We start from the raw sequence: 56843 nt of genomic DNA, 5'->3' as shown, positions 1-56843 counted from the left end.
GCCCTGCGCGTTCAGTGATGATCGAGGCCGTCACGACGAACGCCGCCGCGATCGCCATGCGCAGGAGGAGGAAGAGGATGATTTGGAACTCGGGGGACATTCTTATCTGTCGTCCCGGACAAGCGCAGCGAAGCGGAGCGCAGATCCGGGACCCATAACCACAGGCTTCGCTGCGTTAGACGGCGGTGATTACCAGCTTCCCAAAACAATCGGCGTCGGGGGTAATCGCGACGAGCAAGTGCTCGCGCGGGGGTCCTGGGTTTCGCCAGGACGACACCGATGATTGGATTGCCACCTCGGGCTACATCCGCTGCATCGACACCGAAACTTTCGGACCGTTCTTGATGGTCTGATAGACCACGCAATAGCGCTCGGTGAGTTTCAGCAGCAGATCGAGCTTGTCCTGCGGCGCATCGGTGTCGACCTCGAAGCGCAGGCGGATCTCGGCGAAGCCGACCGGGGTCTCCTTATCGACGCCGAGCGTGCCGCGAAAATCGAGATCACCCTCGGCATAGACATTCCCGGTCTTGAGCGGCACCTCGATCGCGGTCGCGACCGATTTCAGCGTGACGCCGGCGCAGGCGACGAGTGCCTCGAGCAGCATGTCGCCGGAACAGAGCTCGAGGCCGGAGCCGCCGGTGGCCGGATGCAGGCCCGCCATGGCGATGGCGCGGCCGGTCTCGACCTTGCAGGCGATGCCTTCGCTGTCGGTCGAACCCTTGGCTTTCAGCGTGATCATCGCGGTCTTGGGATCGGTCTTGTAGCGCTCCTTGATCGGGGCCTGCATCTGGCGCAGTTCTGCGGCGTCCATCTTGTTCTCTCCCGGAAAAGTTCGCCTGCCGATGTACCGGCTTGAGACGAGATTGTCACCACCACATAGCCTGACCGGGACCCTGGGTTGCGTCACGGTCGGACACGCGGCGGTCGAGCGAACGATCGAGTGACGTCAGCACGCTGCGCTTGAAATTCTCGAACAGCGGCGAATTGCGGTCGCGTGGGCGGCCCAGATTGACCTCGATCCGGTCGAACAGCCGACCCGGCCGCGGCCGCATCACCAGCACGCGATCGGCCAGCACCACGGCTTCGTCGACGTCATGTGTGACGAGGATCAGCGTCGGCCGCGTGTCGGCCCAGAGGTCGAGCAGATGATCCTGGAGATCGCGGCGCGTGAAGGCGTCGAGCGCGGAGAACGGTTCGTCGAGCAGGAGCACCTCGGGCTGCGGCACCAACGCGCGGGCGATCGCGACGCGCTGCGCCTGCCCGCCCGAAAGCTCGCGCGGCCAGGCCTGCGCCTTGTCCACAAGCCCGACGCGTTCGAGCGCGCGCGCGACCTTCTCGCGCCGATCAGCGGCGGGTAAATCGGCAAGACCAAAGCCGATATTGTCGGCGACGCTGAGCCAGGGCAGCAGCCGCGGCTCCTGGAAGATGATGCCGATCTTGGCATGCGGCGAAGCGATCGCCTCATTGTCGAGCGTGACGGTGCCGGAGCTGGCGCGATCGAGGCCGGCGATGGCGCGCAGCAGCGTGGACTTGCCGCAGCCGGAGCCGCCGATGACGGCGACGATCTCGCCCTGTTTGATCTCGGCGGAAAAGCGCGCCAGCGCCTGCACGCCGTTGGGATAGGTCTTGCTGACCCGGTCGAGCGCCAGCATCGCGTTACGCTCCCTTCAAGTTTCCGTGGCGCGCCCGAAGGCGTCCTGCCAGCGCAGGAACGGCGCGGCCGCAATTTCGATCAGCCAGTCGGTAAGCTTGCCGAGAATCGCGAAGATCACGATGGCTGCGAGGATCTGCGCGGGCTTGCCGAGTTGCTGGCCGTCGAGCAGGAGATAGCCGAGCCCTTCGGAGGCGCCGATCAACTCGGCCGCCACCACGAACATCCAGCCCAGGCCGAGACCGACACGCAAGGACACGACGTAAGCCGGCAGCACTGCGGGCAGCAGGATGCGGCGGATCATCGCCGGACCGGCGAGGCGGAAGGTGCGGCCGACCTCGACGATCTTGCGATCGACGATGAGGATCGCGCCCATCACGCCGAGATAGACCGGGAAGAACACGCCGACCGCGATCAGCGCGATCTTCGACGTTTCGAAAATGCCGAGCCAGAGGATGAACAGCGGCACCCAGGCGAGCGACGGTATCGCGCGCAGCGCCTGCACGGTCGGATCGAGCAGCCGGCGCGCCAGCGACCAGTAGCCGGAGATGGCCCCCAGCAGCGTGCCCGCGACCACGCCGAAGGCGAAGCCGAGCCCGACGCGCCACAGCGTCGCGGCAATGTGGCGGACCAGTTCGCCGGAGCGGGCGAGATCAGTGATGGTGGCAAAGACGCGCGAGGGGGGCGGCACCAGCCGGCCGTTGGACCAGCCAAGCCAGACCACAAGTTCCCAGCCGAGCGCGAGGATCAGCGGCAACAACACACCCAGCATCGGCCGTGCATAACGCACGATGCGCGACGGCGCGGCGGCGCTCTCGGCCGGTTCCGAGGTTTGTTGCAGGGCTGGCGCGTCGGAGATCATGGCCGTAGGAAGCGCGTCTGGTTGGGGAAAGCAACACTACTATTGCCGCGCCCTCCGCTGCTTTTCCCTTCTCCCTTGCGGGAGAAGGTGGCGCGAAGTGCCGGACGAGCGGTTCTTTCCGCTCGCAATACTGATCGTGAGGAAAGATACCCTCACCCGCCTCGCTTCGCGAGGTACCCTCCCCCACAAGGGGGAGGGAAAGAGCATCTCAATTCGTCGGCAGCGGGACCTGGTCGTCGATCAGCGCGTCCAGCGTCGCCTTCACGTCGACCTTGGAGTCGACGACGCCGGCCTGTTGCAGGGCGAGGCCCGCGGCGAGGATCGACTCGCGCTGCGGCGCGCCGATGCGGCTGTGGGTGAGCTCGGTGCGCTCCTTGAGCTGCTTGTCGACGACAGGCTCCGGCAGCTTGGTCACTGCGATGAAGGTCTTCTTCAGCTCGTCGTAATTGGCCAGCGAATATTTGCGCGCCTCTTCGTACACCGCGAGCACGCGGCGGGCGGCATCCGGATAGTCCTTCAAGAACTGCTCGCGCACATTGAGGATGCCCCAGGTATTGGCGTCGGCGTTGCGGTAGAACAGTTTTGCGCCCTCCTCGACCTCGGCCTGCGCCATCATCGGATCGAGCCCGGCCCACGCATCGACGTCGCCGCGGATCAGCGCGGTCTTGCCGTCAGCATGCTGGAGCAGCACCGGCGTGATGTCTTTTTCGGTGAGGCCTGCGCCAAGCAGCGCGCGCACCAGGAAGATGTGCGGATCGGTACCGCGCGTCACCGCGACACGTTTGCCCTTGAGGTCCGCAACGGTTGCGATCTTGGAATCCTTTGATGTCACCAGCGCGGTCCATTCGGGACGCGAATAGACGTAGATCGATTTGATCGGGTTGCCGTTGATGCGGGCGACCAGCGCCGCCGAGCCGGCGGTCGAGCCGAAATCGATCGAGCCGGCATTGAGGAATTCGAGCGCCTTGTTCGAGCCCGCCGACTGCACCCAGGTGACGGTGATGCCGTCCTTGGCGAACTCCTTCTCCAGAAGGCCCTTCTGCTTCAGGACCATCGACACGGGATTATAGGTCGCCCAGTCGATACGGATTTCCTTGAGCGGATCCGCCGCCCGCGCCGCGGGGCTCACAGCAAGAGCCACCGCTCCGGCCAACAGTATGCGTCGTGTAATCCCAGTCATGCCCAGCCTCCTCAAAACTTCATTGTTTTTCAATGAGTTATATCCAGAGGTCAACGAGAAAATCCGCCCCTTGAAAGCGCGCCAGCCGAGGACAAGTTTTCCCAAAGCCGCATCTTTCCAGCATGGAACGACTATTGCCAGAGAATGGCGGGTGACAGCGCCTGTCACCTCTTATATCCGGTGAGACATGGACAGCGTCGCAACTGAGCACAAGGCCGAGGTGGACGATCGCTTCGACACCGCGCGGATCACGGTCGCGGTCGATGCGCTTGCCGAGAAGCATCAGGGACGTGAAGACACGTTCCGCACGGCCGTGGCGCAATTGCTCAAGGCCGAGCTGATCGCAGCGCGCGCCGTGGCACAGGCGATCCTGCTGAAGGACCGTCACGGCCGCCGCTGCGCCGAGCGGCTGTGCCACGTGCAGGACGAGATCATCCGTATCCTGTATTCGGCGGCGACCCGACATCTCTACCGCTCGCCGATCCCGAGCGGAGCGGAGCGCATGGCGGTGGTCGCGACCGGCGGCTATGGCCGCGGCCTGATGGCACCGGAATCCGACATCGATCTCCTGTTCATCCTGCCCTACAAGCAGACCGCCTGGGGCGAGCAGGTCGCCGAGGCCATTCTCTACTGCCTCTGGGACATGGGGCTGAAGGTCGGGCACGCCACACGCTCGGTCGATGAATCGATCCGGCAGGCGCGCGGCGACATGACCATCCGCACCGCGATCCTGGAAACGCGCTTCCTCACCGGCGACCAGCCGCTCTATGACGAGCTGGTCGCGCGCTTCGATAAGGACGTGGTGCAGGGCACGGCGTCCGAATTCGTCACCGCAAAGCTCGCCGAGCGCGAAGAGCGCCACCGCCGCGGCGGCCAGTCGCGCTACCTGGTCGAGCCCAACGTCAAGGACGGCAAGGGCGCCTTGCGCGACCTGCACACGCTGTTCTGGATCGCCAAATACGTCTACCGCGTCCGCGACACCGACGAATTGGTCGAGCGCGGCGTGTTCGACGCGCAGGAATACCGCACCTTTCGCCGCTGCGCCGACTTCCTCTGGTCGGTGCGCTGCAATCTGCACTTCTACTCCGGCCGCGCGGAGGAGCGCCTCTCCTTCGATCTCCAGCGCGAGATCGCGGTCCGGCTCGGCTACACCTCGCATCCCGGCATGCAGGACGTCGAGCGCTTCATGAAGCACTACTTCCTGGTCGCCAAGGAAGTGGGCAACCTCACCGCCATCCTCTGCGCCAAGCTCGAGGACCAGCAGGCCAAGCCCGCGCCGGTGCTGAGCCGGATGATGGCGCGGCTGCGCCCCACCCCCGTGAAGCGGCGCGTCCCTGATAGCGACGATTTCATCGTCGACAACAACCGCATCAACGTCGCCGCGCCCGACGTATTCAAGCACGATCCGGTCAATCTGATCCGCATCTTCCGCCTGGCGCAGAAGAACAACCTCGCCTTCCATCCGGATGCGATGCGTGGCGTGACGCGCTCGCTCGGCCTGATCAACGCGCAGCTTCGCGAAAATCCCGAGGCGAACCGGCTGTTCATGGAGATCCTGACCTCCGACAACGCGGAGATCGTGCTGCGGCGGATGAACGAGACCGGCGTGCTCGGCCATTTCATCCGCGCGTTCGGCAAGATCGTCTCGATGATGCAGTTCAACATGTATCATCACTACACCGTCGACGAGCATTTGATCCGCTGCATCGGCTTCCTTCAAGACATCGAGCGTGGCGGCATCGAGGAGTTCACGCTGGCCAGCGACCTCATGCGCAAGAGCCGGCCCGAGCATCGGTCGGTGATCTACATCGCGACGCTGCTGCACGACGTCGCCAAGGGCCGACCCGAGGATCATTCGATCGCCGGCGCCAAGGTGGCGCGACGGCTCTGCCCACGGCTCGGCTTCAGTCCGGCCGACACCGAGCTCGTGGCCTGGCTGATCGAGGAGCATCTGACGATGTCCACGGTCGCGCAGTCGCGCGATCTCTCCGACCGCAAGACCATCGAGAATTTCGCCGCCGTGGTGCAGTCGGTCGAGCAGATGAAGCTCTTGACGATCCTGACCACCGCCGACATCCGCGGCGTCGGTCCCGGCGTGTGGAACGGCTGGAAGGCGCAGCTCCTGCGCTCTCTCTATTATGAGACCGAACCGGTGCTGACCGGCGGCTTCTCGGAGGTCGACCGCGGCAAGCGCCTGACGGCGGCCTACGCCGAGTTCCGCATGGCCTTCGCCGAGTGGCCGGCGGACGAGCTCGATGCCTATGTCGGCCGGCACTATCCCGCCTATTGGCTCAAGGTCGAGTTGCCGCGAAAGATCCGCCATGCCCGCTTCGTCCGCTCTAGCGAGCAGGCCGGCCACAAGCTCGCGATCAATGTCGGCTTCGACGAGGTGCGCGGCGTCACCGAGCTCACGATCTTCGCTGCCGACCATCCCTGGCTGCTCTCGATCATCGCGGGCGCCTGCGCCTCGGCCGGCGCCAACATCGTCGACGCACAGATCTACACCACGACCGACGGCCGCGCGCTCGACACGATCTCGATCTCCAGGGAATACGACCGCGACGAGGACGAGGGAAGGCGCGCCACCCGCATCGGCGAGATGATCGAGGACGTGCTGGAAGGCAAGCTGCGCCTTCCGGAAGTGGTGGCGCGGCGCACCGTGCGCAGCAAGGCGCGGCCGTTCGTGATCGAGCCGGAAGTGACCATCAACAACCAATGGTCCGACCGCTACACCGTGATCGAGGTCTCCGGCCTCGACCGCCCCGGCCTGCTCTACGAGCTGACCACCGCGATCTCGAAGCTCAATCTCAACATCGCCTCGGCCCATGTCGCGACCTTCGGCGAGCGCGCCCGCGACGTCTTCTACGTCACCGACCTCCTGGGCGCGCAAATCAACGCGCCGACGCGCCAGTCCGCAATCAAAAGCGCACTGACCCACGTGATGGCCGGCGACAAGGCGGTGCAGCCGGCGGCGTGAGGGCGGCGCGGCCCCTCAAATCTCCACCCCCTCGTGCCGCAGCAGCCAGCGCTTGCGCTCGAGGCCGCCGCCATACTTCACCAGCGAGCCATCGGCGCCGATCAGGCGGTGGCACGGCAGCACCACGCTGATCGGGTTGGAGCCGTTGGCATGGCCGACGGCGCGGATGGCCTTGGGCCGATCGATCCTTGCGGCCAGCGCGCCGTAGCTCATCGTGGTGCCGGCAGGGATCTTGGCAAGCGCGGTCCAGACCTTCTGCTGGAACGGCGTGCCGGCGATGCGCCACGCGATGGCCGAGAGCTGGCCGAGATCGCCTTTGAAATAACGCGACAGCGCAGTTCGCATCTCCGTCGGCGCAGGCTGGCCGCTCAGGTCCACCGCGCCGTAATGCAGGCGCAACAGCTCACGCATACGGTGCTCGTAGTCCTCCCAGTCGAGCCCGCGCAAGGCACCCCCGGCGTCGGTGACAAGCAAGGCAATCCCGATCGGCGTCATCAGGCGATCGAGACCGAAGCTTACAGACGGGTTGGTTGATCGAGCGGCCATTGCAACACCATTGCATCGAAACACGCCATCGCACTTGCCATGCCGGCCGTGCTAACGTCCACCCGAAAGCTGACGCTTTTGGGGGAGCTCAACTTTGATCCTGATCGCATTGTTCCTGACCTGAGGCTCTAAGGCGCAGCGTCGCGATCCTTGCGCCGCGCCCGCCCTTCCTGCACAATCTTCGGCAGCGATGGCGGCCGTTGCAATCAACGGAAAAAGACCATCGACCGAAAATTCCGTCAGGAGGAACAACCCAATATGAGCAATCGCAGAGCCTTCATAGCTGCCACGGCAGCGCTCGCCTTCGCGTTCTCCGCCAGCCAAGCCCTCGCCCAGAAGAAATACGACACCGGTGCGAGCGACACCGAGATCAAGATCGGCCAGACCGTGCCGTTCTCCGGCGCCTACTCCGTCTACGCCAATATCGGCAAGACCCAGGCCGCCTATTTCAAGATGATCAACGATCAGGGCGGCATCAACGGCCGCAAGATCAATCTGATCCAGTATGACGACGCCTATTCGCCGCCGAAGACGGTTGAGCAGGTGCGCAAGCTCGTCGAAGGCGACGAGGTGCTGTTCACCTTCCAGCTCATCGGCACCGCGGCCAATGCCGCCGTGCAAAAATATCTCAACGGCAAGAAGGTGCCGCAGTTGCTGGCCTCGACCGGCGCGGCGCGCTTCAATGATCCGCAGAACTATCCCTGGACCATTGCCTACAATCCCAACTACGTGTCCGAGGGACGGATCTACGCCAAGTACATTCTCGCCAATCACCCCAGCGCCAAGATCGGCGTGCTCTACCAGAACGACGACATGGGCCGCGACTATCTCGCCGGCCTCAAGAGCGGCCTCGGCGACAAGGCCGCCAGCATGATCGTCGGCGAAGTCTCCTACGAGGTCACCGATCCGACGGTGGATTCGCAGGTGGTCAAGCTGAAGTCGATGGGAGTCGATCTGTTCTATGACGCCTCGACGCCGAAATTCGCGGCGCAGGCCATCAAGAAGCTGGCCGATCTCGGCTGGACGCCGGTGCACATCCTCGACATCAATGCGAGCCCGGTGTCGGCGACACTGAAGCCGGCCGGTCTCGACATCTCCAAAGGGATTATCTCGACTAACTATGGCAAGGATCCAGGCGATCCGCAGTGGAAGGACGATGCGGGCGTGAAGGCTTTCTTCGCCTTCATGGACAAATATTTCCCCGAAGGCGACAAGCTCAACACCGTCAATACCTATGCCTATTCCGTTGCCGAGCTGCTGACGCAGGTGTTGAAGCAATGCGGCGACGACCTCACGCGCGAGAACGTCATGAAGCAGGTCGCCAGCATCAAGGGCTATACGCCGAGCCTGGCGCTGCCCGGCATCAAGATCAACACCGGGCCGACCGACTACCGCGTCAACAAGCAGATGCAGATGATGAAGTTCAACGGCGAGCGTTGGGAGCTGTTCGGACCGATCCTGGAGGATGCAGGTCCGGCGGGTTAGCGGTTATCGAATTCTGAAATGCGATCGGCGGCTTTGCGGCCGCCGATTTTTTTAGCTTCGCTGCGCAAATTAGCCGAGAGGCCAATCCATCACCGTCACCCTGAGGTGGCCGCTTCTTCAGCGGCCCTCGAAGGGCGGCGGCCCGGCTGGTAGCCGTGCAGAGGCATCGGGGCCGGGCATCCTTCGAGGCTCGCAAGAGCTCGCACCTCAGGATGACGGAGAGAGATCCCGATTGCTGGCGTCTACTTCGGCACCTCCCCGAAATTCTTCCCCACCGGCAGCACCGCGTGCCGGATCAGCCGTGAATCCTCCACCGCCGCTTGCCGGTGCTTCACCGCTTCGCGATAGACGGGATCGCGGATCATCTCGACGAAAGCGGCTACGCCTGGATATTCGGCGATGAAGCAATGGTCCCAGCGCTCGTCCTGCGGGCCGATCAGCATCAGCTCGAATTTGCCCTGCCAGACGATGCGGCCGCCGAGCCGCTCGAACACCGGGCCGCTCTCGCGGCCATAGGCCGCATAGGCTTCCGCGCCGCTCGCCTTGCGGCCGTCGGGATAGGCCGCTTCTTTCCGCAACCGCACCAGATTGAGCATGTGGACCGGGCCGGGGCGGTCGTTGTCCCGGAACTGCGCAAAAATCTCCTTGGTCGGATCGATATGGCCCATAAGTCCTCCTATGCGGGTCGCCTCTTGTTTGATGCGGGCGATCCTAGCTCTGCCGTCCGGCGAGCGGAACTGCGGCAGGCGAATGCCGCACCTCCTAATCGCGCGTTAACGTCGGGGTAACCGGGCCTTAAACAGCGACCGCTAGCGTGCGGCGGGGCGGGCTGACCGGGCGTTTTGCGTATGGGGTTGGGAAAGAAAAAGGGTGGGCGGAAGGAGCCGCTGTTCGGCTTGCCCGCAGCGCTCGCCGATCTGCGCCTGACGGCAGCGGACCGCATCCCCAACGCCGACGATAAGCCCAGGAAGTCAGCGAAGTCATCGGCCAAATGTCGAAGCAATGATGCCGGCGACGAGCCACCGCGCGAGCGCAAGGCGCAAGGCGGCCGCAGCGGCGCCAAGCGCCATTCGAAGTCGCGCGGCGGCTTCAGCCTCGGCCGCCTGGTGTATTGGGGCGCGGTGCTGAGCCTGTGGGGCGCGATCGCCGTGATCGGCGTCGTGATCTATGTCGGCGCCCATCTGCCGCCGATCCAGTCGCTCGAAATCCCAAAGCGTCCACCGACGATCCAGATCGTCGGCATCGACGGCAGCATGCTGGTCCAGCGCGGCGAGATGGCCGGCGCCAACGTCGCGCTGAAGGACCTGCCGCCTTACTTGCCAAAGGCGTTCATAGCCATCGAGGACCGCCGCTTCTATTCGCATTTCGGCATTGACCCGATCGGCATCCTGCGCGCCCTCGTCACCAACGTGCTCCATCGCGGCGTGTCGCAGGGCGGCTCGACGCTGACGCAGCAGCTCGCGAAAAACCTGTTCCTGACCCAGGAACGCACCATGCAGCGCAAGCTCCAGGAAGCGGAGCTCGCGATCTGGCTGGAGCGCAAGCATTCCAAGAACGAGATTTTGGAGCTCTATCTCAACCGCGTCTATTTCGGCTCGGGCGCCTATGGCGTCGAAGCCGCGGCACAGCGTTATTTCGGCAAGTCGGCGAAGAACGTCAATGTTGCCGAAGCTGCGATGCTCGCCGGCCTCGTCAAATCGCCCTCGCGGCTGGCGCCGAACCGCAACCCGGAAGGCGCCGAGCAGCGCGCAAAGATCGTGCTCACGGCGATGGCCGATGCAAAGTTCATCACCGAAGCGCAGGCGCAGGCCTCGATCGGCCATCCCTCCTACAACGTGAAGCCGGTCGGCGCCGGCACCGTGAACTACGTCGCCGACTGGATCGGCGAGGTCCTCGACGATCTCGTCGGCCAGATCGACCAGAGCATCACGGTCGAGACCACGATCGATCCGAAGCTGCAGAGCGTGGCGGAGGCCGCCATCATCGACGAGCTCGCGGCCAAGAGCGTTAAGTTCAACGTCAGCCAGGGCGCGCTGGTGGCGATGACGCCTGACGGCGCGGTGCGCGCCATGGTCGGCGGGCGCAATTATGCCGAGAGCCAGTACAACCGTGCGGTCACCGCCAAGCGCCAGCCGGGCTCCTCGTTCAAGCCGTTCGTCTATCTGACCGCGCTCGAGCAGGGACTGACGCCGGACACGGTCCGCCAGGACGCGCCGATCGAGGTCAAGGGCTGGAAGCCCGAGAACTACACCCATGAATATTTCGGCGCCGTGACGCTGACGCAGGCGCTGGCGATGTCGCTCAATACGGTCGCAATCCGCCTCGGTCTTGAGGTCGGGCCGAAGAACGTGGTGCGCACCGCGCACCGGCTCGGCATCTCCTCGAAACTCGAGCCCAACGCCTCGATCGCGCTCGGCACATCGGAGGTCTCGGTCGTCGAGCTGGTCGGCGCCTATGCGCCGTTCGCCAATGGCGGCTTCGCGGTGGCGCCGCATGTGGTGCGACGGATCAAGACGCTCGATGGCAAGCTGCTCTACATGCGCCAGGCGGACGAGCACAACCAGGTCATCGATCCGCGCTATGTCGGCATGATGAACACCATGATGCGGGAAACGCTGATCAACGGCACCGCCAAGAAAGCGGAGATTCCCGGCTGGCCGGCGGCGGGCAAGACCGGCACCAGCCAGGATTACCGCGACGCCTGGTTCATCGGCTACACCGCCAACCTCGTCACCGGCGTCTGGCTCGGCAATGACGACAACTCGCCGACCAGGAAGGCGACCGGCGGCGGCCTGCCCGTCGAAGTCTGGTCGCGCTTCATGCGCACGGCGCACGAGGGCGTGCCGGTGGCGGCCCTGCCGAGCGCACCAGGTGGCTGGGGTCTATCGAACCTCGCGCAGGCCGCATCGCAAGTGTCGCCGCCGACAGCGCCGCCCTCAGCTCCAGCAAGCAATGGCGGCAATCGCCCGTCCCCGGCGCGCGCCAATGCGCGGCCGGAAGCGGCGGCGGGGCTCGATGGCTGGCTGATGGACCGGCTGTTTGGCGGAAATCGCTAGGGTCGACCGGAGGTCCTGGTGACCTCAAAACAAAAACGCGAAAACAACCCCATGCACAGTAGCCGGTGGCATCCGGCGCGATGCGCGGCGGATTGTGCGAACTCATTGACGTGTCGGATCATTCGGTCGCCGTCGCGCGGGGGCGCGCCGACAGCATCGCCTTTGACGATTCAGCGCAATGAATGCGGCTGCAATGCACGCGCTCGGAACGTTTCGCGCGATGCCGCAAGCGTGCAATCCGCGGTTCCAAAGGGCAAGTCCTGCCCACAGCGGCAAGATTTACCGATGCCAAGGAGCCGCTGAGCGCCAAAACACCAATCTCTTCAAGCTTCCGCAATCGGCCCGGGATTTGCCCCTTAGATTGAGTCCGAAGACTCGGGTTTGATGGGAAGGAGCGCTCCATGATTTCGAGCCTATCCAGCGCGGCATCGACCTATCTGCGCCCGGCATCGACGTCCGCCGCGACATCCAGCGTCTTATCGGAAGTGCCGGCTGCGACCGACGCCGCGACCGGCAGCTCCGGGATTAAAGTCTCCCAACTCAAGCCGCTGCAAGGTGCCAAGGCGCTGCAAGGTGCCAAGCCGATATCGACGGCGGACAATCCCGTCCTGCGCGACCTCATGGCAACGAACTGGCTGACGACCCACGGCGCGAGCGCTAGTCAACCGGCCGTCTCGGACGATGCACCAGAGAATACCTATGCTCAGGTGAAGGTTGGCGGCAAGGTGGTCGCCACTCTGTACAATGGCGGGTCCTCGACGATGACCAACGAGGCGGCCGCAAAGATCGGCAAGCTGGAGGATCCTCCAGGTCTAGGCGGACCGGATCTGGCGCAGTGGCGGGCCGACAGATACGCGAAGCTGCTTGGTGGCACCGTTGAAAAAGCTTCCACCGCGATCACGCAATCGCAATGGACACCGCATCAAAGCAGTTCCGAGACCTATAGCCGCGATCAACTCGACGCGGCCTTCCAGGCGATGCTGGCCGAGAGCCAGAAGGCGGCGGCGCAGCGGCAATCGTCCTATCTCGCCTCGCGCACGCAGCCGGGGACAAGCGCGGATTTCAACGCGTGAGCAGCGCGCTATCGAGGTTCGATGCCGCCCCATTCTCCGCTGTCATTCCCCGCGAAGGCGGGGAATCCAGTACGCGGCGGCGCCTCGGCTTAACAATGACTGGCTCTGGAATACTGGGTCGCCCGGTCAAGCCGGACGACGACAGTGAGTGTTGGGCTGGCAGCAACGCCTAATCCGCAACGAGGATCAATCCTCGACCCCGTACCGGTGCAGATCGTTCCCGTACGTGTCGAGCCACTTCTTGGCGCGCTCCATCGACGGGCAGGCTTTTCCGCACACCCGCCAGAACCGCGCCGAGTGGTTCATCTCGACGAGATGGGCGACCTCGTGCGCGGCGAGGTAGTCGAGCACGTAGGGCGGCGCGAGGATCAGGCGCCAGGAGAATGACAGCGAGCCGGCCGAGGTGCATGAGCCCCAGCGGCTGGACTGATCGCGGATCGAGAGCCGCTTGACCTTGACGCCGAGCTCGGCGGCATAGGCCTCCGCCGAGCGCTGGAGATCGCCGCGCGCCGCACGCTTGAGGAAATCGCTGACGCGCCGGTCGACATGCTCGAGCCCGCCGGCGACGCAGAGAATGCGTTCACCGGAGTCCCGCACCTCGGTCCACACCGTGCCACGCGTGCCGGCGCGATGAACGATGCGATGGGGAACGCCGCGAAGCGGTATCAATGTGCCAGGCTGGAACGGCGCAGCCTTCGGCAAACGGCCGAGACGTGCCGCGATCCACGCACCGTGACGCTGTGCGAAATCCTTGGCTTCGGCGAGCGTTCCGCGCGGTGGGATGGTGAGGATGGCTTCGCGATCGCTCGGATGAATTCTGAGCGTGTAGCGGCGCGCGCGTCTGTGCCGGCGCAGCCGGATCGCAAAGAATTGCGATCCATGGGTGATCACGAGGGTCTTTGGTTCGTGGGGCCGACGATAGAGGAGCGCGCGAGTGGCCATGTCTGTCAGTCCGGGGGGCAGGAGGGCGCCCGGATTCTGCCATAACCGCCGCCAGGGAAAGCGCTCGGCGCAAAAACAAATCATTTGCCCAATATACAGGGGTCTGGCGTCCGGGAGACCCTACAGACTGGGGTTGGAACCCGATTTTTTCGCCTCCGCTTGACGCATGCGGCACTCCCAAGGAAGGAATTAAGATTCACTCCTATAAAACTACCTAAATACCGCGAATCTGGAGGGAACTCACCCCCGCCGGAACCTCCGCAGGGCATCGATTTTCAACGGGAAAGCCGAAAAACGCGTCTATTCGGCCGCGAGAGCCTGCAACGAGCTCGGATTCGCAGCCGAGACCATGAAGTCATGGATGCGCGGCACGATTTCCGACTTGAAGCGCGAGCCGTTGAACACGCCGTAATGTCCGACGCCCTTCTGGACGTAATGAACGCGGCGATGATCGGGGATCGAATTGCACAATGTGTGCGTTGCTTCGGTCTGACCGAGGCCGGAGATGTCGTCGTTCTCTCCTTCGACCGTCATCAGTGCGACGCGTGTGACCTTGGAAGGATCGACGCGTGTTCCACGATGCGTCATCTCGCCCTTGGGCAGCGAGTGCTTCACGAATACGGTGTCGACGGTTTGAAGGTAATACTCGGCGGAAAGGTCCATCACCGCGAGATATTCGTCATAAAAGTCGCGATGTTTGTCGACGAGATCGCCGTCACCCTTCACCAGATTGGCGAATAGCTGCTTGTGGGCGTCCATGTGCCGGTCGAGATTCATGCTGATGAAGCCGTTGAGCTGCAGGAATCCCGGGTAGACGTCGCGCATCATGCCCGGATGCGGGAACGGCACCTTGGTGATGACATGGTTGCGGAACCAGTCGATGCCGCGCTCCTGCGCAAGGTCGTTCACCCCGGTCGGATTGCGGCGGGTGTCGATCGGACCACCCATCAGCGTCATCGAGGTCGGCACGAAGGGATCGCGCTGCGCTTCCATGATCGAGACGGCAGCGACGACGGGCACGGAGGGCTGGCACACCGCCAGCACATGCGTGTTGCCGCCGAGGACGTGCAGCATCTCGATGACGTAGTCGATGTAGTCGTCGAGATCGAAGCGGCCGTCGCTGAGCGGGACCATGCGGGCATCGGCCCAGTCGGTGATGTAGACCTCATGCGCCGGCAGGAAAGCCTCGACGGTGCCGCGGAGCAGCGTCGCGTAGTGGCCGGACATCGGCGCGACGATCAGCACGCGCGGCTGCGGGCTGCGCAAGGGACGCGCGAACTTGCGATCGAAGTAGAGCAGCCTGCAGAACGGCTTTTCCCAGACCGAGCGGACCTCGACGGGGACGCGGATGCCGTTGACCTCGGTGTCGTTGAGGCCCCATTCCGGCTTGCCGTAGCGGCGCGTGGTGCGCTCGAACAATTCGCAGGCCGCGGCAACCGACTTGCCGACATCGGTGCGCGCCCAGGGATTGAGGGGATTCTGAAACAGGAGCTTGGTCGCGTCGGTGACGGCGCGCGCCGGATTGAGAGAGGCCTGCGCCATCTCGTACATCCAATACATCGGCGTCGTCAGGACCGGACTGCCTTCAGCCGCCAGGGGCGGCGCGCCGCCAAACTCACCAATAGGCATCGCTATATTCCTCTTCGCATCGCAGCATACTGACGAATGCGTAATATTGCGTCAATGCATGGTTCCGTACATCTACGTGGCCTGAACGGTAAAAACAGCCTGAATCCACGGGAAAGTGACGTTATTCGCCGCCCGAGAGCAGCGAGCCGTTCTTTTTGGCGCTGCGCAAAAGGGCAAGGAATGCCCCAAAAGATGCAACCAGCAGCACCGCATTGATGGCCAGCGCATCCAGCATCAGGTCAATGCGGAAGCTGTTCTCGATCAGCAACGCCCGCATCCCCTCGAACACGTAAGTCGGCGGCAGCACCCAGGCGACATATTGCAGCCAGATCGGCAGTACGCTGACGGGATAGTAGACGCAGGCGAGCGGCATGATCGCGAACATCAAGGTCCAGACGATGCTCTCGGCGCCAAGTCCGTTCCGCAGCACCAGCCCCGAGACGAAGATGCCGACAGCCCAGCTCGTGAAGATCAGATTGCAGAAGAATGCGATCAGCGGCAGGCCGAGGCCGTAGACGTTGAAGTGAAACAGGAACAGCGCGAGCAGCGTCATCGGGATCACGCCGATCGCGAGCCGGATCAGGCTCATGATCATCAGCGACAGCAGAAACTCGATCGGCTTCAACGGGCTCATCATCAGATTGCCGATGTTGCGCGCCCACATCTCCTCCAGAAACGAGATGGAGAAGCCGAGCTGGCCGCGGAACAGGATGTCCCAGAGGATGACGGCGCCGATCAGGGTGCCGCCGGCGCGCGCAAAGAAGTTTGCATTCTGCGCGATATAAAGCTGAAGAAAGCCCCAGGTGATGACTTGCAGCGCCGGCCAATACAGCAGCTCGAGCAGCCGCGGCCAGGACGATTGCAGCAGGTACCAATAGCGCAGGATCATCGCGCCGATGCGCTGCATGGATAGGCCGCGGTGGAGAGAAAGCCCGCTCATTGTGGCACCGCGTAGCCCGGCCGCAACCAGTAGCCCGGATGGAGCGTAGCGCAATCCGGGACCAGTCTATCCAGACGCGAGAACCCCGGATTACGCTTCGCTCCATCCAGGCTACGGCTACGGCCGAAACATGAGGGCTCGCTCATCGCGCCACCTCCCGCGCACCGTTCACCCGGCCGCGCGCGACGTCCAGGAATACTTCCTCCAGCGTGGTGCGGTTGTAGCGGGCCATGATGGCGCCCGGCGTGTCGTCGTCCTCGATGCGGCCGCGCTTCATGATGATGACGCGGTCGCACAGCCGCTCGACCTCGAGCATGTTGTGCGAGGCCAAAAGGATGGTAGCGTTGTTGTCCCGGCGATAGCGCTCCAGATGCGCCCGCACCCAGTCGGCCGTATCAGGGTCGAGCGATGCGGTCGGCTCGTCCAGCAGGAGCAGCTCGGGCCGGTTGATCAGCGCTTTGGCCAGCGCGACGCGGGTCTTCTGCCCGGCGGAGAGCTTGCCGTTGGCGCGGTCGATGAAATCAGTGAGATCGAGATCGTCGGCCAGCTCTGCGATGCGGCCGGAGAGATGCTTCACCGCATAGAGCTTGCCGAACACGGTGAGATTCTGCCGCACCGTGAGCCGCATCGGCATGTCGACATAGGGGCTCTCGAAATTCATCCGCCCCAGCACCGCCGCGCTCTCCTCGGGCATCCGATGTCCGAGGACCCTGACCCGGCCGGAGGTCGGCAGCACCAGGCCCATGATCATCGCGATCGTCGTGGTCTTGCCGGCGCCGTTGCCGCCCAGAAGCCCGGTGATGCTGCCGCGCGGCAGTGAAAAGGAGATGTCGTCAACCGCCCGGGTCTGCTTGTAGACCTTGACGAGGCGGTCGACCTCGATCGCCGCGGACGAAATGGCATCCGCGACAGTCGGCCGACTTGAAGCATTGGCATTCCCGGTCATGCTGGAGGCGTTCTTCCGCCATTGCACGGTGAAGCGCAAGGCTTGATGCAAAGACTTGATGTAAGAGGCTTGTAGCCAGACTGAAAGTGTGAACCAGCGTGTTTGTGACCGGACCCGCGCATCGCTAGATTGACCGAAATGACCGAGACCGCCGATACCGACTTTCACCACGCGCAGCGACATATCCGCCTCGACACGATCCTGCGGTTGCGCTGGCTCGCGGTGCTGGGCCAGCTCGCCGCGATCTTCATCGTGGCGCAGGGGCTCGAGTTCGATGTCGAGATCGTCCCCTGTGTCAGCATCATCGCCGTGTCGGCGGCGCTCAATCTGGCTCTGCAAACCGCGGCCAATCCGATGCAGCGGCTCGAGCCGATCCAGGCGGCGGGACTGCTTGCGCTGAACATCGTGGAACTGGCCGGGCTCTTGTTCTTCACCGGCGGACTGCAAAACCCGTTCTCGTTCCTGTTCCTCGCACCCGTGCTGATCTCGGCGACCGCGCTGCCCGCGCGCGTCACCTTCGGCCTCGGCCTGCTGGCCGTGGCCTGCGCCTCGATCCTGTTCTTCTTCCATCTGCCGCTGCCCTGGGATTCCGACGATCCGCTGGTGCTGCCGCCGATCTATCTCGTCGGCATCTGGCTCTCGATCGTGCTGGCGATCGGCGTCACCAGCCTCTACTCCTTTCAGGTGACCGAAGAGGCGCGCAAGCTTGCGGACGCGCTGGCCGCGACCGAACTGGTGCTGACGCGCGAGCAGCATCTGACCCAGCTTGACGGATTGGCCGCCGCCGCAGCGCACGAGCTCGGCACGCCGCTCGCGACCATCTTCCTGATCTCGCGCGAGCTGGAAAAGACGGTGAAGGAGCCGGTCTTTGCTGCCGACCTGAAAACCTTGCGCGAGCAGACGCAGCGCTGCCGCGACATATTGAGCAAGATCACCCAGCTCTCCTCAACCGGCGCGCCGTTTGATCGCATGAAGCTGTCAGAGTTGATCGAGGAGGTGGTGGAGCCGCACCGCGATTTCGGCGTCGATATCAAGGTGCGGATCGCGGTGGCCGCCTTCGCCGAGCCGGTCGGCTCGCGCAATCCGGCGATCCTCTATGGCGTCGGCAACATCATCGAGAACGCGGTCGATTTCGCGCGCACCACTGTCGAGGTGAACGCCTGGTGGAACAATGACACCATCGAGCTTGTGATCTCCGACGATGGGCCCGGCATTCCGCCCGACCTCTTGAACCGGATCGGCGAGCCCTACCTGTCGCGACGGCGCAGCCAGGACGAAGGCGGCGGCCACGGGCTCGGCGTGTTCATCGCGCGCACTTTGCTGGAACGCACCGGCGCCAAGGTCTCGTTTACCAATCGGACCTTTCCGGACCACGGTGCCGTGGTCCAGATCACCTGGCCGAGAGAGCGTTTTGAGGCTATCGAGACGCTCGAAGAAACAATAGGATAGGCGCGACCTTGCGTCGCATAGCAGGGCCGACCGACTATCGGTGGCCTTGGCACCGCCCGATTGCGACGCCATATGTGGATGCGCTGGAGAGAGGACGAAACCTTGAACGCCATCGCCGAACTGAACGAACAGTCCGACCGCTCGCTTCTCATCGTGGAGGACGACAAGCCGTTTCTGGAGCGGCTGTCGCGTGCAATGGAAACCCGCGGCTTCGCGGTGACATCGTGTGACACCGTTTCGGATGGTCTCGCACAGATCGGCAAGGCGGCGCCTGCGTTCGCCGTGGTGGATCTGCGGCTCGGCGACGGCAATGGTCTCGACGTCGTCTCAGCGCTGAAGAAGAAGCGCCCCGAAGCCCGCGCGATCGTGCTGACCGGCTATGGCAACATCGCCACCGCCGTGACCGCAGTGAAGATGGGTGCGATCGATTATCTGTCGAAGCCCGCGGATGCCGACGACGTCGTTGCTGCTCTGCTCTCGACCAGCTCGGACAAATCCGATCTGCCGACCAACCCGATGTCCGCCGACCGCGTGCGTTGGGAGCACATCCAGCGCATCTACGAGATGTGCAACCGCAACGTCTCGGAGACGGCGCGCAGGCTCAACATGCACCGGCGGACCTTGCAGCGCATTCTGGCCAAGCGCGCGCCGAGGTAATCGCGCCCCTCGTAGGGTGGGCAAAGGCGCAAAGCGCCGTGCCCACCATTTCGGTTTCAATCTTGAACGGCTTGAACGGTGGGCACGCTTCGCTTTGCCCACCCTACGGCGTCTGCGCTCGCCGAGCCGCTACTCCCAAAAATCCGCGTGGCCCTGCGGATCGACCAGACGGTTGATCCGCAAAGCCGCCGCCATCGCGAACCGCACCGTCATCTGCTTGCGCGTCGGCGCGGGGAGCTTGTGCTCGGGCGCCTCGCAGTGCAGATGCGCGCCATAGGCATCCGCGATGATCAGGCCGGTGTCTTCAGGAAAGATCTCGCACGGCAGATCCTGCGTGAAGGCGAAAAACAGCCGGTCGCAATGGGCGCGGTATTCGTGCCATTTCTGGTCGGCGCGCAGATCCTCGACCGATGACTTGATCTCGACGATCCAGATCTCGCCGCGCTCATTCAGCGCCACCAGATCGGCGCGCCGGCCCGACGGCAGCGGCAATTCGCTGATGCAGCAGAAGCCGAGCGAGCGCAGCAGCCGCGCCGTGCCGCGCGCGATCGCCAGCGCCGTCTCGGACTGACGGCGGTCCGGCGGCGGCACGAGGGCGATGTTGCGGGCGGTGCTGTCCATGATGGCAGGTTAGCCGATTCCGTTGGGTGCGGACACCGTCTGATGGAGGCAAGCTGCGGCCTCATTTTCCGCTGTCGTCCCGGACAAGCGTCAGCGCAGATCCGGGACCCATCACCACAGGACGGAGTTTGGCAAAGACCCGTCGTTCGGTACTCCTACATACCGCAACCGATCGATTCCGCGGTATGGGTCCCGGATCTGCGCTCCGCTCGGGGCAACGCTACGCATTGCGATGAGCTGCGCTTGTCCGGGACGACATCGGTGCGGGAACCTCCCCTCCCCCCGACACTTATCACGCAGCCGCCGCACCTCGGCGGAGCATCGAGGCTGCGGCGCATGATCGACGATCTCTGGTACAAGAACGGCGTGATCTACTGCCTGTCGGTCGGCAGCTATATGGACGCCAACAGCGACGGCATCGGCGATTTCAACGGGTTGCTGCGCCGGCTCGACTACCTGCATGGCCTCGGCATCACGGCGATCTGGCTGATGCCGTTCCAGACCTCGCCGGGCCGCGACGACGGCTACGACGTCGCGGACTATTACAGCGTCGATGCCCGCTACGGCACGCTCGGCGATTTCGTCGAGTTCACCCAGGGCTGCAAGCAGCGCGGCATCCGCGTCATCATCGACCTCGTCGTCAACCACACCTCCGACCAGCATCACTGGTTCAAGGAGGCGCGGCGCTCGAAGGATTCGCCTTATCGCGATTGGTATGTGTGGTCCGACAAGAAGCCCGCCAACGCCAACCAGGGCATGGTGTTTCCGGGCGTTCAGAAGTCGACCTGGACGCGCGACGAGGAAGCGGGCGCCTGGTACTTCCACCGCTTCTACGATTTCCAGCCCGATCTCAACACCTCGAACCCGCACGTGCAGGCCGAGATCCTGAAGATCATCGGTTTCTGGATCCAGCTCGGGGTCTCCGGCTTCCGCATGGATGCCGTGCCGTTCGTGATCGCGACCAAGGGCGCCAAAGTCAAAAAGCCGGTCGAGCAGTACGACATGCTGCGTATGTTCCGCGAATTCATGCAATGGCGTCAGGGCGACGCCATCATCCTCGCCGAAGCCAACGTGCTGCCGAAGACGGACATGGAATATTTCGGCCGCGACGCCGACCGCATGCACATGATGTTCAACTTTCAGGTGAACCAGCATCTGTTCTATGCGCTGGCTTCCGGCGACTCGCGGCCGCTGGCGAAGGCACTGAAGGCGACCAAGCCGCGGCCGGCCACCGCGCAATGGGGCCTGTTCCTGCGCAATCACGACGAACTCGATCTCGGCCGCCTGACCAAGACGCAGCGCGACCTCGTCTTCAAGTGCTTCGGCCCCGACAAGGACATGCAGCTGTACGACCGCGGCATCCGCCGCCGCCTCGCGCCGATGCTGGGCGGCGATCGCCGTCGGCTCGAGCTCGCCTACAGTTTGATGTGCACGCTGCCGGGCACGCCCGTCATCCGCTACGGCGACGAGATCGCGATGGGCGACGATCTCTCGCTGCCGGAGCGCAATTGCGCGCGCACGCCGATGCAATGGTCGACCGAGCCGCATGGCGGCTTCACCAAGAGCGGCAAGCCGGCGTGCCCGGTCATCGACAAGGGGCCTTACGGCTTCGAGCACGTTAACGTCGCGACACAGCGGCGCGATCCCAACTCCATGCTGAACTGGACCGAGCGTATCGTCCGCATGCGCAAGGAGGTGCCGGAGATCGGCTGGGGCGATTTCGCGATCATTCCGACGCCCGATCCCGCGGTGTTCATCATGCGTTACGACTGGCGCAACAATTCCGTGCTGTTCGTGCACAATCTGAATGAGAAGCCGCGCGAGATCGCGTTCTCGGCGGGGCAGCCTGGCGACGCCGGCAAGCACCTGATCAACCTGCTCGCGGAAGATCATAGCCACGCCAACAAGCGCGGCCAGCATCGCATCGTGCTGGAGCCCTATGGGTATCGCTGGTACCGCGTCGGCGGGCTGGATTATCTGTTGAAGCGAAGTGACATCGACGAGAAAACGGTGCGGGGCAACGCGCATCCGGGTTAGCTGCATCCCCACACTCCGCTGTCGTCCCGGACAAGCGCGCCTCAAACGCGCGTAGATCCGGGACGACGGCTAGGACGGCATTACCACCACACCCTCATTGCCGCGCAGATCCAGCACGCCTTCCAGCCGCTCACCCTCGCGATCCAGAAACGTCGACAGCAAGATCTCGCTGCCGAAACGGAGCTCGCTGGTAGTCACGGCGACCGGGCCGGATCCGAGATTGAGCACGACGATCACCGCCCTGCCCTCGGCCTCGCGGCGATAGACCAGCAGATCGCCTTGCGCGGCGATCGGATGATAGTCGCCTGCGACCAGCGCCGGAGAGGCCTTCCGCAGCGCGATCAGGCGCTTGTACAAGCTGAGGATCGAACGCGAATCGGCTTCCAGATTGACCACGTTCTCATGGATATGATCCTCGGGCAGCGGCAGCCACGGCCTGACGTCCGAGAAGCCCGCGAAGCCGGATGAATCCCATTGCATCGGCGTGCGACAGCCGTCGCGGCCGACACCGATGCCGGGCACGTTCTTCTCGAAGGGATCGCGCACGTCCTCGGGCGCAATCGCGACCTGGTGCATGCCGATCTCGTCGCCGTAATAGAGCGTCGGTGTGCCGCGCAGCGTCAGCAGCAGCATGGCGGCGACGCGGGCCTGCTCCGGCCCGACGCGGCTTGCGACGCGCGGGCGATCGTGATTGCTAAGCACCCAGTTCGGCCAGGCGCCTTTCGGCAGCGCCTTCTCGTAATCCTCGACGATCTTCTCGATCGAGCGCGCGCTCCAGAAGGTCGAGAGCAGCGCGAAGTTGAACGGCATCTGCGCGCCGGTGAGATCGTTGCCATAATAGGCCATGAGCCGGTGCAGCGGCAGATAGATTTCGCCGATCAGCACGCGGGCGCGATACGCATCCGTGACGCGCCGCATCTCGGCGATGACGTCGTGCACCTCCGCCTGGTCGGTGGAATATTGCGTCAGGATCTTCTCGTTCGGCGGCCGGCCTTCGACATAATGCGGGTTTGGCGGATTGTCGCGGAATTCGTCGTCCTTGATCAGATGCCAGATCACGTCGACGCGAAAGCCGTCGACGCCTTTCTCCAGCCAGAACCGCATCACGTCGTAGATCGCGGCGCGAACTTGCGGATTGCGCCAGTTGAGGTCCGGCTGCTGGGCGAGGAAGGCGTGGTAGTAATATTGACCCGTCGTCTCGTCGAACTGCCACGCGCTGCCGCCGAACTCGGACAGCCAGTTGTTCGGCACGCCGCCATCGGGCGCCGGATCGCGCCAGATGTACCAGTCGCGTTTGGGATTGTCGCGCGAGGATCGGCTCTCGACGAACCAGGGATGCTGGTCGGAGGTGTGGTTGGGCACGAGATCGAGGATCAGCTTCAGGCCGTTGTCATGGGCGGCCGCGAGCAGCGCATCGAAATCCGCCATCGTGCCGAACAGCGGCTCGATGCCGGTGTAGTCGGAAATGTCGTAGCCGAAATCGGCCATCGGCGAGGGAAAGATCGGCGACAGCCAGATGGCGTCGACGCCAAGCGATTTCACGTAAGGCAGCCGCCGCAAAATGCCGGCGAGATCGCCAACGCCGTCGCCATCCGCGTCCTGAAAGGAACGCGGGTAGATCTGATAGAAGATGCCGTCGCGCCACCAATTGTCGCCGCTCTGAGCCATGCGGAAACCCCATCCAGAAATCTGCTTCTCGCGCGAGAGAACGCGGGAGCAACGTCCCGGTTCAAATCAGCAGGCCAATTGGGACGGCCGTGTGCCGATCGGTGCGGCTGTTCCCGGGCTGGCCCACGAATCTTTTGCTTGGCGGCATGGCAAAAATCAGCATTGTGAGGCCATGACCGAGCAAAACGACACCCACCCGTCCGAACAAGCCAAGGCCGGCGCGATCATCGTTCCCGTGACGCTGTTCGAGCAGAACTGCACCATCATCTGGGATGAACCTTCTAAGAAGGCTGTGGTGATCGACCCCGGCGGCGACGTGCCGAAGATTCTGGACGCGATCAAGCAGACCGGCGTCACCGTGGAGAAGATCTGGCTGACGCACGGCCATATCGACCATGTCGGCGGCGCGGCCGAATTGCGCGATGCGCTGAAGGTGCCGATCGAGGGCCCGCATCTCGCCGACAAGTTCCTGCTCGACAACGTGGTCGAGAGCGGCGCGCGCTTCGGCATGACCGGCGGGCGCAATTTCGCGCCGGACCGCTGGCTCGACGAAGGCGATGCCGTGTCGATCGGCGGCTTGCAGTTCGACATTTTCCACTGCCCCGGCCACTCGCCCGGCAGCGTGGTCTTCTTCAACAAAGACTTGCGTTTCGCCCATGTCGGCGACGTCCTGTTCGCGGGCTCGGTCGGCCGCACCGATTTGCCCGGCGGCAGTCACGCGACGCTGATCAACTCGATCAAGACCAAGCTGCTGCCGCTCGGGGACGATGTCGGCTTCATCTGCGGCCATGGTGCCGGCTCGAGCATCGGCCAGGAGCGGATGACCAATCCGTTCATCACCGGCGAGATGTGAGCTTTACTCGGCGGCGTCCGCCAGCGGCGGCGCCTCACCGAGATGACGGTCGCCCCATTCACGGATCGCGGCGACGACCGGCACAAAGCTCTTGCCCTTGCGGGTCAGACGATATTCGACCTTGGGCGGCACCTCGCCGAAATCCTTGCGGTCGATCAGGCCGCTCTGCGTCAGCGCCTTCAATTCGCGGCTGAGCACGCGCGGGGTGATCTCGGCGCTGCCCTCCGTGCCGCGCAGCAGGCCGCTGCGGATCTCGCCGTAGCGGCGCGGACCGTCCTTGAGGTCCCAGACGATGCGGAGCTTGTACTTGCCGCTGATCATTTTTTGAAAAGCCGCGACCGGGCAGGTGCGAGCTGCGGTTGCCTTTGCCCTTTCCTTGGCCATGTCGTCTCCTCCACGTTGGAGAAGATGATAGGAGCGGCGGCGAAAAAGTCCATACTATCAATTTTGTCCATACTTGCAGGATCGCGCGCAAGCCGCAGATGATGACGCACATGATGAACAGGGAGCGTCACATGAAGCACTTCATGATCAGATACGAATTCAGGAACGGTACGACGGAAGCCTGGCACCAGGAGATCGGCCGCTTCGTCAAGGCGATCGACGGCGATCCGGAGCTGAAGGGGCGGATCGGCTACCGTGTCCTGAAGAACCGCGACGACGGCAGCTATTTCCACCTTGCCAGCGTCGCCGATGATGCCGCGCAAAAAGCGCTGCAATCGCGCGACTTCTTCAAGGCCTATCAGGAGGTGACGCGGAAGGTCGCCGGCGGCGAGGTGACGGCGACCCCGATCGAGTGGGTCGATCAGACCACGTAGCTTTGAGGGCCGGGGCGACAGCGCCGCCACAAACTCAGCTGTCGTCCCGGACAAGCGCAAGCGCGGATCCGGGATCCATAACCACAGGAAGTCGTGGTTGCGGAGATTCGGCGTTGAGCTTTCGCGCCTAACTTTGTCCTGGGAGTATGGGTCCCGGATCGGCGCGCGCTTGGGGCGCGCTTGCCCGGGACGACACTACTTCATCAATCCCGCGGCGGTCAGCGCGCGCGTGATGATCTGGCCGAGATCGAAGCCGCGAGCCTCCTCGCGCTTCGGCCCGGCCGGCTGCTCGGCGACGGCCGCGCGGATCGAGCGGGCGAGATGCGGCGCGGGTGAAAGCGCCGGCTTCGTCGTCGCAGGCTTGGCCTCGACCTTCTTCCCGGCCGCGTCGGGAATCCAGCCGGTGAGGCCGAAGAACTTCGCGATATGATACGACGAGGAGATGCCGGCCTCGATTAGGAACGTGCCTTCCATGCCGTAGCGCTGATCGCTGTCGGCGAGGCCGAGCGGCATGCCATGCGCCATGTCGGTGATGGCATAGGACTCGACCAGGGTTTCGCCGTCCTTGTTCCACCAGGCCTGGCGCGGATAGCCATCGACATTGGTCTCCGCCATCGGCGCGGCCGGCAGATCGTGCAAATCGAGCCACTGCTTGACGATCTCGTTGGCATTGCCGGGATTGACGGTGCGATCGGCGCTGCCATGCCACACCGACATCTTCGGCCACGGCCCGCGATGATTCGAGGCGCGCCGCACGAAATCGCCGAGCTCGCGCTCCGGCCGCGCCGGCGAATGGAACATGCCGTCCAGGGCTTCGCGCAGGTTCGAGGCGATGCCATAGGGCAATCCGGCGATCACCGCGCCGGCCGCGAAGACTTCGGGATAGGTCGCGAGCATCACCGACGTCATGCCGCCGCCGGCGGAAAGACCGGTGATGAAGATGCGCCTGGGATCAATCCGGTGCGCCTCGGCCATATGCGCGATCATTTCGCGGATCGACTGCGCCTCGCCGCTGTCCCGCGCAGTGTCTTCCGGATTGAACCAGTTGAAGCAGGTGTTGCTGTTGTTGATGCGCTGCTGCTCGGGCATCACCAGCGCGAATCCGTAATGCCTCGCGAGCGTCGACCATCCCGCGCCGAGATCGTAAGCAGCTGCGGTCTGGCCGCAGCCATGCAGCACGACGACGAGCGCGCGCGGATTCTGGAGTTGCGCCGGCACGAATGCGAACATGCGCAGATTGCCGGGATTGCTGCCGAAGCTCGTCACTTCTTCCAACGGGCTGGATGAATCGGCGCTCTGGCCCAACTCGGCAAAGCGCAGACCGCCCAGCCTTGGCAGACGTCTCAAAAGTTCGACATTTCTGGCAAGCGACACGGCAACTCCTGCTGGGGGAAACTTCCAACGTCCACCCAAACCAAATAGTTGCTGCGGTGCAAAATAAAAAGGCCGTGTGCTGTCGATCCGCGCGGAAACACGGGAAAACCGCAGGAATCCGCATGTATTCACCGCAATGCTTCAACTTCGTGCAGATGCGCGGCGCATCCACGCCAGAAATGCGGCGCAGATCATGATCAACGTCGCAAACATGGCGAGCGAGGCGACGAATCCTGCGCGCGCTGATTGCAACGCCTCAATGATGAAGAACGCCGCGCCGATTGCGGCCACTCCGGCCGCATTTCCGATCTGCGCAGTGGTGCCGTACATGCCGGAGGCTGAGCCTGCGGCAACCGGCTTCACCGTCGAAAGCACGGCACCGGAGAGCGGCGCCATCACCAGCCCCTGGCCGTAGCCGAAGATGATCATGGTGAGCGCGAGCTCAATCGGCGTCGGCGTATCGATCCAGCCCGCAACAAACGCGAGCGCGACAAGACCGGCGATCTGGAGCGCGCAGCCTTCGATCAACACCTTGTTGCCGCGATGCCTCGCCCGCGCGCCGCTGTGGCGCGAGGCGACGACAAAGGCGAGCGCAAGCGGAATAAAGGCGATGCCGGCCAAGAGCGGTGGGATCTTCAGGGCCCGCTGCATGAATAGCGTCATGACCAGATAGAACGAGAGGTTGGCGGCGAAGAAGAAGAACGCCGCGCCGAGCCCGCGCAGGAAGGCTGCGTCGGACAGCAGCGTCAGATCGATCAGCGGCATGCCGCCGCCGCGCGCCACCGCATGCTCGAGCTTCAAAAACGCAACAAGGACCACACAGCCGATCGCCATCACCGCCCACAGCCAAGGCGCCCAGCCGACATCGTGACCGAACAGCAGCGGCCCGATCAGGCAAAGCAGTCCGGCGAACAGGACCATGCTGCCCCTGATGTCGAGCCGCGTTCCGGCCCGGCGCGGCACCGACGGCATGATGCGCCAGGCGGCTGCCGCAATAACGAGCCCGCATGGCACGTTGACGAAGAACACCGAACGCCAGCCGGTGCCGCCGAGGTCGACCGTGACCAGGAGACCACCGAGCAGGAAGCCCGCGGCCCCCGCAAGCCCGAGCACAATGCCGTAGATGGCGAAAGCGCGGCTGCGCGAGTCGTCGGTGAACAGCAGATGCAGCGTCGCCAGCACCTGCGGCACCATCAGCGCCGCGGTCGCGCCCTGCGCCAGCCGCGCGATGATCAGCTCCGCGCCGGATTGCGCGAGGCCGCACCACAGCGACGCCAGGGTGAAGCCGAGCACGCCGGCCAGGAACACATTCCTGGTGCCATGGATGTCGCCAAGGCGGCCGCCGGTGACGACCAGCGTGGCATAGCCGATCAAATAGATCGCGATGACGGATTCGATCTGCGCCGACGACGCGTGCAGATCGACGGCGATGGTGGGGATGGCGACATTCACGACGAAGGCGTCGACGCCGAACATGAACTGGGCGGCAACGACGATCCCTAGCACCCACCAGCGCCGGGACGCATCGATTTGCTTTGTGACGGTTTGATGCATCGGCGCGCGAGCCTTCGAATTTCGCCGCCGATAGTCGCAAACCCTAGGCGGTGCCGCGATTACCTCAGAGGTAGGACTCGCGCTCTTTGCCTCTCCGCCAAGAACGGAGCGAGGGAGAAGAGGCGCCTCATTGCATGCCTGCATTCCGCCGCACGGGACATCGTGCGATTGCGTTCGCTCTTCCCAGCACGTAGCTTCGCAGCCTCAACAAACAAGAAATCGAGCCGGAGTGAACGCCATGGCGCGCCTGAAATTCGGAGCCTTCCTTGCCCCGCATCATCCGATCGGGGAGCATCCGATGCTCCAGTTCCGGCGCGATCTCGACCTCGTCGAGCAGCTCGACGCGCTCGGCTATGACGAGTTCTGGTGCGGCGAGCACCATTCCTCCGGCTGGGAGATGATCGCCTCGCCCGAGATGTTTCTGGCGGCGGCCGGCGAACGCACCAAGCGCATCAAGCTCGGCACCGGCGTGGTGTCGCTGCCCTATCATCATCCCTACAACGTCGCGCAGCGCATGGTGCAGCTCGATCACATGACCGGCGGCCGCGCCATTTTCGGGTCCGGTCCCGGCGCGCTTGCGTCGGACGCGCACACGCTCGGCATCGACCCGATGACTCAGCGCGACCGCCAGGACGAGGCCATCGGCGTGATCCGCCGTCTCTTCAATGGCGAGCGCATCACCGCCAGGAGCGACTGGTTCACGATGAACGACGCCGCGCTCCAGATCCTGCCGTTGCAGGAGGAGATGCCGTTCGTGGTGGCGTCGCAGATCTCGCCCTCCGGCATGACGCTCGCCGGCAAATACGGCATCGGCATCATCTCGCTGGGCTCGATGACGACGCAGGGATTGATGTCGCTGCAACAGCAATGGCAGTTCGCCGAGGATGCCGCCAAGAAGCACGGCACAAAAGTGGATCGGGCGAACTGGCGCGTGCTGCTGACCTGGCACCTCGCCGAGACCCGCGAGCAGGCGCGCCGCGAAGCCGGCGCCGGCCTGATGCGCTGGCACAACGAATATAATGTCGGCACGCTGCAGCGGCCGGGCCTGACCGCGTTCGCCTCGCCTGATGAGGCCGTGGACAAGACCGCCTTCGTCGACGGCGCCGCGTCTGTCATCGGCACCCCGGACGATCTGGTCAAAATGATCAAGAACGTGATGCAGGTGTCCGGCGGCGTCGGCGCCGTCATCGGCTTCGTGCACGACTGGGCCAATCCGGAGAACACGCGCCGGAGCTGGGATCTGGTCGCGCGCTACGTCGTGCCGGAGATCAACGGCTACATCGACGGCCTGCGCAAGTCGCAAAAATTCGTGATCGAGAACCGTGCGATCTTCGATCGCGCCGGTCAGGCCGTGATGGCCAAGATCATGGAGAACGAGAAGGCTGCCGAGGCGCTCAAGGTGACCGGCGTCGGCCGCGTCGCCATTCCCGCCGTCAATGCCCCGGATTTGCAGAAGGAAGCGGCGAAGCGGTAGGCTCAGGGCCCGACCTCAGTGAACGCCTCGTCCTTCGAGACGACCGCTGCGCGGTCTCCTCAGGATGAGGCTAGGCGGCTTCGGTGTCTGTTGAAACTGCTGCCGCAAACCTCATCCTCATCCTGAGGGCCTGCCAAAGGCGGGCGTCTCGAAGGATGGCCGCAGCGAAGCACCGCCGCGCCAGCGGACCCGGATTGTGTTATGTTGGATTAGCCAACCGGAGCAATCGTCATGTCGATGCAGAATGTCGCCGCCCCTGCGCTCGGTTTCACCGCGCCCAAGCGCAACGAGCTGACGCACATCCCCGGCGACGAGGGCTGGCCGATCATCGGCAAGACGTTTCAGGTGCTCGCCGACCCCAAGGGTCATATCGAGGCGAATGGCGCCAAATACGGCCCGGTCTACCGCACCCATGTTTTCGGCGAGACCAACGTCGTGCTGCTCGGCCCCGAGGCCAACGAACTCGTGATGTTCGACCAGCAAAAACTGTTCTCCTCGACGCACGGCTGGAACAAGGTGCTCGGCCTGCTGTTTCCGCGCGGATTGATGCTGCTCGATTTCGACGAGCACCGCCTGCATCGCAAGGCGCTGTCGGTCGCGTTCAAGTCAGGACCGATGAAATCCTATCTCAGCGATCTCGACAGCGGCATCGCCGCGCGCGTCGCGCAGTGGAAGGCCAGGCCCGGCGAGATGCAGCTTTATCCGGCAATGAAGCAGCTCACGCTCGACCTTGCCGCCGTGTCCTTCCTCGGTGCCGATATCGGGCCGGAGGTCGACGAGATCAACCGCGCTTTCGTCGATATGGTCGCGGCTGCCGTCGCTCCGATCCGCCGACCGCTGCCGGGCACGCAGATGGCGGCCGGCGTCAGCGGGCGCAAGCGCATCGTCGCCTATTTCCGCGAGCAGATTCCGCTGCGACGCGGCAATCACGGCGGCGATGATCTGTTCTCCCAGCTCTGCCGCGCCACACATGAAGATGGCGCCCTGCTTTCCGAACAGGACATCATCGACCACATGAGCTTTTTGATGATGGCGGCGCACGACACGCTGACCTCGTCGCTGACGTCCTTCGTCGGCGAGCTCGCCGCAAATCCGGATTGGCAGAGCAGGCTGCGCGCCGAGGTTCTGGCGCTCGGGCTCGCTCCGGATGCGCCGAGCAGCTTCGACGATCTCGAGAAGATGCCGCTGTCGGAGATGGCGTTCAAGGAAGCGTTGCGGATCAAGCCGCCGGTGCCGTCGATGCCGCGACGTGCGATGCGCGATTTCACCTTCAAGGGATTTACGATTCCCGCCGGCACCGCGGTCGGCGTCAATCCGCTCTATACGCACCACATGAAGGACATCTGGCCGGAGCCGGATCGCTTCGATCCCTTGCGCTTCACCGAGGACGCCCAGCGCAACAGGCATCGTTTCGCCTGGGTGCCGTTCGGCGGCGGCGCGCATATGTGCCTCGGCCTGCACTTTGCCTACATGCAGGCAAAGTGCTTCGCGCGGCACTTCTTGCAGAACATCGAGGTGTCGCTGGAGCCGGGCTACAAGCTGGACTGGCAGATGTGGCCGATTCCGAAGCCGCGGGATGGCTTGCGGGTGACGGTGAAGGCGGTGTAGCGCTCCACTCTCGTATCCCGGACGCGCGAAGCGCGAGCCGGGACCCAGAATCGTGAGATGCGTTTAGTGTGAGAGATGGGCCCCGGCTCTGCGGCGCACCGCTGAAGTAGCGCTGCGCCGCGTCCGGGGCACGAGACCTACCCGGTCCCCTGATCGAACGCCTTGCGCAAGGCCACATAGCCCTGCTGCTGCTGGCTCCAGTTGCGGCCGCCGGTGATGGCGCCGTCGATGACGAGGTCGTGACCGTTGATGAAGCTGGATTCGTCGCTCGCCAGGAATACCGCGGCATGGGCGATGTCGTCGGGAAGACCGGCGCGCGGGATCGGCTGCGCGGTCTTGTAGACCTCGCGCATCACCGCCGGCGTCTTCTCGGCGGCCTCTGTCGACAGGCCGAGCGCCTTGCCGAAAATGCCGGTGGCGATCGCGCCGGGCGAGATCGAGTTGACGCGCACATTGGACTCGCCAAGCTCCATCGCCGCGCATTTGGTGAGATGGATCACCGCGGCCTTGGCCGCACCATAGACCATCGAGGAGGAGAAACCGGCGAGCCGGCCGGCGATGCTGCCATTGTTGACGATGCTGCCGGACCCCTGCTTCTTCATGGTGGGCGCTGCGTGCTTCATGCCGAGCATGACGCTGCGCACCAGGGTCGCCATTGCGGCGTCGAAGCGCTCGACCTCGAGGCCCTCGATGCCCCCGGTCTGCGCCGGGCCGCCGGCATTGTTGAACAGGCAGTCGATCCGGCCGAATTTTTCGACTGCTAGCGCAATCAGCGCCTGCATCTGCGGTTCGACCGTCACGTCGGTCTGGCGGAAGATGCAATTGGCCCCGAGCTGCTTCGCCAGCGCCTCGCCTTCCGGTATGCGCCGCCCCGCGATCACAATTTTGGCACCTTCGGACACGAAGACTTCCGCGGTACGCAAGCCGATCCCGCTCGTCGCGCCCGTAATCACCGCCACCTTGCCGTCCAGCCTGCCCATGGAATGTTCCTGTTTCCGAACCAGTTGATGCCAAACGGCCAGCACCCGCCGGTGCCGCGGAGCTCACTATCTCTGCCGGCTCGGGACAAGGCAAGCTATGCTTGCGCGGGCGACATGCTTAACATTCTCGCCTACAGCTCGATTTTGGAACGCAGATCGCAACCGGGCGGCGCATGGGGAAACTGATCGACGAATTTCGCAAAGGCTGGCACGGCATGGCACCGCCATCGCTCGCTCTGAGCCTCGCCTTCGCGGTCGCCTGCCTGCTGGTTGCGACGCTGGCGCGCTGGGGTCTCGCGCATGTGCGGCCCGACGTCTACTTCACGCCGTACTTCCCGGCCGTGTTCTTTGCCACCGCATTCGGCGGCTTGCGGATCGGCATCATCACGGCGCTGGTCGGCGGCGTGCTGGGCGTCACCCTGAATTTCGGCGACGCTTTTGCCGATCGCGCCCGGTTCGCCTTGCTGACCCTTTATTGGGGCGTCTCCGCGCTCACCATCTGGGGCGTCGAGCATTATCGCACGATGCTGACGGAGCAGCGCCGGATTTCCAAACGCCTGATCGAGGAAGAAGACTATCGCAAGCTGCTGGTCGACGAACTCCAGCACCGATTGAAGAACAAGCTGTCGACGGTGCATGCCGTGCTGCATCAGGTGCTCCAGGACCAGCCGCAGATCTGGGCCCGGATCGATCCGCGGCTGCGGTCGCTGGCCGCGACCGACGATTTGATCTCGCGCATCGACAAGGCCGGCTGCGACATCCGCGATCTCCTGATCTCGGAGCTCGGACCTTACGGCCACGTCCGCTTCACGCTCAACGGCGACCGGCTGTTCCTGGCGCCGAAGCTCGCGGTCACGCTGTCGCTGATGTTTCACGAGCTCGCCACCAACGCCGGCAAATATGGTGCGTTCTCCGCGCCGCGCGGATTGTTGCAGGTGTCATGGACCGTCAGCGGCGACCGTCTGACCGTCACCTGGGATGAAACCGAGGGGCCGAGCATCGAAAAGGTCTCGGAGCCCGGCTTCGGCACAAAGCTGCTGAAGTCGGCGCTGTCGGCTTTCGACGGCAAGGCCGAGGTCTCGTATCTCAAGACTGGCCTGCATTGCATCATGCAATGCCGCATCCCGCAAAACGGTTAGCGGTGATAAAAATCAGCTCCGGCCACGGATCACCACTCCCCAGCGGGGAGAGGTGTCGACTACGGCTCGCAGCGGTTTATCAACCATCAGGCGGCGCAATGCGGCACAAGCGAAACAGACGCGCGCTCGCTCGCAGGTTAGCAAGCGGCGTTGACGCTCTGTTAATGACGATGGGTCGCACGCGTCGCATCGCCGCAAAACACCACCGTATTTCTCCGGACCCCTTAACCTAACTTAAGAGGGAACCGCGCAAGATCACGGCCATTGCAAAAGCGCGCTGAAACAACAAGATTCATGACTTCTATGAACGACAACAGATATTCCGGCGCGAGTGAAGCCGAGCTCGGGTTTCTCAAGGAAATCGTTAGAATGCTGCCTGCCGGCCTGACCGTGCAGGATGCTCAAGGCGAGCTTCTGCTGGTCAACGATGCCGCGGCCGCCCAGCTCGGCATGGACGGCAGCCGTCCGTCGCCCGACCCGACGCCGCGCCGGGAAGCCTGCCAGCGGGCCCTGAGGTCCGGCGAGGCGGTCATCTCCGAGGAAGCGCTCCACGACGGAGCTGCACGCCAGGTGCTGCTGACCACCCACCGTCCGGTCCAACTCGCCGGACGCGAGCTCCTGATCTCGGCCTCCGCAGACATCACCGAGCAGAAGAATTTCGAGGACCAGCTGTTCCGCTCGGCCTATTTCGACGAGCTGACCGGGCTGCCCTCGCGGCGCGTGATCGAGCATCGCGCCGACAGCCTGCTCGCGCACGGCCGCGCCGGCGAGCGTTTCGCGCTCGCGTTTCTCGACGTCGACAATTTCAAGCACATCAACGACTATTACGGCCACGTCGTCGGCGATGCGCTGCTGGCCGAGCTGTCGAAGCGGCTCGGGCGCGACCTGCGCGATTCCGACATGCTGTCGCGCATCTCCGGCGACGAATTCCTGCTGCTGCTCTCCCCGATCCAGAGCCAGGAGGAAGTCGCCGAATTCATGCAATCGACGCTGGAGCGGCTGACCGCACCGTTCTTCATCGACAATTCGGAGGTCTTCGCATCCACCTCCGTCGGCGTCAGCCTCTATCCCGACCACGGAAGCAGCTTCGAGACGCTGCGCCAGAACGCCGACATCGCGATGTACCGCGTCAAGAACAACGGCAAGGGATCGGCGGCCTTCTTCGACACCGGCATGGAGCGCGAGGCGCTGGCGCGGATGAAGATCGAGCAGTCGCTGCGGCTCGCCATCCTCGAAAAGCGCTTCTGCTGCGCTTTCCAGTCCAAGGTCGACATCAGGACGCAGGCCGTGCAGGGCATCGAGGCCCTGGTGCGGCTGCGCGACGACGAAGGCGTCATCCAGGCACCAGGCTCGTTCATCAACCTTGCCGGCGAATTGGGGCTGATCGACGAGCTCACACATCTCGTGCTTGCCGAGATCGTCAAGTCGATCGACCTCATCAACGAGACCTTCGGCGCGGAAGCGACCATCAGCATCAACGTCGCGGCCAAGCAGGCCGGCAACCCGGAATTCATGCGTACGTTTGCTCAGGCGCTGGACGAGACCGGTTTTCCCCAGCGTTTCATGATCGAGGTGACCGAGGACGCCTTCGTCGCCAAGAATCATTTCCAGGCCGAGATCCTGCCGATGTTCCGCAAGCTCGGCGTCGGCATCTCGATCGACGATTTCGGCACCGGGTATTCCTCGCTCTCGGCGCTCGCCGATATCACCGCCGACGAAATCAAGATCGACCGCTCCTTCATCACCGACATCCATAAGCGCCCGCGCAGCCAGGGCATCTTGCGTGCGATCGAATCCTTGAGCGAAGCGCTCGGGATGACCGTGATCGCCGAAGGCATCGAATCCTACGAGGAGCTGGCCTATCTCCAGGCCGCGACCAAGATTCGTTACGCGCAGGGCTACTATTTCGCCCGGCCGATCTTCCTGGAGGAGCTCAAGCTCGCGACACCCACCTCCAGCGAGGCACGCGCCAGCGTGGCAAACAGCCGCCCGACGCAGCAGAACCGGCCGGCCTATTCGCGGGCAAACGGATATCGGCGGTAGAGACGCTCCCGCCTTCCACACCCTTACTTTGCAAAGCCGGGGGCAACCCGATCGGAGGGTGGCATCAACGCGTCAGCGTCGTGCTGCCGATTTCTTCCGCAACTGCCGTCCGCTGCGGTCACGTCAAGACAGTGTCACATAGGCCTGCCGGCCGCTCGACCGGAAGGTTCAATTGCAATGTTCGCACCGTTATGCAAATCGCTGTTGCAGAGAAAATTTGAATCAGGAGGGATCACAGTGCGTCGATCAGTCATCATAACAGCCGCCATGCTCAGCCTGGCCGCGAGCAGCTCCGCGCGAGCCGACGACCTCAAGGTCGCGCTGATCTACGGCAAGACCGGCCCGCTCGAGGCCTACGCCAAGCAGACCGAGACCGGCCTGCAAATGGGCTTCGAATACGCCACCAAGGGCACCATGACGCTCGACGGCCGCAAGATCGTCGTCATCACCAAGGACGATCAGGGCAAGCCCGACCTTTCGAAGGCTGCGCTCGCGGAAGCCTATCAGGACGACAAGGTGGACATCGCGATCGGTACGACCTCGTCGGCCGCGGCGCTCGCCATTCTCCCCGTCGCCGAGGAGAACAAGAAGATCCTGATCGTCGAGCCCGCGGTAGCGGACCAGATTACCGGCGAGAAGTGGAATCGCTACATCTTCCGCACGGCGCGCAATTCGTCGCAGGACGCGATCTCGAACGCGGTCGCGATCGGCAAGCAGGGCGTCACCGTGGCGACGCTGGCGCAGGACTACGCCTTCGGCCGCGACGGCGTCGCCGCGTTCAAGGAGGCGCTCGCCAAGACCGGCGCGACGCTCGCCGCTGAAGAATATGCCCCGACCTCCACCACCGACTTCACCGCGGTCGGCCAGCGCCTGTTCGACGCGCTGAAGGACAAGCCGGGCCGCAAGGTGATCTGGGTGATCTGGGCCGGCGCCGGCAATCCGCTGGCAAAGCTTCAGGACATGGATCCGAAGCGCTACGGCATCGAGCTGTCCACCGGCGGCAACATCCTGCCGGCGCTCGCTGCCTATAAGGGCCTGCCCGGCATGGAGGGCGCGACCTACTATTTCTATGCGATCCCGAAGAACCCGGTGAACGACTGGCTGGTCGCCGAGCACCAGAAGCGCTTCAACGCGCCGCCGGACTTCTTCACCGCGGGCGGCTTTGCCGCCGCGATGTCCGTCGTCGCCGCCGTCACCAAGGCGAAGTCGACCGACACCGAGAAGCTGATCACGGCCATGGAAGGCCTGGAGTTCGACACGCCGAAGGGCAAGATGACGTTCCGCAAAGAGGACCATCAGGCGCTCCAGAGCATGTATCACTTCAAGGTCAAGGTCGATCCGAACGTCGCCTGGGCCGTACTCGAGCCGGTGCGCGAGCTGAAGATCGAGGACATGGACGTTCCGGTTAAGAACAAGCGCTGAGTTTTCTTGCTTCACCTCCCCCGCTTGCGGGGGAGGCCGGGAGAGGGCTCTGTCCTCTTGGGCAGCCTTGATCGCTGAGACACCCTCTCCCCGGCCCTCCCCCGCAAGCGGGGGAGGGAGCGCAGTGTGATTGTGGATACATCTTCGTCTCACTCTTCACCGGAAGCTAAATGACGCTGACCCTCGAAACCCGCGATCTCACCATCCGCTTCGGCGGTCATGTCGCGGTCAACAACGTCACCTGCAGCTTTCGCCCGGGCGAGCTCACCGCCATCGTCGGACCGAACGGCGCCGGCAAGACCACCTATTTCAACCTGATCTCGGGCCAGCTGCGCGCATCGAGCGGCAGCATCCTGTTCGACGGCATCGATATCACCCAGCACTCAGCACCGATGCGAACGCGTGCGGGTCTGGGACGCGCCTTCCAGCTCACCAACCTCTTTCCGAACCTCTCGGTGGAAGAAAACGTCCGCCTCGCGGTGCAGGCCGCTGATGGCACCCATTACGACATGCTGCGGCCCTGGATGGTGCGGCGCGACCTGATCGCCCGCGCCGACGCCATCCTCGACCAGGTCGCGCTCGGTACCCGCCGCGGCGTCGCCGCGACCGCGCTGTCGCACGGCGATCAGCGCAAGCTCGAGGTTGCGCTGATGATCGCGCTCGAACCAAAAGTGTTCATGTTCGACGAGCCGACCGCGGGCATGAGCATCGACGAGGTGCCTGTTGTCATCAAGCTGATCGCGCAACTCAAGCAGGACACGAGCAAGATCATTCTCCTGGTCGAGCACAAGATGGACGTGGTGCGCTCGCTCGCCGATCGCATCATCGTGCTGCATAACGGGCAACTGGTTGCGGACGGCCCGCCGAACGAGGTGATCGCCTCGCCGATCGTGCAGGAAGCCTATCTCGGCATTGCCCCGAAGAACGCGACATCAGGGAGTGCAGCATGATGGATCTGCTGAGACTCTCCGGCGTGCACACGCATATCGGCCGCTACCACATCCTCCAGGGCATCGATCTCACGGTCGCGCAGGGACAGACCACGATGCTGCTCGGCCGCAATGGCGCCGGCAAGACCACGACGCTGCGCACCATCATGGGTCTGTGGCAAGCCTCCAAGGGTGAGATCAGCCTCGCCGGCGAGCGGATCGAGAGCCGCGCCACGCCGGATATCGCGCGGCTCGGCGTCGGCTACGTGCCGGAGAGCATGGCGGTGTTTTCCGACCTCACGGTGAAGGAAAACCTCGTCCTTGCTGCACGCGACGGGCCGCTCGACGATAGCCAGCTCGACTGGATCTTTGGCTTCTTCCCGGCGCTGCGTCGCTTCTGGCTGTCGCGTGCCGGAAGCCTCTCGGGCGGCCAGAAGCAGATGTTGTCCATCGCACGCGCCATCGTCGAGCCGCGCAAGCTGCTGCTGATCGACGAGCCCACCAAGGGACTGGCGCCCGCGATCGTCATGGCGCTGATCGAGTGCTTGAAAGAGATCAAGCGCAAGGGCGCGACGATCCTGCTGGTCGAACAGAACTTCTTTGCCGCCCGCGAACTCGGTGACAACGTGCTGGTCATGGACAACGGCACCATCGTTCATCGCGGCGAGATGGTGGCGCTGGCCGCCGACGTGCCGCTGCAGGAGCGGCTGCTCGGCCTCAGCCTGGAGGCGCATCAATGACCGAACTTGCCGCAACCGATCCGCTGCCGAAGCCGAAGCGTGACATCGCGCCGATCCTGCTGCCGATCGCCTTGGCGCTGGTGACGATTCCCCTGATCGGTTCGCCCAGCACCTGGCTGACGCTGACCGCCGCGAGTCTTGCCATGGGCATGATGATCTTCATCATGGCCTCGGGGCTCACGCTGGTGTTCGGCCTGATGGACGTGCTCAATTTCGGCCATGGCGCCTTCATCGCGGTCGGCGCCTATGTGGCAACCCTGGTGCTGGCGCCGTTCGCGGCCTCGATGCAGGCGGATTCGCTGTGGGTGAATCTGGCGGTGCTGGCGCCGGCGGCGCTGCTCTCGATGGCGGTGTCCGGCGCGCTCGGCCTGGTCGTCGAGCGCGTGCTGATCCTGCCCGTCTACGGCCAGCACCTGAAGCAGATCCTGATGACGACGGGCGGCCTGATCGTCGCGGAGCAGACGCTCTATGCGCTGTGGGGGCCGCAGATCATCCCAACACCGTTGCCGACCTCGCTACGCGGTTCGTTCATCCTCGGCGACGTCGCACTTGCAAAGTACCGCGTGCTGGCGATGCTGATCGGCCTTGCGGTCTTCATCGCGATCCAGCTCGTGCTCAACCGCACCAAGCTCGGCCTGCTGATCCGCGCCGGCGTCGAGAACCGCGAGATGGTCGAGGCGCTCGGTTATCGCATCCGCCGCCTGTTCCTCGGCGTGTTCATGACGGGCTCGGCGCTCGCCGGCCTCGGCGGCGTGATGTGGGCGCTCTATCGCGAGCAGGTCCACGCCTCCATGAGCGACGACCTCACTGTTCTCATTTTCATCGTCGTGATCATCGGCGGGCTGGGCTCGATCGGCGGCTGCTTTATCGGCGCCATCCTGGTGGCGATGGTTGCCAATTACGGCGGCTTCCTGGTGCCGAAGCTCGCCCTCGTCTCCAACATCCTGCTGATGGTCGCCATTCTAATGTGGCGGCCGCGCGGTCTGTATGCGGTGACCAGCCGATGATGATCCTGTCAGGCGATCCGCCGCGTAGCCGCGTCCTCACCCTCGTCCTCGTCCTCATCATCCTGGCGCTGGCGGCGACGCCATTCCTGTTCCCGGGCGCCAAGGCGCTGAACGTCGCGGCCAATATCTGCGTCTTCGCCGCGCTGGTCGCCTCCTACGACCTCCTGCTCGGCTATACCGGCTCGGTGTCGTTCGCCCATACCATGTTCTACGGCATCGGCAGCTACGCGATCGCGATCGCGTTGTATGGGATGGGGCCGAATTGGGCCGCGGTCGCAACCGGCATCGTGGTCGGCCTGCCGCTTGCGGCGCTGCTCGCGCTCGCGATCGGCCTGTTCTCGCTGCGGGTCGCCGCGATCTTCTTTGCCATGATCACGCTCGCGGTCGCCTCCGCCTTCCAGGTGCTGGCCTCGCAGCTCTCATGGCTGACCGGCGGCGAAGACGGGCGCAGCTTTCAGCTGCCCGAACTGCTGCGGCCCGGCACGGTGCTGATCTCCAAAAACCTGTTCGGCTACGAGATCAACGGCCGCATCCTGACCTTCTACCTGGTGTTCGCCGTCTCGGCCCTGATGATCCTCGCTTTGCTGCGGGTCGTGAACTCGCCGTTCGGACGCGTGCTGCAGGCGATCCGCGAAAACCGCTTCCGTGCCGAGGCGCTCGGCTTCCGCACCGTCTTCCACCTGACCTACGCCAACTGCCTCGCCGCCCTGGTCGCGGCCAGCGCGGGCATTTTGAACGCGCTGTGGCTGCGCTATGCCGGCCCCGACACCTCGCTCAGCTTCTCGATCATGCTGGACATTCTCCTGATGGTCGTGATCGGCGGCATGGGCACGATCTACGGCGCGATCATCGGCGCCACAATTTTCATCCTCGCCCAGAACTATCTGCAATCGCTGATGGGCGTCGCCTCCAAGGCAGCATCGGAAGCCGGGCTGCCGCTGCTGCCAGGGCTGTTGCATCCCGACCGCTGGCTGCTGTGGCTCGGGCTGCTGTTCATCGCCAGCGTCTACTTCTTTCCGACCGGCGTGGTCGGACGGCTGCGCAATGGCGGCAGCGACAAGAGCGCGGGCGCTTCGCATTAAGTCGCGGTTCATGATGCAGCGCAGCGGCTCGCTGGATACGACTATGATCGCGCAACGAGATTAATGCTCAGGTAACTGGTTTTCCTAAGGTTTGCGCCATTTGTGCGGTGTATTCCTGTCCCTCCAGGGAGGGGGAATGCGCCAGGTCTTTGCAGGAATTGCAGCTGGAATTTTCCAAGCCGCGAAGAACGGCTGGGAGGCAGCCATTCGGCGCGGTCCGGTGCTGTGGCTAACTCTGTGCGGCGTGTTGCTGGTCGCGGGGATTTTTGCCGTGACCGCCATGGCCGTTGGCGAATTTCGCGAACGCACCCTCGGTAACCGCGAGCGCGAGCTGGAAAACACGGTGAAGCTGATCGCGCGGCACTTCGATCAGCAGTTTGAAGATTCCGACGCGGTCGCCGCCGATGTGATCGGGCAGATGAACCTGCCGGAGATCAGTTCGGCCGCGGTGTTCCGCGAGCGCATGTCCGGACCTGCGACGAACCAGATGCTGCGCAGCAAGGTCAGCTCGGTGTCCTATCTCGGCGACATCGCGATCTACGACGCCGACGGCGAACTGGTTAACTGGTCCCGGGCCCAGCCGTTGCCCAAAATCAATATCTCCTCGCGCGCCTATTTTCAGACATTCAAGTCCGATCCGCGGGCCGACCCGATGCTGCTGGAATCCGTCCGCAGCTTCGTCATCGACAAATGGACCACGATCGTGGCGCGCCGCCTGAACGGCGCGGACGGCACCTTCCTCGGCGCGATGGTCCGGCGGATCGATCCGGACAGCTATCAGCAGTATTTCGCATCCGTCGCGCTTGCCGAGGGTACGGCAATCTCGCTGTTCGATCGCGAAGGCAAGATGCTGGCGCGCTATCCGCATCTCGAGGAACTGATCGGACGGAGCTTCAAGGATGCGCCGCTGATGCAGAAGGTGCTGACCAAAGGCGGCCAGCAAACGCTTCGGGTCAAGAGCCCGATCGACGGCGAGGAGCGGCTCGGCTCGGCTGCGTCGCTGACGCATTTCCCGCTGGTCATCGTCGCCACCAACACCACGGCGGCGGCGCTCGCCGACTGGCGGCAGCAGACCGGCTTCATGGTGACCACCGCAACACTGTCGGCAGCCGTGATCGCGCTGATCCTCTATCTGATCATCCGCCAGATCAACCGGCAGAATCGCGACGCCCAGCAACGTCTGGAAGCGGAGCGACTGCGGCTCGACACCGCCCTGAACAACATGTCGCAAGGGCTGATCCTGTACGATGCCGCCGGATACATCGTCACCTGCAACCGTCGCTACGTCGACATGTTCGGCCTCTCTCACGACGTCATCAAGCCCGGCTGTCACATCCGCGAGGCGATGTATCATCGCAGGGAGCGCGGCGCGTTCGAAGGCGACGTCGAGGCATTTTGCACCGACGTCATGAGGATCGTCGCCGAGGGCACGGTCTCCACGAGAACGCATCAGTTGCCGGGCGGCCGCGCCTTCCAGGTCATCAACACCCCGCTCGTGCAGGGCGGATGGGTCGCCACGATCGAGGAGATCACCGAGCGGCGCAACCTGGAGCAGGAACGCGACCGCAACTACACCTTCCTCCGCGAGATCATCGATCACATCCCCTCGCAGATCACGGTGAAGGACGCCCGGACGCGGCAATACCTGCTGATCAACCGGACCGCCGAGGAGCAATTCGGCCAATCGAGCGAAGACATCGTCGGCGGCACCCCCTTCGACATATACCCGGATGACGCAGCCAGGCTCGTCACCGAGGAGGACACCACGGCGCTCCAGGCCGCCGAGGGGTTGTTCAAGGACGAACATCCCTGGCAGAGCCAGACCAAGGGACTGCGCTATATCACCTCGACCCGGATCGGCATTCGCGACAAGTCCGGCGAGCCACGCTATCTCATCAATGTCGTCGAGGATGTGACCGAGCGGCGACGCGCTCACGAGAAGATCGCGCATATGGCGCATTACGATGCGCTGACCGACCTGCCGAACCGGACGCTGTTCCGAGAACAGATCGAACGCGAGCTGGCGAAGGTCGCCAGCGGCGAGCAGTTCGCCCTGCTCTACATCGACGTCGACGAATTCAAGGGCATCAACGATTCGCTCGGCCATCACGTCGGCGACGACTTGTTGAAGGCGATCGCGACCCGCCTCCGCGGCTGCCTGAAGCGGGGCGACCTGATCGCACGGCTCGGCGGCGACGAATTCGCGGTGATCCAGACCGGCATCCAGTCCTCCGCGGACGTGCTGTCATTCGTGACGCGGATCTATGAGGCGATCCGTCAGCCCTATCACTGCCTCGGCCATCAGCTCTCCACCGACGCCAGCATCGGCATCGCGCTGGCGCCGCAGGACGGCACCGACCTCGACCAGCTCATCAAGCACGCCGATCTTGCGATGTACGGCGCCAAGGCCGAAGGACGCCGCACCCATCGTTTCTTCGAGCCGGAGATGGATGCGAGCGCCAAGGCGCGCCTGTCCATGGAACAGGATTTGCGCCAGGCGCTGGTGACCGGCGGCTTCGAGATTCACTACCAGCCGCTGGTCGACCTGTGCACCAACGACGTGTCGGGCTGCGAGGCGCTGCTGCGCTGGCGGCATCCCGAACGCGGCTGGGTGTCGCCGGCGGAGTTCATTCCGATCGCCGAGGATACCGGCCTGATCAACGAGCTTGGTGACTGGGTGCTGCGCACGGCCTGCAACGAGGCCGCGACCTGGCCTGCGCACGTGCGGATTGCGGTCAACGTTTCGCCGGTGCAGCTCAAATGCGACACGCTGGCGCTGCGGATTGCGGGCGCACTCGCCGCCTCCGGGCTCGACCCGCGCCGGCTCGAGCTCGAAATCACCGAGGCCGTGCTGATCCGCGACGACGAGGCCGCGCTCTCGATCCTGCACCAGCTCCGTTCCATCGGCGTGCGCATCGCGCTCGACGATTTCGGCACCGGCTATTCCTCGCTAAGCTACCTGAAGCGCTTCCCGTTCGACAAGATCAAGATCGATCGTTGCTTCGTCGCTGATATCGCGGAGACCGGCGGCGCGCCCGTGATCGTGCAGGCGGTGGTGAACATCGCCGCTGCGAGCAACATGACCACGGTCGCCGAGGGCGTCGAGACCGAGGCGCAGCGCGAGATGCTGCGCGCGCTCGGCTGCACGGAGATGCAGGGTTATCTTTTCAGCAAACCGAAGCCGGCCGCGGAGGTGCGAAAGCTGTTCGGTCCGAACAATGCCGTGCCGGTGGCGGCGGTGGCCTGAGATGGCGAGGCCGGAGAAAACGTCAGCGAAAATCGTTGACGTCGCGGATTCCTATGCCGTGCGGCTGATGCAGCATCTGGTGGTGCCGACCTTCGTGATCGACCCGAAGCGCCGCGTCGTGATCTGGAACAGAGCCTGCGAGCGGCTGACCGGCGTCGCCGCCTCGGAGGTGATCGGCACGACGAAACACTGGCAGGCCTTCTACGAGACCAAGCGGCCCTGCCTCGCCGACCTGGTCGCGCTCGACCGTCCCGAGCAGCTGCCGGAGTTTTATTCGGAATATGCCGCGCGCGGCCACAACGGGCTCGGCTTCAGTGCAGAGAACTGGTGCGTGATGCCCAAGCTCGGCAACCAGCTCTATCTCGCGATCGACGCCGGCCCCATCCATGACGAGGCCGGCCACCTGATCGCCGTGGTGGAGACGCTGCGCGATCTCACCGATCAGAAGCGCGCCGAGACGGCGCTCAAGGAGCTCGCAACCAAGGACGGGCTGACTGGCCTGTCGAACCGCCGCTCTTTCGACCAGATGCTGATGGCGGAATGGGACCGCGCCCAGCGGACGCAGAAGCCGATGGCGCTGCTGTTCGTCGACGTCGATCATTTCAAGCTGTTCAACGACCGGCACGGCCACCAGAGCGGCGACGAATGCCTGCGCACGGTCGCCGCCGTCGTCAGCCGGCATGCCGTGCGCCCGCTCGACCTCGCCAGCCGCTATGGCGGGGAGGAATTCGCGCTGATCCTGCCCGACATGGATCGCGATGCCGCCTGCGCCGTCGCCGAGCAGATCCGCTGTGCCGTCATGGCCTTGCGGATCGCCCATGGCGCCATCGGGGCCGGCGACCACGTCACCCTCAGCATCGGCGTCGCCGGCCATATTCCCGGCGAAGCCGACGGCAGCCCCGACCGGCTGTTGGGCGCAGCCGACGAGGCGCTCTATGCGGCAAAACGGCTCGGCCGCAACCGCATCATCTGCGCCGAACGCGTGCTTGCCGAATTCGCCGAGCTCGGCCGGGAGCCGGTTCCGACGCCACCCCGGCGCAAACTGGCCTAGCCGGGCGCAGCGAGAAGCGGTTGCCCGGCCCTCGCCAATCGGCTACACGAGGCCTCGTTGCACCCGTAGCTCAGCTGGATAGAGCGTTGCCCTCCGAAGGCAAAGGTCACACGTTCGAATCGTGTCGGGTGCGCCATTTCGGTATAAAACTGGGCACTCCAAAACCTGCCGTTTTTGCGCTCGAAGCCGCGACCAGCGCACGCAGGAGTACGCTTTTCGAACCCATAATGCGAACTTCCCTCGCATCCACTTCGACGCGTTGGGCCAGTGCTCGCAGGTGGTCGCGACGATATCCGCCCGACTCGCTCCGCATCCGCCTGCGGGCCTGGCTGGCGAACGTTTTTAGCGCCTGCGGTGTGATGCTCGGCCCAGCCCGATCGAGCGCACCCTCGACCCGCTCCGCGTCGCCGCGGGCCTGATCGCGGATGGCCTTCAGCTCGGTCGCGCGCTCCTTGAGCATCGGGTCCGATACGTCAGCGACTCCGTTTTCGATCGCGTCATAGAGCCGCTTGAGTTTGGTTCCGCTTCGCACGCACGCTTGCGCAATCGGCAATATGCATCGTTCGGCGCTAGGCGCGTTCCTTCCGGGGATGAAGGACGGCCGATAGGATTTGCTCGAGGCGCTTGGGCTGCAAAAGGCGGTGCTCGACGTGCTCGGCCACGAGCGTGTCCAGCTTCTCCATGGGAACGGTGCGGCCCTCGCAGCCGGTCTCACCCTGCCGGGCCCAGGTGCAGCAAGTGTAGTACCTGTATCTCCCGCTCTTCCCGGTCCTCAGCATCCTCGCGCCTCCGCATCCGGCGCAAAAGCAGATGCCGGTAAGGAGCGTCGGGCTTCTGACGACGCGCGGCGCGGTGAGCGCCGGACTCCGGCTCTTGAGCAGCATCTGATTTGACGCCCATCAGTCCGGAGGAGCCGTCTTCTTCTTCTTCGCGCGCGAGGCTAAAGATCAGCCGCACAGTTTCGGTCTGAATCGGGTCGGACTCCAGTGTCTTCTTGGTACGGTGGCCGCGCTGCTCGGCGGCCTCCACGATGCGGTAGCCGATCGGCGGCAGCGCGCCATTCCAGAAGCCTTGGCGCGCATTCTCCTTCATCGCTCGCAACGTGTGCTTCGCGTTTTCCTTGGACTGGTATTCGTCGAACAGCGCCATGATCTGGCGAATCATGTTGCTCCCGCTGCCATGGTGATGTCCCCTCAGCCGTCTCCAAATAGCTCGTCGAACAACTCGCCGAACCAAGCTTCAAAGACGGCGATCTCAGCCTCGGTCACCGGCACGTCCTTGGGCCAGTCGTCCGTCACCGTCAATGTCATCCGATCGAGCTTCGCACGTCGTCCGCCATGACGCGCGGACGCTGCCGCATAGTCATAGAGATCGTCGAATGGCGTGTCGGTCGGCGCACGCCGCCGCGGCTTTGTGAGCGGGAGCCATGGCGCCACTGTGGCAAGCTTGGCCGATCCACTGAATGGCCGAAGTCCACGCCACATCACGCTGCCGTGCTCCGACCTCGCGTTTTCCTTGCAGCGTGAGCGCAACCGCTCGCAGCAAGCCATGATCGCATGGCAGCAAAAAGCCGGGCCAGCGGCGCACGGTCAAGGCCGCAAGCCGGCGGAGCCGGTCCCGCACAGCGCGAGCCTTGATGGTGCACCGTTGGTCCGGCAGCGGCCTCCCATGCGATCATGGCCGTACATCCTGCCGAGCACGCGCAAAAAGACGCTACGCTGCGAACCATGAAGCTCGGAACGTTGATTTTGAATGCTTTCTTGGCTCAAGCGGCACCACGCCGCTTCATAGGGTGCCGCTGCAGTGCCATCCAAAGCAATGTGCAGACAAACACTTACGATCCCCGACGGCCCGGAGCGACACCGTCGCTTCTATCTTGCCGTCCTAATCGAGCGCACGAAGTTAATTCTAACTACGCAATTTCGAGAATGTACCGAGAGGGTACAAGCCCCCTGAAGTGATCCGCAAGAAGCGTAATCTTCCGGTAACCGTGCCGCCATTTATTGCCCGCTAACGGTGCTTGCGTCATGCGCCTGAGATAGAACGAATGCCTTGGAGGCGCCGACCCGCATGCGCTGTTTTTTCATCGTTGCCATGCTCACGCTCACCGCCCTGTGGCTGCCGTATTCGGCCACGTGCCAAGAGATGTCGAAGCTTGACCCGCGGTTTGCCATCATCCACGGAATTGCGATCGGCATGCGGCTTGACGATCACCTTCGACGAATGCGTGACCTGCACAGCAGGACCGACCTGAATTCGGACGGTGTCGTGTCGGTTGCGGATTTCGAGCAGTATCGGGCACACGCCGCAGCCGCCGGGCGAGATCACGCCATCCGCGAATTGCTGCGCTATGACCTGGACGGCGACGGCGTCGTGACGCGGGCAGAGGTGATTCAGACCGAAACCAATCGGGTCCGAAGCGAAGCACAAAATGACCCGAAGCTCGCCGGGTACGAGTCTCCGATTCTTCAGCGCATTGATCGCGCGGCTGATTTCGGAATGCGCGCGGACGTGGATCGGGACGGACGCATCGATTCGACCGAAATGGCGGCATTCGCCGAAAAAACGCCGATCTTGAGCAATTCCACTTACGATGAAAATTGGCGCTCGCTCATGTCATTCGATGAGAATGGTGATGGCGTCGTGACTGTCGACGAAGTTGATCGTGTCGCAGGACGCATTTTTCAGGCGATAGACGTCGACAAAAACGGGATGTTGTCGAAAGCTGAAACTGACGTATTCGTCAGAGAACTCAGGCAGGTAGCGGACGCGCAGAATGCGGCAGGGGAATTCGTGACACACGCTCGAGTGGAGAATGCCGAGCGCGAGCGGCAAGAGAGACGGAAGCTGGCTTGCGCCCTACCGCCGGCATCCCCCGGTGCGACCGTTCTGCTCCTGAACGAGCACCACGCCGAGGCGCTTTCGAGCGCTACGATCGGCTCGCAATGGATTGCGACCGAAACCGGCGTTATCGACATCGACCCCGGCGCCGGATCGCTATACGTCGTTGTAGCTTCGTACAACCCCGCCATTTGGCAATTCTTCGGCGCCATTGATCGTGTGGAGCGGGTTGTTCTCGCGGGCGAAAGTACCGGCCCCAACCAGTCCGTGCGGGGAGAACGCCCGCTGATCGGTGCAACCGGAGTGCCCCCCGAACGGATCGGTTTCCTCGGGCAGCCGGGCTGCATAAGCGATCTTGCCGGCCCGTCGGTTCGGCAGTCCGACGCCGCAGCCGAAGCGGTGCGGCTTGAGACTGGTCGGCAACCCGTCTTGATCAAGCCGCGAAAGCAGAAGACTGCAGGTGCGGCTGTATCTCCTGAGCTTCTTCGTTTCCATCCGGAAGGTGTTCAGGAGATCGATCCTCGAACCGTCGTGGCGAACGCGCCGGTCGAGCGATACGTGGTATTGCCCGAAGAGGCTGGCCTGAGTCAGCTTGAACAGGAAGGTGCTATCACCCGAACCGGCTCGCGGGAATTCCTGGTCCGTAAGAAAATTCGATTCCCTGCCGGCTTAAACGGCGCGCACCTGGTCATGTTTCGAATTCAGGAGGGCGTACCCGTGCCGCAGGGCGATCCCGGCCACTCCTGCGTCACCTTGGAGGAAACCGGCATGGCGCTGTACAATGGAGCAAGCTGCCATTTGATCGCTGACCTGAAGAGATGAGCTTAGTGCCTTTCGTATCGCGCGAGCCCGCACATGCCGCGTTAGGTCCCCTCATGGCCGCTCTCGAAACCTAACTGGATTGCCTCTGCAATTTAGGGGAACCCTCAACGAGCAGTGCAAGGCCGTAGAGCATCGCAGTCTTGCTGGCTGTAGCTCGTGCCGGGTTGCGGCATCATAGCGGCATGGCGAACGAGTAGTGCCCATCTTCATCGGCCGTCGTGCGCCATTTCTCCAGAAATGCGAACGCCAGCGGTCGCCGATTCCACGCTCGATGTGGCGATCCTTTCTATCGCGTAGCCGGCGATCTCTGGTCGGGTTTGAGCTTCTCGAACAGAGCGCTCCAGCTCTTCCGCCGCGGGCCCTTGCCCCACACGATTTCGAACGTCACCCGCGACGCGCTGGGATGCTGCATCGCTTCGACGAACGCCTCCGCGACATCGGCGCGGGCAATCCGGTGGCGAGGCGCCAGCGCGAGGGCGTCCTGCCCCGCAATGACGGCGTGCTCGCCGCCGGGGCGGTCGAGCAGGAAGCCCACGCGTATGATCGTATAGTCCAGGCCGCTGGCACGAATGTCTTCTTCGACGCGCCGGCGCCAGACGAGCGTGTTCCTCTTGAGGAGGTTGAGCAGGGCGCCTGCCAGGGAGGGCGTCGCGACGCCAATCGAATTGAGATAAACGAAGCGGCCCGCAAGCCCGGCTTGCCGCGCGGCGGCAAGCGTGTCCGCCACGCCCTGATAATCGGTCGCCTTCACCAGACTTTCAGGCGCGTAGCGCCCGCTTGGCGCGCCCGCCGTGAAGATGATGTGATCAACCTGTGCGACCGCCGGGGCAAGCGTGTCCGCCCTGGTGAGGTCCCCGGCGATCACCTCAAAGGAAGCGCCGAGTTCGGCTGCGGCTCTCGCCGGATCGCGCGCCAGCACCCGAACATGGAAACCCCGCTCATGCAGCAGGCGCGCGATCAGGAGCCCGGCGCCCTTTGTGCCGCCGATGACCAGGACGCGGCTCTTTGCAGTCTCGCTCATCGGGCCCCCGGTTCAAGCGCTCCCGTGCTACTGTTGGCCATTGAACGCGCCCCCGAGGTCATGCGGCGATTGCGCGCGGATAGGGCGGCGTAGTCTCGGCGGCTACGCCGGGCTGCGCAGCGCGTTATCATAGCGCCATGGCGAAGCAATAGCGCCCATCTTCATCGGCCGTGGCGCGCCAGTCTCTTCCAGTGCGCTGGAGGCACCCCCGCCCGAGTTGTCCCTGTTATGGCTCGCGCTGGAGGCATCGCCTGCTCAGCCGAGCACACGCTCAGGTCAGCATCGAGATGATCGCCTGGATCTGGTCGGAGGCCGACGTGACCAGTCCATCGTACGACGTCTGACCGTGTGCGGCCGCCTTCAGGATGCATTCGGCTACGGCCGCTTTCAGGCCGAAGACCGACTGATCGGGCGGCACGCTCGCCATCACGGCCTCTAGCGCCTCACGCATCGTCTGAATGAGCTCGGAGCTGTATTGCATTGGCTGTCCTCCGCAGGCTCATATTAGAGCGCATGCCCATGCTTGCCACTCACAAGCCTGAGATTGCTCTTTGAGGCCAGCCTGTCTCGACAACTGAATCACACGTCACCTCGCGCTTCCCATCGCTCAATTGTATCATCTGTCCATGAGCGAATCCGACACGGTGACCGGCGAAGCCTCGCCCGTCCGCAAGATCATCCATATCGACATGGATGCCTTCTATGCGTCCGTGGAACAACGCGATAATCCGGACCTCTGCGGAAAGCCGGTCGCAGTCGGCGGCTCCGCGGAACGTGGCGTCGTCGCGGCCGCCAGCTATGAGGCCCGCGAGTTCGGCGTTCGCTCCGCCATGCCATCCGTGACTGCGAAGCGACAATGTCCCGATCTGATCTTCGTCAAACCGCGGTTCGAGGTTTACAAGGCGATCAGCAGGCAGATCCGCGACATCTTCGCGGAGCACACTCCGATCATCGAGCCGCTGTCGCTCGACGAGGCCTATCTCGACGTGACGGAAAACCTGCAAGGCATCCCGCTGGCGCGAGACATCGCGCTGCGGATCCGCGAGAGGATCAAGGCCGAGACGGGCCTCAACGCGTCGGCGGGCATCTCCTACAACAAGTTTCTGGCCAAGCTCGCCTCCGATCATCGCAAGCCCAACGGTCAGTTCGTGATCTCACCGGACATGGGACCCACCTTCGTCGAGGCGCTGCCCGTCGGAAAATTCCATGGAATAGGCCCGGCGACGAGCGCGAAGATGAATGCGCTCGGGATGTTCACCGGACTCGATATTCGTCATCAGACGCTGGAATTCATGAATGCAAATTTCGGCAAGTCGGGCGCCCATTACTATTGGATCTCGCGCGGTGTCGACGAACGGCCGGTCCGAGCCAACCGGGTCCGCAAGTCCATCGGAGCGGAGACCACGTTCTCAAGCGATCTCGCCGAATTCGACGCGCTGGTCGCCGAGCTCAAGCCGCTGGTCGATAAGGTGTGGCGCCATTGCGAGGCAACCGGCAACCGGGGCCGCACCGTCACCTTGAAGATCAAATTTTCCGATTTCGAGATCATCACGCGCAGCAGGTCCGCCCCTTCGCCGGTTGCTGGCCGGGACGATCTGGAGCGGCTGGCTTGCGGCCTGCTCGAAGTCGAGATGCCGCTCCGCAAGCGCATCAGGCTGCTGGGGGTATCGCTGTCGTCCCTCCAGGCCGGAGACGATGCGGAGCCGCAGCTGACTTTCGGCATCTGAAGCAAACTGACGGGGCTCGGCGAACGCAGAAAGCCGCACAGAGCGCGCTCGCTGTGCGGAGGGACGGTGGCGGGATTTTCAGACTCGCCACCGAAGACCGATCCACTCGGCCAATCAATGCCTCACGTGCTCGAACACAACGATCACGCCGGTCGGCTCGGGCTCATGCGCCATCAGGCGCGTCAGCTCCGAGTCGCCCCAATCGGCGAGGCTGACGACTTCGCCGCTCTGGCGGTCGGCCGCAAGCGACGCCGTGGGCTCGAGGACCTTGAGGCCCATCTCGTCGACGAAGAAGGTGTGCTCGCCGAACATGCTGTTGAGCTGCGGCATGGCGGGATGCTCGTCGGGCAGCACCTGAGCGCCGAGCTGGTTGACGGTCTGCTTCACCTGTTCGGATGTGAGCTTCATGAGCTGCTCCGTTTCTGTCACGTCGGGTTTCATTCGCGTGAGCCAAAGCGGGCGTTCCCTGCGCCGATGTTCCGCCTGGCTCAAACTTCCGAACGGGTGCCGCGCACAAACGTTCCGAAAAAATGTATTTCGTGATCGCGCGTTGCATCTGCCGCGCTCGCGGCACGAGATCGCCACACGATCTACATGATTGGCCGCGATGCGCCGAGCAGAACGGCTACTCGCTCCTGACCTCGCCGACCGACAGGGCGCAGATCCGTGACAGATAGGTGTAGGGCAGGCCGGTCTCCTCGGCCCAGGCGTTGAACTGCGCCTGCACCTTGGCGAGATCGCCCTTGGACTTGACCTCTTCGGCGATGTCGAGGCCGGCCTCGCGCAGGCAAACCACGACGTCCTTGGAAGTCACAAAACCGTCCCAGCCGACGAAGCGCAGCAGCATCTGGCCGGTGTTGCCACCAAGGCGGCTGCCGCGCCTGGTCAGGAGATCGAGCAGGCCGATCTCGTTGGATGGCGGCCATTTCGCCAGAAACTTGCCGAAGCTGCCGTGCTCTTTCGCGATCTCCTGGACGAAGGCGGCGTTGTCGCGCACCGACATGATCTTGGCGCCGTTGCGCACGATGCGCGTGTCACGCAAGAGGCCTTCCCAATACTCTTCGGGCTGGAAGGTGAGCTTGGACGGCTGGAAATCCAGGAAGGCCTCTTCAAAGCCGTCCCATTTCGAATCGATCACGCGCCAGGCAAAGCCCGCGCAGAACACCCGCCTGGTCATCTCGGCGAGGATGCGATCGTCGCCGAGCTTGGCCAGGCCCTTCAGGTCGGGCTTTTCAGGCATCAGCTCGTCCAGCGCCTTGGGCCCGCCCTTGCGTTTCTCGGCGCGGGCACGAATGGTCTTGAAGGACGTCATGCGGACACACCGAATGAGGGAGCGCCACGACATCAGAATTCGATGATCCGGTCCAGCCCTGCGGCAAGGTCCGCCCGCGCGCCCATGAACCGCTTGTTGCGCGACGCCGCGGAAAGGCTCGTGAAATAGATCGAGAGGCTCTCGACATCGGACGCGCTGGCGGGCCTGATACGGCCGTGCCGTTTGCTTCGGCCGACTCGACGGCATCCAGCAATAATTGTGACATGTGCGAGGCTCTCGGCAGGTTGCGTTAGTTTCACACCTAGCCGAGGCCGTTCATTTGCCGCTTGGACATTGCTGCCAATCATGCGGCCGGAAACGAACAGCCCGTTGCCCTCTGCCGTTGGTCACAGACGGGCCGCGTTCATGCGGCCTTGCGCGTTGCGACGCGCCGTTCCGGCCTTGTCGCGGTCATCGATTGCTCCTCGGCGTCCTGCGGCGCACCCCAGAGCTCCCGCACCGTGGGCCGCCATTTCAACCGACGCGCCCGCAAGAATTCGAGGCTCTCGCGCAGCCAGACCCTGCGGCTCATCTGCGTGTACCAGCGCATGGCATGACGCAAGTCTCCTCCTCGAACCCGACCACCCAGGGCACGTTGACAAGAACACGCATGGACTTTGGCTCCCGCTTTGGTTGGCGTGACCGTCCGTCCCACTTGCTTTAATGAAGCCCGATCCCCCGACTGAACCCGATGTCATCGCACATAACTGCCACGGGGACTCCCGCCCCGCCTCGGCGTCACGCCCGAGAGAGTGAAGGCACCTCCTCCGGCATGATCGACTGGAGGCCGCCGAAGCGACGCTCGCGGCCATGGAAGGAGGCCAGGGCCGCGGCGAGATCGCCCGCGTCGAATTCAGGCCACATCCGCTCGGTGAAGTGCAGCTCGGCATAGGCACCTTCCCAGAGCAGGAAGTCCGACAGCCGCTTCTCACCTGAGGTGCGGATGATGAGATCGACGTCGCGAAGTCCCGCCTCGCCGGTGACGAGCTGCGAGAAGGCTTCGCGGGTGAGGCTCGTCAGGGCCGCCGCCTTCGCTGCGGCGTTGAGGATGGCGTCGCGTGCCGAATAGTCGACGGCGATGCGCAGGTGAAGCGTGCTGCCATGGGCAGTGGCGCCTTCCGCGCGCGCGATCGCATTGGCGATGCCGTCGGGCAGACGGTCGCGGCGGCCGATCACGGTGAGACGCACGCCGTTCTTGACGAGGCTCTGCACCTCGTTGGCGAGATAGAGGCGCAGCAAGGTCATCAGCGCGGCGACTTCGGCTTTCGGCCTTCGCCAATTGTCGGTGGAGAAGGCGTAGAGCGTCAGCGTCCCTATGTCCTGCTTGGGCGCGGCCTCGACGATGCGGCGAATCGTTTCGACGCCAGCCTCGTGGCCGCGCACGCGGGACAGGCCGCGGCGCGTCGCCCATCGACCGTTGCCGTCCATGATGATGCCGACGTGCAGCTTCTCGTTGCGAAAGGTCATGTCGCTTTGCATTGCAAAGTCTCCGGTCAAAAAAGGGGGGTCAGGTCGAGACGATACCGAGACGGGCAAGCGGCGGCGCCTCGCGGCCGGCGGCCCTGGCGGCGTCGCGCACCAGGCGCTCGAGCACGGCGAGATAGTCGAGGAAGCGGCGGCGGCCGGCCTTGGTCAGGCGGCAAGTGGTGTGCGGGCGGTTGCCCTCATAGCCCTTCGTCACCTCGACGAGGCCGGCCTCCTGGAGCACGGCGATATGCCGGCTGAGATTACCGTCGGTGAGGCCACAGAGCTGCTTGAGATCGGCGAACGCCAAGCCCTTCGGATACGCCATCAGCGAGGTCAGAAGCCCGAGCCTCGCCTTTTCGTGAATGACGCGGTCGAGCCCTTCATAGGAGAAGGGCGCGCTGTCAGTCTTCGACATCATGGTCTCCGGACGCGAAATACAGGATGCCTGCCATCACCGACTGCCCGATCAGGAAAGGCAATCCCATGGTCCATGGCGATAGCGTGTGAGTTTGGCTTGCCAGCGCCAGCACCGCGAAGCCCGATATGAAATACCAGGCGCCGGCGAGCGCGACGGTGCGCGGCAGCGAGCGGACCGACGCAAAAATGCCGAGCGACACCAGGATCTGCCACAAGCCCGGCAGCAGCCACAGCGTCTCGGCGGCGAACTTCCACATCACCACCGCGAGCAGCACCCCGGCAACACCTGCGGGCAGGAACTGCTCGACCGCCTGGTGGATCATGGCATCGGCAAGGCCTGAATGATGGCGGCGCGAGCGCGCGCGCATCTCGATGCCGATGATCAGGCCGGACAGCGCGGCGGCAATGAACCAGCCGAAGAAAAAGCCGAGCGGCTCGCTGGTGGGGTCGCCGAGCAGCCAGAATTGCAGGATTGCGGTGAGAAGCGCGACGACGCCCGTCGCAGCCATCGTCGCCGGACCGTAGCCGCGGAACGCCGTGCCCGCCGCAATCTGGCTGCGGATCGCCACGATGTCGGCCAGTGCCTTGTCGAGATCGCGCATTGGCAACGCCAAACCCTCGCTCCACCCATTCACTTTGTATCGCAAAGTATATCGCCCCGCAAAGTAAAGGCAAGCCCGAAGTCGATCGGAAGAGACCCGGCCCGAATGAACAACTGCCGGTTGCGCGGCACCTCGTCCCGCAGATAAGATGCGCGCAGAAGCGCTTGGGGGGAAGTATGTGGCTTAAGTCATTAATCGTTGCGTCTTTATTGCAGATGAGCGTCGCCGGCATCGCGTATGCGAAAGGACCGTTTGGCAGCGTCAATGTCGGCAACTGGATCGGTGGCGCCTTCAGCAATGACGACACGGGTGCCTTCTCGCATTGCGCGGTCACGACTCCTTACGCGAACGGCGTCATCCTCGTCGTAAGCCAAAATGCCGCCGGCACATGGTCGCTGGCCTTTGCCAGTCCCAGCTACCGCTTCAACAAGGGTGAGAACGCCGCGATCGACGTGACCTTTGACGGGCGGGAGCAGGCCAGACTGTACGCTACGGCGTATCAATCCAACATGCTCACGGCCATCATGCCGGTCAATGTCGTGCGTACGTTTCAGAAGGCGAGCCTGATGGTGGCGACGGCCGGCCGCGCGGTCCTGAACTTCGACCTGACCTCGACCGGACCCGTGATCGCGGCATTGGCCAATTGCGTGACCAAGGTGAAAGCCGACGGGCTCGACAAGGCCGGCGACTTCACCAAGATCGCCGCCAAGCCGCAGCCCGCACCGGACAAGCAGGCGCCACCGGCCGGCAGCAAAGCCACCAGGGCCAAGAGCGGCACCGGCTTTGTGGTCAGCGCGAACGGCCACATCGTCACCAACAACCATGTGATCGACGGCTGTGTCGGCGACATCAAAGGCAATCTCGCCGGCGAGGCCTCGATGGTGCTGCGCGTCGTGTCGAGCGACGCGAACAACGATCTCGCGCTCTTGCAGGCGCCATCGACCATGACATTCAAGGACTTTGCCCGGATTCGCGACCGTTCGATCCGCTCCGGCGATTCCGTCGTCGCGATCGGCTTTCCCTTCCATGGGCTGCTCACGTCGGACTTCACCGTGACGACCGGCATCGTGAGCTCGCTCAGCGGCATGCGCAACGATTCGCGTTTCCTCCAAATCAGCGCGCCGGTGCAGCCCGGCAATAGCGGCGGCCCGCTGTTCGACACCACCGGTCAGATCGTGGGCGTTGTCACCGCAAAGATCCCCGTATTGCGCATCGCCGCTGCGACCGGCAACATCCCCGAAAACATCAACTTCGCCATCAAGACCGGCGCGCTGCGCGACTTCCTCGACAATTCCGTGGTGCCGTACTTGACCACCGAGCCGAAGAGCGATCTCAAGACCACCGACATCGCCGGCAACGCACGGCCCTATACGATGCTGATCTCGTGCAACGGGACGGAGCAGGCCGACGCGAAGCGGTAGCAACGGCGTGGGCTGCGTAGCCTGGATGGAGCGCAGCGCAATCCGGGGATACCGATCGAGATCCCGGATTGCGCTGCGCTCCATCCGGGCTTCTGTAACGGGCCTTGGTTAGTCAATCCCTTTTTGCGTCATCCGCTTGCCGGGAACCTGCTTCTGTACGGGATCAACGCGAT

Annotated in this window: 51 protein-coding genes, 1 tRNA gene and 1 pseudogene (1 of these 53 running past the window's edge); 24 read left to right on the top strand and 29 right to left on the bottom strand. The window is 63.9% G+C overall.

Going from position 1 to position 56843, the window contains the following annotated elements; translation table 11 throughout:
• From IVA80_RS21735 to IVA80_RS21715, 5 genes are all read right to left on the bottom strand, one after another.
• On the bottom strand, window positions 1-100 hold the start of the coding sequence (locus IVA80_RS21735; protein WP_247434956.1) for a hypothetical protein. 704 nt of this gene lie to the left of the window's left edge; 100 of the gene's 804 nt are visible here — the first part of the coding sequence; the start codon lies at window positions 98-100; its stop codon lies off the left edge, out of view.
• A 201-nt stretch (window positions 101-301) separates the two neighbouring features.
• On the bottom strand, window positions 302-811 hold the full coding sequence (locus tag IVA80_RS21730; RefSeq protein WP_212303282.1) for an OsmC family protein: 510 nt from the start codon (window positions 809-811) through the stop codon (window positions 302-304).
• A 55-nt stretch (window positions 812-866) separates the two neighbouring features.
• Window positions 867-1652, bottom strand: a complete 786-nt coding sequence (locus IVA80_RS21725) for an ABC transporter ATP-binding protein (RefSeq protein WP_247434953.1) — start codon at window positions 1650-1652, stop codon at window positions 867-869.
• 15 nt (window positions 1653-1667) lie between these two features.
• Window positions 1668-2513 (bottom strand): ABC transporter permease, encoded by an 846-nt coding sequence (locus IVA80_RS21720; RefSeq protein ID WP_247434950.1) that lies wholly within the window; start codon window positions 2511-2513, stop codon window positions 1668-1670.
• Window positions 2514-2721: 208 nt separating this feature from the next.
• Window positions 2722-3693, bottom strand: a complete 972-nt coding sequence (locus tag IVA80_RS21715; RefSeq protein WP_247434946.1) for an aliphatic sulfonate ABC transporter substrate-binding protein — start codon at window positions 3691-3693, stop codon at window positions 2722-2724.
• Window positions 3694-3880: 187 nt separating this feature from the next.
• On the opposite strand from IVA80_RS21715, the gene IVA80_RS21710 reads away from it, so the two are divergent.
• Window positions 3881-6670 (top strand): [protein-PII] uridylyltransferase, encoded by a 2790-nt coding sequence (locus IVA80_RS21710; RefSeq protein WP_247434943.1) that lies wholly within the window; start codon window positions 3881-3883, stop codon window positions 6668-6670.
• A 15-nt stretch (window positions 6671-6685) separates the two neighbouring features.
• On the opposite strand, the gene IVA80_RS21705 is transcribed toward IVA80_RS21710, so the two are convergent.
• Window positions 6686-7216, bottom strand: a complete 531-nt coding sequence (locus tag IVA80_RS21705) for a methylated-DNA--[protein]-cysteine S-methyltransferase (protein ID WP_247434937.1) — start codon at window positions 7214-7216, stop codon at window positions 6686-6688.
• A gap of 258 nt (window positions 7217-7474) precedes the next feature.
• On the opposite strand from IVA80_RS21705, the gene IVA80_RS21700 reads away from it, so the two are divergent.
• Window positions 7475-8701 (top strand): ABC transporter substrate-binding protein, encoded by a 1227-nt coding sequence (locus IVA80_RS21700; RefSeq protein WP_247434933.1) that lies wholly within the window; start codon window positions 7475-7477, stop codon window positions 8699-8701.
• A gap of 242 nt (window positions 8702-8943) precedes the next feature.
• Here IVA80_RS21700 and IVA80_RS21695 read toward each other — a convergent pair whose 3' ends face one another.
• Window positions 8944-9369: a DUF1330 domain-containing protein gene (locus IVA80_RS21695; RefSeq protein ID WP_247434930.1), complete on the bottom strand. Its 426-nt coding sequence runs from the start codon at window positions 9367-9369 to the stop codon at window positions 8944-8946.
• Window positions 9370-9549: 180 nt separating this feature from the next.
• Here IVA80_RS21695 and IVA80_RS21690 point away from each other — a divergent pair, with 180 nt between their 5' ends.
• Together IVA80_RS21690 and IVA80_RS21685 are read left to right on the top strand one after the other, a co-directional pair.
• Window positions 9550-11757, top strand: a complete 2208-nt coding sequence (locus IVA80_RS21690; protein WP_247434926.1) for a penicillin-binding protein 1A — start codon at window positions 9550-9552, stop codon at window positions 11755-11757.
• Window positions 11758-12158: 401 nt separating this feature from the next.
• Window positions 12159-12830, top strand: a complete 672-nt coding sequence (locus tag IVA80_RS21685; RefSeq protein WP_247434924.1) for a hypothetical protein — start codon at window positions 12159-12161, stop codon at window positions 12828-12830.
• A 186-nt stretch (window positions 12831-13016) separates the two neighbouring features.
• Here the strand turns inward: IVA80_RS21685 and IVA80_RS21680 are convergent, their stop codons facing one another.
• The 4 genes from IVA80_RS21680 to IVA80_RS21665 all read right to left on the bottom strand — a co-directional run bounded on the left by IVA80_RS21680 (window position 13017) and on the right by IVA80_RS21665 (window position 17287).
• Window positions 13017-13856, bottom strand: coding sequence for a SprT family zinc-dependent metalloprotease (locus IVA80_RS21680; protein ID WP_247434922.1), 840 nt, complete (start codon window positions 13854-13856; stop codon window positions 13017-13019).
• 216 nt (window positions 13857-14072) lie between these two features.
• Window positions 14073-15401 (bottom strand): polyhydroxyalkanoate depolymerase, encoded by a 1329-nt coding sequence (phaZ, locus tag IVA80_RS21675; protein WP_247434919.1) that lies wholly within the window; start codon window positions 15399-15401, stop codon window positions 14073-14075.
• Between the two features lie 121 nt (window positions 15402-15522).
• On the bottom strand, window positions 15523-16341 hold the full coding sequence (locus IVA80_RS21670; RefSeq protein WP_247434917.1) for an ABC transporter permease: 819 nt from the start codon (window positions 16339-16341) through the stop codon (window positions 15523-15525).
• Between the two features lie 142 nt (window positions 16342-16483).
• Window positions 16484-17287 carry an ABC transporter ATP-binding protein gene (locus IVA80_RS21665; protein ID WP_247434915.1) on the bottom strand — a complete coding sequence of 268 codons (804 nt, stop codon included), beginning with the start codon at window positions 17285-17287 and terminating at the stop codon, window positions 16484-16486.
• Between the two features lie 138 nt (window positions 17288-17425).
• Here IVA80_RS21665 and IVA80_RS21660 point away from each other — a divergent pair, with 138 nt between their 5' ends.
• Window positions 17426-18736, top strand: a complete 1311-nt coding sequence (locus tag IVA80_RS21660; protein WP_247434913.1) for an ActS/PrrB/RegB family redox-sensitive histidine kinase — start codon at window positions 17426-17428, stop codon at window positions 18734-18736.
• A 102-nt stretch (window positions 18737-18838) separates the two neighbouring features.
• Window positions 18839-19393: an ActR/PrrA/RegA family redox response regulator transcription factor gene (locus IVA80_RS21655; protein ID WP_276007652.1), complete on the top strand. Its 555-nt coding sequence runs from the start codon at window positions 18839-18841 to the stop codon at window positions 19391-19393.
• Between the two features lie 129 nt (window positions 19394-19522).
• Here IVA80_RS21655 and IVA80_RS21650 read toward each other — a convergent pair whose 3' ends face one another.
• Entirely contained in the window at window positions 19523-20014 is a 492-nt protein-coding gene (locus tag IVA80_RS21650) for an MmcB family DNA repair protein (RefSeq protein ID WP_247434909.1), read from the bottom strand.
• Window positions 20015-20350: 336 nt separating this feature from the next.
• On the opposite strand from IVA80_RS21650, the gene IVA80_RS21645 reads away from it, so the two are divergent.
• Window positions 20351-22051 carry an alpha-amylase family protein gene (locus IVA80_RS21645; protein ID WP_247434906.1) on the top strand — a complete coding sequence of 567 codons (1701 nt, stop codon included), beginning with the start codon at window positions 20351-20353 and terminating at the stop codon, window positions 22049-22051.
• Window positions 22052-22120: 69 nt separating this feature from the next.
• On the opposite strand, the gene IVA80_RS21640 is transcribed toward IVA80_RS21645, so the two are convergent.
• Window positions 22121-23719, bottom strand: a complete 1599-nt coding sequence (locus IVA80_RS21640; protein WP_247434904.1) for an alpha-amylase family glycosyl hydrolase — start codon at window positions 23717-23719, stop codon at window positions 22121-22123.
• Between the two features lie 172 nt (window positions 23720-23891).
• On the opposite strand from IVA80_RS21640, the gene IVA80_RS21635 reads away from it, so the two are divergent.
• Complete coding sequence (locus IVA80_RS21635) at window positions 23892-24572, top strand: MBL fold metallo-hydrolase (RefSeq protein ID WP_247434902.1); 681 nt, start codon at window positions 23892-23894, stop codon at window positions 24570-24572.
• 3 nt (window positions 24573-24575) lie between these two features.
• Here IVA80_RS21635 and IVA80_RS21630 read toward each other — a convergent pair whose 3' ends face one another.
• Complete coding sequence (locus tag IVA80_RS21630; RefSeq protein WP_247434900.1) at window positions 24576-24956, bottom strand: helix-turn-helix domain-containing protein; 381 nt, start codon at window positions 24954-24956, stop codon at window positions 24576-24578.
• Window positions 24957-25087: 131 nt separating this feature from the next.
• Here IVA80_RS21630 and IVA80_RS21625 point away from each other — a divergent pair, with 131 nt between their 5' ends.
• The gene (locus IVA80_RS21625; RefSeq protein ID WP_247434898.1) at window positions 25088-25390 is read left to right on the top strand and encodes a hypothetical protein; all 303 of its coding nucleotides are present in this window, start codon (window positions 25088-25090) and stop codon (window positions 25388-25390) included.
• 195 nt (window positions 25391-25585) lie between these two features.
• Here the strand turns inward: IVA80_RS21625 and IVA80_RS21620 are convergent, their stop codons facing one another.
• On the bottom strand, window positions 25586-26764 hold the full coding sequence (locus tag IVA80_RS21620) for a PHB depolymerase family esterase (RefSeq protein ID WP_247434895.1): 1179 nt from the start codon (window positions 26762-26764) through the stop codon (window positions 25586-25588).
• A gap of 141 nt (window positions 26765-26905) precedes the next feature.
• The gene (locus tag IVA80_RS21615; protein ID WP_247434891.1) at window positions 26906-28318 is read right to left on the bottom strand and encodes an MFS transporter; all 1413 of its coding nucleotides are present in this window, start codon (window positions 28316-28318) and stop codon (window positions 26906-26908) included.
• A 238-nt stretch (window positions 28319-28556) separates the two neighbouring features.
• Here IVA80_RS21615 and IVA80_RS21610 point away from each other — a divergent pair, with 238 nt between their 5' ends.
• Complete coding sequence (locus tag IVA80_RS21610; protein WP_247434889.1) at window positions 28557-29792, top strand: LLM class flavin-dependent oxidoreductase; 1236 nt, start codon at window positions 28557-28559, stop codon at window positions 29790-29792.
• A gap of 231 nt (window positions 29793-30023) precedes the next feature.
• Complete coding sequence (locus IVA80_RS21605) at window positions 30024-31400, top strand: cytochrome P450 (RefSeq protein WP_247434886.1); 1377 nt, start codon at window positions 30024-30026, stop codon at window positions 31398-31400.
• 137 nt (window positions 31401-31537) lie between these two features.
• Here IVA80_RS21605 and IVA80_RS21600 read toward each other — a convergent pair whose 3' ends face one another.
• Entirely contained in the window at window positions 31538-32380 is an 843-nt protein-coding gene (locus IVA80_RS21600; RefSeq protein WP_247434883.1) for a glucose 1-dehydrogenase, read from the bottom strand.
• 173 nt (window positions 32381-32553) lie between these two features.
• Between IVA80_RS21600 and IVA80_RS21595 the strand changes: the two genes are divergently transcribed.
• The 10 genes from IVA80_RS21595 to IVA80_RS21550 all read left to right on the top strand — a co-directional run bounded on the left by IVA80_RS21595 (window position 32554) and on the right by IVA80_RS21550 (window position 45176).
• Complete coding sequence (locus IVA80_RS21595) at window positions 32554-33519, top strand: HWE histidine kinase domain-containing protein (RefSeq protein ID WP_247434879.1); 966 nt, start codon at window positions 32554-32556, stop codon at window positions 33517-33519.
• 303 nt (window positions 33520-33822) lie between these two features.
• Window positions 33823-35562 carry an EAL domain-containing protein gene (locus IVA80_RS21590; protein WP_247434877.1) on the top strand — a complete coding sequence of 580 codons (1740 nt, stop codon included), beginning with the start codon at window positions 33823-33825 and terminating at the stop codon, window positions 35560-35562.
• A gap of 237 nt (window positions 35563-35799) precedes the next feature.
• On the top strand, window positions 35800-36984 hold the full coding sequence (locus IVA80_RS21585) for a substrate-binding domain-containing protein (protein WP_247434875.1): 1185 nt from the start codon (window positions 35800-35802) through the stop codon (window positions 36982-36984).
• 170 nt (window positions 36985-37154) lie between these two features.
• The gene (locus IVA80_RS21580; RefSeq protein WP_247434873.1) at window positions 37155-37934 is read left to right on the top strand and encodes an ABC transporter ATP-binding protein; all 780 of its coding nucleotides are present in this window, start codon (window positions 37155-37157) and stop codon (window positions 37932-37934) included.
• Window positions 37931-38653: an ABC transporter ATP-binding protein gene (locus IVA80_RS21575; RefSeq protein ID WP_247434871.1), complete on the top strand. Its 723-nt coding sequence runs from the start codon at window positions 37931-37933 to the stop codon at window positions 38651-38653. Before IVA80_RS21580 ends, IVA80_RS21575 begins: the two co-directional genes overlap by 4 nt.
• Complete coding sequence (locus tag IVA80_RS21570; RefSeq protein ID WP_247434870.1) at window positions 38650-39660, top strand: branched-chain amino acid ABC transporter permease; 1011 nt, start codon at window positions 38650-38652, stop codon at window positions 39658-39660. The genes IVA80_RS21575 and IVA80_RS21570 overlap by 4 nt, the downstream gene beginning before the upstream one ends.
• Window positions 39657-40742: a branched-chain amino acid ABC transporter permease gene (locus IVA80_RS21565; protein ID WP_247434869.1), complete on the top strand. Its 1086-nt coding sequence runs from the start codon at window positions 39657-39659 to the stop codon at window positions 40740-40742. Before IVA80_RS21570 ends, IVA80_RS21565 begins: the two co-directional genes overlap by 4 nt.
• 136 nt (window positions 40743-40878) lie before the next feature.
• Window positions 40879-43989: an EAL domain-containing protein gene (locus IVA80_RS21560; RefSeq protein WP_247434868.1), complete on the top strand. Its 3111-nt coding sequence runs from the start codon at window positions 40879-40881 to the stop codon at window positions 43987-43989.
• A gap of 1 nt (window position 43990) precedes the next feature.
• Window positions 43991-45040, top strand: a complete 1050-nt coding sequence (locus IVA80_RS21555; RefSeq protein ID WP_247434867.1) for a diguanylate cyclase — start codon at window positions 43991-43993, stop codon at window positions 45038-45040.
• 59 nt (window positions 45041-45099) lie between these two features.
• A tRNA-Arg gene (locus IVA80_RS21550) sits at window positions 45100-45176 on the top strand.
• Here the strand turns inward: IVA80_RS21550 and IVA80_RS21545 are convergent.
• The 4 genes from IVA80_RS21545 to IVA80_RS21530 are packed head-to-tail and all read right to left on the bottom strand — an operon-like array spanning window position 45147 to window position 46476.
• Window positions 45147-45593 carry a hypothetical protein gene (locus IVA80_RS21545; protein WP_247434866.1) on the bottom strand — a complete coding sequence of 149 codons (447 nt, stop codon included), beginning with the start codon at window positions 45591-45593 and terminating at the stop codon, window positions 45147-45149. The two genes, IVA80_RS21550 and IVA80_RS21545, sit on opposite strands and share 30 nt — an antisense overlap.
• 16 nt (window positions 45594-45609) lie before the next feature.
• Window positions 45610-45819, bottom strand: a complete 210-nt coding sequence (locus IVA80_RS21540) for a zinc ribbon domain-containing protein (RefSeq protein ID WP_247434865.1) — start codon at window positions 45817-45819, stop codon at window positions 45610-45612.
• Window positions 45752-46204: a hypothetical protein gene (locus IVA80_RS21535; protein WP_247434863.1), complete on the bottom strand. Its 453-nt coding sequence runs from the start codon at window positions 46202-46204 to the stop codon at window positions 45752-45754. Before IVA80_RS21535 ends, IVA80_RS21540 begins: the two co-directional genes overlap by 68 nt.
• Before the next feature lie 29 nt (window positions 46205-46233).
• The gene (locus IVA80_RS21530; protein ID WP_247434860.1) at window positions 46234-46476 is read right to left on the bottom strand and encodes a hypothetical protein; all 243 of its coding nucleotides are present in this window, start codon (window positions 46474-46476) and stop codon (window positions 46234-46236) included.
• Between the two features lie 616 nt (window positions 46477-47092).
• Here IVA80_RS21530 and IVA80_RS21525 point away from each other — a divergent pair.
• Window positions 47093-48703: a hypothetical protein gene (locus IVA80_RS21525; protein WP_247434857.1), complete on the top strand. Its 1611-nt coding sequence runs from the start codon at window positions 47093-47095 to the stop codon at window positions 48701-48703.
• A 286-nt stretch (window positions 48704-48989) separates the two neighbouring features.
• Here IVA80_RS21525 and IVA80_RS21520 read toward each other — a convergent pair whose 3' ends face one another.
• Together IVA80_RS21520 and IVA80_RS21515 are read right to left on the bottom strand one after the other, a co-directional pair.
• Window positions 48990-49724, bottom strand: a complete 735-nt coding sequence (locus IVA80_RS21520; RefSeq protein ID WP_247434855.1) for an SDR family oxidoreductase — start codon at window positions 49722-49724, stop codon at window positions 48990-48992.
• A gap of 271 nt (window positions 49725-49995) precedes the next feature.
• A complete protein-coding gene (locus tag IVA80_RS21515; RefSeq protein WP_247434853.1) occupies window positions 49996-50205 on the bottom strand; it encodes a hypothetical protein in 210 nt (69 codons plus the stop codon).
• A 145-nt stretch (window positions 50206-50350) separates the two neighbouring features.
• Here IVA80_RS21515 and dinB point away from each other — a divergent pair, with 145 nt between their 5' ends.
• A complete protein-coding gene (gene dinB / locus IVA80_RS21510) occupies window positions 50351-51451 on the top strand; it encodes a DNA polymerase IV (protein ID WP_247434851.1) in 1101 nt (366 codons plus the stop codon).
• Window positions 51452-51565: 114 nt separating this feature from the next.
• Here dinB and IVA80_RS21505 read toward each other — a convergent pair whose 3' ends face one another.
• The 6 genes and pseudogenes from IVA80_RS21505 to IVA80_RS21480 all read right to left on the bottom strand — a co-directional run bounded on the left by IVA80_RS21505 (window position 51566) and on the right by IVA80_RS21480 (window position 55249).
• Window positions 51566-51859, bottom strand: a complete 294-nt coding sequence (locus tag IVA80_RS21505; RefSeq protein WP_247434849.1) for a hypothetical protein — start codon at window positions 51857-51859, stop codon at window positions 51566-51568.
• A gap of 217 nt (window positions 51860-52076) precedes the next feature.
• A complete protein-coding gene (locus tag IVA80_RS21500) occupies window positions 52077-52763 on the bottom strand; it encodes a DNA-3-methyladenine glycosylase I (protein ID WP_247434845.1) in 687 nt (228 codons plus the stop codon).
• A 364-nt stretch (window positions 52764-53127) separates the two neighbouring features.
• Window positions 53128-53322, bottom strand: a pseudogene (locus IVA80_RS21495) (magnesium-protoporphyrin IX monomethyl ester cyclase); the annotation flags it as partial.
• Window positions 53323-53501: 179 nt separating this feature from the next.
• Window positions 53502-54242 carry a di-trans,poly-cis-decaprenylcistransferase gene (locus tag IVA80_RS21490; RefSeq protein ID WP_247434842.1) on the bottom strand — a complete coding sequence of 247 codons (741 nt, stop codon included), beginning with the start codon at window positions 54240-54242 and terminating at the stop codon, window positions 53502-53504.
• Window positions 54243-54270: 28 nt separating this feature from the next.
• Complete coding sequence (locus IVA80_RS21485; RefSeq protein ID WP_247434839.1) at window positions 54271-54645, bottom strand: transcriptional regulator; 375 nt, start codon at window positions 54643-54645, stop codon at window positions 54271-54273.
• Window positions 54632-55249, bottom strand: a complete 618-nt coding sequence (locus tag IVA80_RS21480) for a hypothetical protein (RefSeq protein WP_247434836.1) — start codon at window positions 55247-55249, stop codon at window positions 54632-54634. The genes IVA80_RS21485 and IVA80_RS21480 overlap by 14 nt, the downstream gene beginning before the upstream one ends.
• 176 nt (window positions 55250-55425) lie before the next feature.
• Between IVA80_RS21480 and IVA80_RS21475 the strand changes: the two genes are divergently transcribed.
• Window positions 55426-56670, top strand: a complete 1245-nt coding sequence (locus IVA80_RS21475) for a serine protease (RefSeq protein ID WP_247434833.1) — start codon at window positions 55426-55428, stop codon at window positions 56668-56670.
• Window positions 56671-56843: the final 173 nt, after the last annotated feature.

Source organism: Bradyrhizobium sp. 139 (assembly GCF_023074175.1).
GTDB lineage: Bacteria > Pseudomonadota > Alphaproteobacteria > Rhizobiales > Xanthobacteraceae > Bradyrhizobium.
This window is presented reverse-complemented; position numbering and strand designations above follow the sequence as displayed.

Excerpts from the sequence above, each read along its gene's own strand:
- IVA80_RS21650 (WP_247434909.1), bottom strand. The coding sequence starts at position 20,014 with ATGGACAGCACCGCCCGCAACATCGCCCTCGTGCCGCCGCCGGACCGC.
- IVA80_RS21705 (WP_247434937.1), bottom strand. The coding sequence starts at position 7,216 with ATGGCCGCTCGATCAACCAACCCGTCTGTAAGCTTCGGTCTCGATCGC.
- IVA80_RS21720 (WP_247434950.1), bottom strand. The coding sequence starts at position 2,513 with ATGATCTCCGACGCGCCAGCCCTGCAACAAACCTCGGAACCGGCCGAG.
- IVA80_RS21625 (WP_247434898.1), top strand. The coding sequence starts at position 25,088 with ATGAAGCACTTCATGATCAGATACGAATTCAGGAACGGTACGACGGAA.
- IVA80_RS21715 (WP_247434946.1), bottom strand. The coding sequence starts at position 3,693 with ATGACTGGGATTACACGACGCATACTGTTGGCCGGAGCGGTGGCTCTT.
- IVA80_RS21535 (WP_247434863.1), bottom strand. The coding sequence starts at position 46,204 with ATGATTCGCCAGATCATGGCGCTGTTCGACGAATACCAGTCCAAGGAA.
- IVA80_RS21480 (WP_247434836.1), bottom strand. The coding sequence starts at position 55,249 with ATGCGCGATCTCGACAAGGCACTGGCCGACATCGTGGCGATCCGCAGC.
- IVA80_RS21500 (WP_247434845.1), bottom strand. The coding sequence starts at position 52,763 with ATGACGTCCTTCAAGACCATTCGTGCCCGCGCCGAGAAACGCAAGGGC.
- IVA80_RS21630 (WP_247434900.1), bottom strand. The coding sequence starts at position 24,956 with ATGGCCAAGGAAAGGGCAAAGGCAACCGCAGCTCGCACCTGCCCGGTC.
- IVA80_RS21555 (WP_247434867.1), top strand. The coding sequence starts at position 43,991 with ATGGCGAGGCCGGAGAAAACGTCAGCGAAAATCGTTGACGTCGCGGAT.
- IVA80_RS21565 (WP_247434869.1), top strand. The coding sequence starts at position 39,657 with ATGATGATCCTGTCAGGCGATCCGCCGCGTAGCCGCGTCCTCACCCTC.
- IVA80_RS21600 (WP_247434883.1), bottom strand. The coding sequence starts at position 32,380 with ATGGGCAGGCTGGACGGCAAGGTGGCGGTGATTACGGGCGCGACGAGC.
- IVA80_RS21520 (WP_247434855.1), bottom strand. The coding sequence starts at position 49,724 with ATGAGCGAGACTGCAAAGAGCCGCGTCCTGGTCATCGGCGGCACAAAG.
- IVA80_RS21725 (WP_247434953.1), bottom strand. The coding sequence starts at position 1,652 with ATGCTGGCGCTCGACCGGGTCAGCAAGACCTATCCCAACGGCGTGCAG.
- IVA80_RS21645 (WP_247434906.1), top strand. The coding sequence starts at position 20,351 with ATGATCGACGATCTCTGGTACAAGAACGGCGTGATCTACTGCCTGTCG.
- dinB (WP_247434851.1), top strand. The coding sequence starts at position 50,351 with ATGAGCGAATCCGACACGGTGACCGGCGAAGCCTCGCCCGTCCGCAAG.
- IVA80_RS21615 (WP_247434891.1), bottom strand. The coding sequence starts at position 28,318 with ATGCATCAAACCGTCACAAAGCAAATCGATGCGTCCCGGCGCTGGTGG.
- IVA80_RS21475 (WP_247434833.1), top strand. The coding sequence starts at position 55,426 with ATGTGGCTTAAGTCATTAATCGTTGCGTCTTTATTGCAGATGAGCGTC.
- IVA80_RS21540 (WP_247434865.1), bottom strand. The coding sequence starts at position 45,819 with ATGCTGAGGACCGGGAAGAGCGGGAGATACAGGTACTACACTTGCTGC.
- IVA80_RS21560 (WP_247434868.1), top strand. The coding sequence starts at position 40,879 with ATGCGCCAGGTCTTTGCAGGAATTGCAGCTGGAATTTTCCAAGCCGCG.
- IVA80_RS21490 (WP_247434842.1), bottom strand. The coding sequence starts at position 54,242 with ATGCAAAGCGACATGACCTTTCGCAACGAGAAGCTGCACGTCGGCATC.
- IVA80_RS21685 (WP_247434924.1), top strand. The coding sequence starts at position 12,159 with ATGATTTCGAGCCTATCCAGCGCGGCATCGACCTATCTGCGCCCGGCA.
- IVA80_RS21640 (WP_247434904.1), bottom strand. The coding sequence starts at position 23,719 with ATGGCTCAGAGCGGCGACAATTGGTGGCGCGACGGCATCTTCTATCAG.
- phaZ (WP_247434919.1), bottom strand. The coding sequence starts at position 15,401 with ATGCCTATTGGTGAGTTTGGCGGCGCGCCGCCCCTGGCGGCTGAAGGC.
- IVA80_RS21670 (WP_247434917.1), bottom strand. The coding sequence starts at position 16,341 with ATGAGCGGGCTTTCTCTCCACCGCGGCCTATCCATGCAGCGCATCGGC.
- IVA80_RS21635 (WP_247434902.1), top strand. The coding sequence starts at position 23,892 with ATGACCGAGCAAAACGACACCCACCCGTCCGAACAAGCCAAGGCCGGC.
- IVA80_RS21515 (WP_247434853.1), bottom strand. The coding sequence starts at position 50,205 with ATGCAATACAGCTCCGAGCTCATTCAGACGATGCGTGAGGCGCTAGAG.
- IVA80_RS21710 (WP_247434943.1), top strand. The coding sequence starts at position 3,881 with ATGGACAGCGTCGCAACTGAGCACAAGGCCGAGGTGGACGATCGCTTC.
- IVA80_RS21570 (WP_247434870.1), top strand. The coding sequence starts at position 38,650 with ATGACCGAACTTGCCGCAACCGATCCGCTGCCGAAGCCGAAGCGTGAC.
- IVA80_RS21590 (WP_247434877.1), top strand. The coding sequence starts at position 33,823 with ATGAACGACAACAGATATTCCGGCGCGAGTGAAGCCGAGCTCGGGTTT.
- IVA80_RS21665 (WP_247434915.1), bottom strand. The coding sequence starts at position 17,287 with ATGACCGGGAATGCCAATGCTTCAAGTCGGCCGACTGTCGCGGATGCC.
- IVA80_RS21660 (WP_247434913.1), top strand. The coding sequence starts at position 17,426 with ATGACCGAGACCGCCGATACCGACTTTCACCACGCGCAGCGACATATC.
- IVA80_RS21690 (WP_247434926.1), top strand. The coding sequence starts at position 9,550 with ATGGGGTTGGGAAAGAAAAAGGGTGGGCGGAAGGAGCCGCTGTTCGGC.
- IVA80_RS21605 (WP_247434886.1), top strand. The coding sequence starts at position 30,024 with ATGTCGATGCAGAATGTCGCCGCCCCTGCGCTCGGTTTCACCGCGCCC.
- IVA80_RS21580 (WP_247434873.1), top strand. The coding sequence starts at position 37,155 with ATGACGCTGACCCTCGAAACCCGCGATCTCACCATCCGCTTCGGCGGT.
- IVA80_RS21695 (WP_247434930.1), bottom strand. The coding sequence starts at position 9,369 with ATGGGCCATATCGATCCGACCAAGGAGATTTTTGCGCAGTTCCGGGAC.
- IVA80_RS21595 (WP_247434879.1), top strand. The coding sequence starts at position 32,554 with ATGGGGAAACTGATCGACGAATTTCGCAAAGGCTGGCACGGCATGGCA.
- IVA80_RS21485 (WP_247434839.1), bottom strand. The coding sequence starts at position 54,645 with ATGTCGAAGACTGACAGCGCGCCCTTCTCCTATGAAGGGCTCGACCGC.
- IVA80_RS21730 (WP_212303282.1), bottom strand. The coding sequence starts at position 811 with ATGGACGCCGCAGAACTGCGCCAGATGCAGGCCCCGATCAAGGAGCGC.
- IVA80_RS21505 (WP_247434849.1), bottom strand. The coding sequence starts at position 51,859 with ATGAAGCTCACATCCGAACAGGTGAAGCAGACCGTCAACCAGCTCGGC.
- IVA80_RS21700 (WP_247434933.1), top strand. The coding sequence starts at position 7,475 with ATGAGCAATCGCAGAGCCTTCATAGCTGCCACGGCAGCGCTCGCCTTC.
- IVA80_RS21680 (WP_247434922.1), bottom strand. The coding sequence starts at position 13,856 with ATGATTTGTTTTTGCGCCGAGCGCTTTCCCTGGCGGCGGTTATGGCAG.
- IVA80_RS21610 (WP_247434889.1), top strand. The coding sequence starts at position 28,557 with ATGGCGCGCCTGAAATTCGGAGCCTTCCTTGCCCCGCATCATCCGATC.
- IVA80_RS21575 (WP_247434871.1), top strand. The coding sequence starts at position 37,931 with ATGATGGATCTGCTGAGACTCTCCGGCGTGCACACGCATATCGGCCGC.